This window comes from Streptomyces sp. NRRL B-1347 (assembly GCF_000720325.1).
Lineage (GTDB): Bacteria > Actinomycetota > Actinomycetes > Streptomycetales > Streptomycetaceae > Streptomyces.
In genome coordinates, this window is sequence record NZ_JOJM01000006.1 from 163839 (window position 1) to 207886 (window position 44048).

34 protein-coding genes (1 of these 34 only partly in view) are annotated in these 44048 nt (G+C 72.4%); 19 read left to right on the forward strand and 15 right to left on the reverse strand.

The genetic code is table 11. From position 1 onward, the window contains the following. Nucleotides 1–1020 carry the 5' portion of an acyl-CoA dehydrogenase family protein gene (locus IG74_RS0109320; protein WP_030672667.1) on the reverse strand. Its footprint begins 138 nt before the window's first position, so 1020 of the gene's 1158 nt are visible here — the first part of the coding sequence; it begins with the start codon at nt 1018–1020; its stop codon lies off the left edge, out of view. Nucleotides 1021–1240: 220 nt separating this feature from the next. On the opposite strand from IG74_RS0109320, the gene IG74_RS0109325 reads away from it, so the two are divergent. Then, nucleotides 1241–2566, forward strand: coding sequence for a UDP-glucose dehydrogenase family protein (locus tag IG74_RS0109325; protein WP_030672669.1), 1326 nt, complete (start codon nt 1241–1243; stop codon nt 2564–2566). 28 nt (nt 2567–2594) lie between these two features. Here IG74_RS0109325 and IG74_RS0109330 read toward each other — a convergent pair whose 3' ends face one another. Together IG74_RS0109330 and IG74_RS0109335 are read right to left on the reverse strand one after the other, a co-directional pair. Continuing rightward, a complete protein-coding gene (locus tag IG74_RS0109330; RefSeq protein WP_030672672.1) occupies nt 2595–3716 on the reverse strand; it encodes a dipeptidase in 1122 nt (373 codons plus the stop codon). Between the two features lie 161 nt (nt 3717–3877). Beyond that, entirely contained in the window at nt 3878–5197 is a 1320-nt protein-coding gene (locus IG74_RS0109335) for an LCP family protein (protein ID WP_030672675.1), read from the reverse strand. Nucleotides 5198–5326: 129 nt separating this feature from the next. Here IG74_RS0109335 and IG74_RS0109340 point away from each other — a divergent pair, with 129 nt between their 5' ends. Next, nucleotides 5327–5875 carry an acyl-CoA thioesterase gene (locus tag IG74_RS0109340; RefSeq protein WP_030672677.1) on the forward strand — a complete coding sequence of 183 codons (549 nt, stop codon included), beginning with the start codon at nt 5327–5329 and terminating at the stop codon, nt 5873–5875. A 245-nt stretch (nt 5876–6120) separates the two neighbouring features. On the opposite strand, the gene IG74_RS0109345 is transcribed toward IG74_RS0109340, so the two are convergent. Continuing rightward, a complete protein-coding gene (locus tag IG74_RS0109345; protein WP_030672680.1) occupies nt 6121–7494 on the reverse strand; it encodes an LCP family protein in 1374 nt (457 codons plus the stop codon). 312 nt (nt 7495–7806) lie between these two features. Between IG74_RS0109345 and IG74_RS0109350 the strand changes: the two genes are divergently transcribed. Next, nucleotides 7807–8862 carry a glycosyltransferase family 2 protein gene (locus IG74_RS0109350; RefSeq protein WP_030672683.1) on the forward strand — a complete coding sequence of 352 codons (1056 nt, stop codon included), beginning with the start codon at nt 7807–7809 and terminating at the stop codon, nt 8860–8862. 33 nt (nt 8863–8895) lie between these two features. Here IG74_RS0109350 and IG74_RS0109355 read toward each other — a convergent pair whose 3' ends face one another. The 4 genes from IG74_RS0109355 to IG74_RS0109370 form a co-directional block, all read right to left on the reverse strand. Further along, nucleotides 8896–10587, reverse strand: coding sequence for an LCP family protein (locus IG74_RS0109355; protein WP_030672685.1), 1692 nt, complete (start codon nt 10585–10587; stop codon nt 8896–8898). Between the two features lie 143 nt (nt 10588–10730). Then, nucleotides 10731–12524 (reverse strand): LCP family protein, encoded by a 1794-nt coding sequence (locus IG74_RS0109360; protein ID WP_051854728.1) that lies wholly within the window; start codon nt 12522–12524, stop codon nt 10731–10733. Between the two features lie 226 nt (nt 12525–12750). Further along, on the reverse strand, nt 12751–14040 hold the full coding sequence (locus tag IG74_RS0109365; RefSeq protein WP_030672691.1) for an LCP family protein: 1290 nt from the start codon (nt 14038–14040) through the stop codon (nt 12751–12753). A gap of 130 nt (nt 14041–14170) precedes the next feature. Continuing rightward, the gene (locus tag IG74_RS0109370) at nt 14171–14923 is read right to left on the reverse strand and encodes a TIGR03089 family protein (RefSeq protein ID WP_030672694.1); all 753 of its coding nucleotides are present in this window, start codon (nt 14921–14923) and stop codon (nt 14171–14173) included. 138 nt (nt 14924–15061) lie between these two features. Between IG74_RS0109370 and IG74_RS0109375 the strand changes: the two genes are divergently transcribed. The 3 genes from IG74_RS0109375 (at nt 15062) to IG74_RS0109385 (ending at nt 18750) form a co-directional block, all read left to right on the forward strand. After that, nucleotides 15062–16513 carry a peptidoglycan recognition protein gene (locus IG74_RS0109375; protein WP_030672697.1) on the forward strand — a complete coding sequence of 484 codons (1452 nt, stop codon included), beginning with the start codon at nt 15062–15064 and terminating at the stop codon, nt 16511–16513. A 94-nt stretch (nt 16514–16607) separates the two neighbouring features. Then, nucleotides 16608–17690 (forward strand): nucleotidyltransferase family protein, encoded by a 1083-nt coding sequence (locus IG74_RS0109380; protein WP_030672699.1) that lies wholly within the window; start codon nt 16608–16610, stop codon nt 17688–17690. A gap of 55 nt (nt 17691–17745) precedes the next feature. After that, a complete protein-coding gene (locus tag IG74_RS0109385) occupies nt 17746–18750 on the forward strand; it encodes a DNA-3-methyladenine glycosylase family protein (RefSeq protein WP_030672701.1) in 1005 nt (334 codons plus the stop codon). 12 nt (nt 18751–18762) lie between these two features. Here the strand turns inward: IG74_RS0109385 and IG74_RS0109390 are convergent, their stop codons facing one another. The 3 genes from IG74_RS0109390 to IG74_RS0109400 all read right to left on the reverse strand — a co-directional run bounded on the left by IG74_RS0109390 (nt 18763) and on the right by IG74_RS0109400 (nt 21678). Beyond that, nucleotides 18763–20112, reverse strand: a complete 1350-nt coding sequence (locus IG74_RS0109390; RefSeq protein ID WP_030672704.1) for a coenzyme F420-0:L-glutamate ligase — start codon at nt 20110–20112, stop codon at nt 18763–18765. Then, nucleotides 20109–21074 (reverse strand): 2-phospho-L-lactate transferase, encoded by a 966-nt coding sequence (gene cofD, locus IG74_RS0109395; RefSeq protein ID WP_030672708.1) that lies wholly within the window; start codon nt 21072–21074, stop codon nt 20109–20111. Before cofD ends, IG74_RS0109390 begins: the two co-directional genes overlap by 4 nt. A gap of 88 nt (nt 21075–21162) precedes the next feature. After that, entirely contained in the window at nt 21163–21678 is a 516-nt protein-coding gene (locus IG74_RS0109400) for a cysteine dioxygenase (protein ID WP_030672711.1), read from the reverse strand. Between the two features lie 751 nt (nt 21679–22429). On the opposite strand from IG74_RS0109400, the gene IG74_RS0109405 reads away from it, so the two are divergent. The 3 genes from IG74_RS0109405 to IG74_RS0109415 all read left to right on the forward strand — a co-directional run bounded on the left by IG74_RS0109405 (nt 22430) and on the right by IG74_RS0109415 (nt 28169). Continuing rightward, a complete protein-coding gene (locus tag IG74_RS0109405; RefSeq protein ID WP_030672713.1) occupies nt 22430–22693 on the forward strand; it encodes a WhiB family transcriptional regulator in 264 nt (87 codons plus the stop codon). A 281-nt stretch (nt 22694–22974) separates the two neighbouring features. After that, nucleotides 22975–26688, forward strand: a complete 3714-nt coding sequence (locus IG74_RS0109410; protein ID WP_030672724.1) for a glycosyltransferase family 2 protein — start codon at nt 22975–22977, stop codon at nt 26686–26688. Continuing rightward, on the forward strand, nt 26685–28169 hold the full coding sequence (locus tag IG74_RS0109415; RefSeq protein WP_030672726.1) for a DUF5719 family protein: 1485 nt from the start codon (nt 26685–26687) through the stop codon (nt 28167–28169). Before IG74_RS0109410 ends, IG74_RS0109415 begins: the two co-directional genes overlap by 4 nt. Before the next feature lie 15 nt (nt 28170–28184). Here the strand turns inward: IG74_RS0109415 and IG74_RS0109420 are convergent, their stop codons facing one another. Beyond that, a complete protein-coding gene (locus IG74_RS0109420; protein WP_030672729.1) occupies nt 28185–28640 on the reverse strand; it encodes a metallopeptidase family protein in 456 nt (151 codons plus the stop codon). Between the two features lie 262 nt (nt 28641–28902). Here IG74_RS0109420 and IG74_RS0109425 point away from each other — a divergent pair, with 262 nt between their 5' ends. The 7 genes from IG74_RS0109425 to IG74_RS0109455 all read left to right on the forward strand — a co-directional run bounded on the left by IG74_RS0109425 (nt 28903) and on the right by IG74_RS0109455 (nt 36595). After that, on the forward strand, nt 28903–29325 hold the full coding sequence (locus tag IG74_RS0109425; protein ID WP_030672732.1) for a DUF3499 domain-containing protein: 423 nt from the start codon (nt 28903–28905) through the stop codon (nt 29323–29325). A gap of 177 nt (nt 29326–29502) precedes the next feature. Then, on the forward strand, nt 29503–31119 hold the full coding sequence (locus IG74_RS0109430; RefSeq protein WP_030672735.1) for an L-lactate permease: 1617 nt from the start codon (nt 29503–29505) through the stop codon (nt 31117–31119). Nucleotides 31120–31272: 153 nt separating this feature from the next. Then, nucleotides 31273–32637, forward strand: coding sequence for a phosphomannomutase/phosphoglucomutase (locus IG74_RS0109435; RefSeq protein WP_030672738.1), 1365 nt, complete (start codon nt 31273–31275; stop codon nt 32635–32637). 139 nt (nt 32638–32776) lie between these two features. Next, nucleotides 32777–32953, forward strand: a complete 177-nt coding sequence (locus tag IG74_RS49265; protein WP_078868679.1) for a Trm112 family protein — start codon at nt 32777–32779, stop codon at nt 32951–32953. 85 nt (nt 32954–33038) lie between these two features. Then, nucleotides 33039–34193, forward strand: coding sequence for an SIS domain-containing protein (locus tag IG74_RS0109445; RefSeq protein WP_030672741.1), 1155 nt, complete (start codon nt 33039–33041; stop codon nt 34191–34193). Nucleotides 34194–34312: 119 nt separating this feature from the next. Further along, nucleotides 34313–35527: a mannose-6-phosphate isomerase, class I gene (manA, locus tag IG74_RS0109450; RefSeq protein ID WP_030672743.1), complete on the forward strand. Its 1215-nt coding sequence runs from the start codon at nt 34313–34315 to the stop codon at nt 35525–35527. A 138-nt stretch (nt 35528–35665) separates the two neighbouring features. Beyond that, entirely contained in the window at nt 35666–36595 is a 930-nt protein-coding gene (locus IG74_RS0109455) for a cation diffusion facilitator family transporter (RefSeq protein ID WP_030672746.1), read from the forward strand. A gap of 148 nt (nt 36596–36743) precedes the next feature. On the opposite strand, the gene IG74_RS0109460 is transcribed toward IG74_RS0109455, so the two are convergent. Then, nucleotides 36744–38819, reverse strand: coding sequence for a fructose-specific PTS transporter subunit EIIC (locus IG74_RS0109460; RefSeq protein WP_030672747.1), 2076 nt, complete (start codon nt 38817–38819; stop codon nt 36744–36746). Between the two features lie 381 nt (nt 38820–39200). On the opposite strand from IG74_RS0109460, the gene ahcY reads away from it, so the two are divergent. Continuing rightward, a complete protein-coding gene (gene ahcY / locus IG74_RS0109465) occupies nt 39201–40658 on the forward strand; it encodes an adenosylhomocysteinase (protein ID WP_030672749.1) in 1458 nt (485 codons plus the stop codon). Between the two features lie 216 nt (nt 40659–40874). After that, nucleotides 40875–41489 carry a hypothetical protein gene (locus IG74_RS0109470; protein ID WP_030672752.1) on the forward strand — a complete coding sequence of 205 codons (615 nt, stop codon included), beginning with the start codon at nt 40875–40877 and terminating at the stop codon, nt 41487–41489. An 8-nt stretch (nt 41490–41497) separates the two neighbouring features. On the opposite strand, the gene IG74_RS0109475 is transcribed toward IG74_RS0109470, so the two are convergent. After that, on the reverse strand, nt 41498–42475 hold the full coding sequence (locus tag IG74_RS0109475; protein ID WP_030672755.1) for an RDD family protein: 978 nt from the start codon (nt 42473–42475) through the stop codon (nt 41498–41500). 107 nt (nt 42476–42582) lie between these two features. On the opposite strand from IG74_RS0109475, the gene IG74_RS0109480 reads away from it, so the two are divergent. Then, entirely contained in the window at nt 42583–43590 is a 1008-nt protein-coding gene (locus IG74_RS0109480; RefSeq protein WP_030672758.1) for a stage II sporulation protein M, read from the forward strand. A gap of 193 nt (nt 43591–43783) precedes the next feature. Here IG74_RS0109480 and IG74_RS53320 read toward each other — a convergent pair. Beyond that, a partial coding sequence (locus IG74_RS53320) for a hypothetical protein (protein WP_234334283.1) occupies nt 43784–44048 on the reverse strand: 265 nt, incomplete at its 5' end.

The following is a 44048-nucleotide window of genomic DNA, read 5'->3' on the forward strand; positions in this document are numbered from 1 at the left end:
GTCCGTGGTGACCTCCATGGCGATGTCGGAGGCGAAGCACTTGGCCGCGGCGCCGAGGTAGGTGAGGTCGGCGTCGCCGCGCTCGGAGGCGGCCGCGGCCTGGTAGGTCAGGGCGCGGGCGGCGGAGATCTTCATCGCCATGTCGGCGAGCATGAACTGGATGCCCTGGAAGTCGGCGATCGGCTTGCCGAACTGCTTGCGCTCCTGGACGTAGCCCTTGCCGTAGTCCAGGGCGCCCTGGGCGATGCCGAGGGCCTGGGCGGCGATCGTGATGCGGGTGTGGTCGAGCGTCTTCATCGCCGTGGCGAAGCCCGTGCCCTCCTCGCCGATCATGCGGTCGGCGGGGATGCGGACGTTGTCCAGGTAGACCTCGCGGGTCGGCGAGCCCTTGATGCCGAGCTTCTTCTCCGGGGCGCCGAAGGAGACGCCCTCGTCGCCCTTCTCCACGACGAAGGCGCTGATGCCCTTGGAGCGCTTCTCGGGGTCGGTGACGGCCATGACCGTGTAGTAGTCGGAGACGCCCGCGTTGGTGATCCAGCGCTTCACGCCGTTCAGCACGTAGGAGTCGCCGTCGCGCACGGCCTTGGTCTTCATGCCCGCCGCGTCCGAGCCCGCGTCCGGCTCCGAGAGGCAGTACGAGAACATGCCGTCGCCCTTGGCCAGCGGCGTCATGTACTTCTTCTTCAGCTCCTCGGAGCCGGAGAGGATCACGGGCAGCGAGCCCAGCTTGTTCACGGCCGGGATGAGGGAGGACGACGCGCAGACGCGGGCCACCTCCTCGATCACGATGACCGTGGCGAGCGCGTCGGCGCCCGCGCCGCCGTAGCTCTCCGGTACGTGCACCGCGTGCAGGTCGGCGGCCACCAGGGCGTCCAGGGCCTCCTGCGGGAAGCGGGACTCCTCGTCGACGGCGGCGGCGAACGGCGCGATCTTCGACTCGGCGAGCGAGCGGATCGTGTCGCGGAGCATGACGTGCTCCTCGGACGGGCGGTACAGGTCGAAGTCAGCCGATCCGGCCAAGGTCTCTCACGCTCCAAGGACGCTGTGGACGCTAGTCACCCTTGCTAATTACCGTTAAGTAACACGATGGGTACCCGAAGTTTAGGGCGCCGTCCGCGCCACCGATACGTGAGCTTGACGACAGGGGGAATCGTGCCCGGTGAGAGCCCCGGGCACGCCTGACCGCGGCCCGACTATGCTCGGGCAGCGCACCCCGGCCAGTACACCCCTGGAGCACCTCATGGCCCTGAAGATCACCGTGATCGGCACCGGCTACCTCGGCGCCACGCACGCCGCGGCCATGGCGGAGCTCGGCTTCGAGGTCCTCGGGCTCGACGTCGTGCCGGAGAAGATCGAGATGCTCACACGGGGCGAGGTCCCCATGTACGAGCCGGGCCTCGAAGACCTCCTGCGCGCCCACGTCCAGGGCATCGAGGGCGCCACCGGCCGACTGCGCTTCACCATGGACTGGGCGGAGGTCGCCGAGTTCGGCGACGTCCACTTCATCTGTGTCAACACCCCCCAGAAGCACGGCGAGTACGCCTGCGACATGAGCTACGTCGACGCCGCCTTCTCCTCCCTCGCCCCACACCTGCGGCCGGGCGCGCTGGTCGTCGGCAAGTCGACGGTGCCGGTCGGCTCGGCGCAGCGCCTGTCCGCGCTGCTGCCCGAGGGCACGGAGCTGGCGTGGAACCCGGAGTTCCTGCGCGAGGGCTTCGCCGTGAACGACACGCTGCACCCGGACCGGATCGTGGTCGGCGTGGACAGCGAGCGGGCCGAGAAGCTGCTGCGCGACGTGTACGCGAAGCCGGTCGCCGAGGGCGCGCCCTTCGTCGTGACGGACTTCCCGACGGCCGAGCTCGTGAAGACCTCCGCCAACTCCTTCCTCGCCACGAAGATCTCCTTCATCAACGCCATGGCCGAGGTGTGCGAGGCCGCGGGCGGCGACGTGGTGAGGCTGGCCGAGGCGCTCGGGTACGACGACCGCATCGGCGCCAAGTTCCTGCGCGCCGGGATCGGCTTCGGCGGCGGCTGTCTGCCCAAGGACATCCGCGCGTTCATGGCGCGCGCCGGCGAGCTGGGCGCCGACCAGGCCCTCACCTTCCTGCGCGAGGTCGACTCCATCAACATGCGCCGCCGCGGGCACATGGTGGAGCTGGCCCGCGAGGCCGTCGGCGGCGGCTCCTTCCTCGGCAAGCGGGTGGCCGTGCTCGGCGCGACGTTCAAGCCGGACTCGGACGACGTGCGCGACTCGCCCGCCCTGAACGTGGCCGGGCAGATCCACCTCCAGGGCGGCCAGGTCACCGTCTACGACCCCAAGGGCATGGACAACGCCCGCCGCCTCTTCCCGACGCTCGGGTACGCCGCGTCCGCCGAGGAGGCGGTCCGCGGCGCCGACGTCGTCCTGCACCTCACGGAGTGGCGGGAGTTCCGCGACCTCGACCCCGAGGCGCTCGGCGCCGTGACGGGGCACCGGGTGCTGCTCGACGGGCGCAACGCCCTCGACCCGGAGGCCTGGCGCGCCGCGGGCTGGACCTACCGGGCCATGGGCAGGCCCGCGGCCTGACGCGGCCCCCGGCGCCCGCCCGTCCCGGCTAGCCGTCGAGGCGGCTGATCGTCGCCGTCGACGCCTCCCTGCGCTCCCGCGCGGCCCGGGCCGTGAAGTCCGCACCGCGCAGCACGCGTTGTACGTTGCCCCAGGTGAGCGCCCCGATCTCGGCGTCGCTCCAGCCCTGCCCGAGCAGCTCGGCGACGAGCCGCGGGAAGCGCGAGGCGTCGTCGAGCTCCTCGGGGTGCGCGGCCGTGGTGTCGTACGTCCCGGCGATCCCGACGCACTCCGGCCCGGCGATCCGGCGCACGTGCTCCAGATGGCTCACGACGTCCCGCACCGAGGTCCCCGTCTGCTCGGCCGCGAGCGGCACCAGACACAGGCCCTTGGCCGCGCCCACGGCGGCGAGGAGCTCGTCGCCGAGGTTCGCGGGGTGCTCGCGCAGCGCCCGCGCCCCGGACCGGGTGAAGAGGACCGGCGCCCTGGACACCGTGAGCACCCGCCGCGCGGTCCCCTCCGGCGCCCCGGACAGATCGGCGAGGACGCCGAGCCGGTTCATCTCCCGTACGACCTCCTCGCCGAAGGCGCTCAGGCCGTCCCCGCCCGCCCACGACGTGTCGGCGAGCGTGAGGACGCTCAGGCCGAGCGCGTGCAGCGAGCGCAGCGCGCCCAGGGAGTCGCCGATGGCGCGGGCGCTCGCCGGGCCGACGACGGTGGCGATCCGGCCGTGGTTGCGGGCGTCGGCGGCCTCGGACGCGTCCCGGGCGAGCCGCAGGTCGTCCCCGTGGCGGGTGACGACGTGCCGCACCAGGTCGAGCTGTTCGAGGGTCGCGCTGACCGCGCGGTCACCGGCGATCTCCTCGGGTACGTGCAGCGACCAGAACTGCGCGCCGACGCCACCCGCTCTCAGCCTTGGCACATCGGTCTCCAAACAGCTGTCTCCGGACTCCAGGTCGCAGTACGGCAGGCCCCGCAGGGCCCAGGGCAGGCCGCTGTAGCCGTCGGCGACGGGATGCTCGGCCAGCAGGGCGCGGGCCTTGGTGGCGGCCTCGTCGAGGCGCGCGTCCGGTTCGGGCTCGGCCGCCCCGGCGCCTGGTACGGCCTCCGGGAGCCGGTCGAGCTCCCCGGCCTCGGCGGTGGTGTCGAATTCGTCCTGCAGGTCCGCCATGACAGCTCCGCGGTCCGGTGGGCACTTTCTCGCTGGTCCACCACCGTCGCACGGAGAGCGCCGGGCTTCGCGGCGGGCGGGGCGTTCGGGGTATGCCGCCGCCGGAACGCCGCGGGCCCCGCCGTCGGTGACGGCGGGGCCCGCGGGCTTCGGGTGTCCGGTCAGCTGCCCGACACGGTCACCTTCTCGTCGTTGTTGAGCTGCTCGACGAGCTGCTTGACCTTCGCCTTGTCCCAGACGAGGTTGCTGCCGACCGAGCCCGAGATCGGCATGTTCATGGACTTGCCGTCGCCGCCCGTGATGCCCTTCATCGCCCAGAACATCGACGCCACGTCGAACAGGCCCATGTCCTTGTCGACGATCAGCGTGTCCAGGCCCGCGCCCATCGTGGGGTAGAGCTTGAACGGATTCATGACGGTGCCGGGCGTCGCCACCTGGTGGGCGAGGGCCGAGAGGAACTTCTGCTGGTTCTTCGTACGCTCCAGGTCGCTGCCGAAGGCGTGCCGGGTGCGGACGAAGGCGAGCGCCTCCTGGCCGCTCAGCTTCTGCTTGCCCGCCTTGAAGTCGGCGCCCGACCACTTGTCCTTGAAGTCCTTCGGGATGTTCATCTCGACGCCGCCGACCGAGTCCACGATCTTCGCGAAGCCGCCGAAGCCGATCTCCGCGTAGTGGTCGATGCGCAGGCCCGTGTTGGCCTCGACGGTACGGACGAGCAGCTCGGGGCCGTCCTCGGCGTACGCGGCGTTCAGCTTCGTCTGGCGGCCCGTGGCCGGGTAGAGCTTGCCGGACTCGGCGCCCTTGAAGGACGGGATCGTGACGTTCGAGTCGCGCGGCAGCGAGATCATCGTGTTCCCGCCGTCGTCCGCGACGTGCAGGATCATCATCGAGTCGGTGCGCTTGCCCTCGGCGGAGCCGGTGTGGAGCTTCTTCTTCTCCTCGTCGGACATGCCCGCGCGGCTGTCCGAGCCGACGATCAGGTAGTTCGTGCCCTTGCCGCCCGCGGGCCGCTCGATCACCTTCGACAGGTCGACCTCGCGCTTGAGCTTGGAGTCCGCCCAGAAGTACGTGCTCACGGAGACCACGATCAGCACGGCGAGGAACGTGACCAGGCCCCAGGTGATCCGCTTCTTCCAGTTCACCGGGGGCTTCGGGCGCGGCGGGGCCTGCGGGCCGCGCGGTCCCTGGGGGCCGCCGGGGGCCTGGCCGCGGCCGGACGGCTGGCCGTACACCTGTCCGGTGTTGTAGCCGCTGTCGTAGCCCTCGGGGCCGCCGGGGCCCTGGGCGTGCTGCTGGCCCGGCTGGGCCCGCTGGTCGCGGTACAGGTCGTCGTACACGTCGTCGTCGTACGAGGGCTGGCGCGGGACCCCGTCGGGCCGCTGGACGTGGCGCATCACGCGGGCGCCGTCGGGCTGTGCGCTGCCGCTGCCGTACCCGTGACGGTCTCCGTTGTTGCCGTTCCGCGCGTCTGGCCAATCGCTCATGTGGCTTAGTGTGCAGTGCCGCACGCCGTGCCTTACAGGGAGGGCGTGATTTCGGGTCACGCCTGTTGCAGAGCTGTGGCAATGCGCCCGTAACCGGCACAGTGCCCCCGCCGACATAGGGTGGAGGGCATGACAGATCAGGCCACTGGTCCGGAGTCGGAGATTCCGGGCAAGCCGACCTCGGTGTCCCGCACCACCCTCAGCCACATCATGACCCACGCCGACACCAACCTCCTCGGCACGGTGCACGGTGGCGTGATCATGAAGCTCGTGGACGACGCGGCCGGCGCGGTCGCCGGGCGCCACTCCGGCGGGCCCGCGGTCACCGCGTCCATGGACGAGATGGCCTTCCTCTCACCCGTGCGCGTCGGCGACCTCGTACATGTGAAAGCGCAGGTCAACTGGACCGGACGGACCTCCATGGAGGTCGGCGTACGGGTGCTCGCCGAGCGCTGGAACGAGTCGACGCCCGCGCAGCAGGTGGGCTCCGCGTACCTCGTCTTCGCCGCGGTCGACGCCGACGGCAAGCCGCGGCTCGTGCCGCCGGTGCTGCCCGAGACCGACCGCGACCGGCGCCGCTACCAGGAGGCCCAGATCCGCCGCACCCACCGCCTGGCGCGGCGCCGGGCCATCAAGGACCTCCGCGAGGCCCGGGCCCGGGAGGGCTACGACGACTGACCCGGGGGGCCGGGGCCCTGCCCTCCTTTTCCCACCCGCCCACCCGTCTCTCCCCGGCTTCGCGCGGCCGGACCCCGACGCGGAGCGCTGCGGGTGGTGCTCCCGTTGTCCGCCGCTGCCGCGGTGGTTTCCCGGCCGCCCCACCGTGTCTCCCGGGCTGCGCGAGGCCCTGTCCGATGCGGGCAGGTGAGTGGGACTGTCCCGGCGCGCGAAGCGCGGCACCGGGGAGGGGGCCCGGCGCAGGGCTATGGGCAGACGACCTGGTCGCCGGTGATGGCGCCGAATTCGCCCTGGTGGGCGTCCTGCGCCCGGACCGCCCTGACGCCCCGGAAGTCCGCCCCCGCAAGGACCTTCAGCAGCGGCCCCTGCCCGTTCACCCGCCGCATCTCGCAGCCGGGCAGCGCCGTGGCCAGGGACTTCGCGGAGCGGTCCCAGCGCGGGTCGTAGGCGACGACCGTACGGGCGAGCGGCCCGGCGCCGGGGGCGAGCGGGACGGAGCCGGGCACCCCGGTGGTGCGGAAGCCGGACCTCCGTAGCGCCGAGTCGACCCGCCGCCCGAGCCCGGACGTCCGCGTGCCGTTGTCCACCTGCACCCGGATCTGCTCCGGGGACACCGGCACGAGCGCCACCTTCCGCCGCTCCTGGTGCGGAGCCAGCGGCTTGTCGTCGCGCAGCGCCTGGAACAGCTTCGCGGACTTCTCCGGGTCCCACTTCAGCGTCGACCCGACGCCGGGGATCAGCTGCCCCTTGCGGGCCAGCGGCACGGTCGTGAACTCCGACGACGACGGCGAGAAGTTCCGCATGGCCCGGCCGAGCGCCAGCATGTCCTCCGTGCCGAAGCCCTTGTCGGCCCGCACGGAGCCGAGCAGCGTCTTCGTGACGTCACGGAACTTGACCGGATTCAACAGCACGCCGCTGCTCGTCGCCTTCGCGATGAGCGCCGCGAGGAACCGCTGCTGGCGCTGCATCCGCCCGAGGTCGGCGGCCCCGTCGATGTGCCGCGACCGTACGTACTGAAGCGCCTCGCCGCCGCCCAGCTGGTGGGTGCCGACGGGCAGGTCGAGGCCGGTGTAGGTGTCCTTCAGGGGGCGCGCGGTGCAGATCTCCACGCCGCCGACGACGTCGACCGTCTTCATGAAGCTGGTGAAGTCGACCTCCAGATAGTGGTCGATCTTCACCTTGGTCATGCGCTCGACCGTGCGGACCGTGAGGTTCGGGCCGCCCTCCGCGTACGCCGCGTTGATCTTCACGGGGTGCGACCTGTGGTGCTTGCGCGAGTTCTGGTCGACGTGCGGGGGCAGCTCCGCGTACGAGTCCCGGGGCAGGCTGACCACGCTGGCGCGCTCCCGGTCGTCCGAGATGTGCACGATCATGATCGTGTCCGTGCAGTGGCAGGGCGCGCCGCCCAGCCGGTACTTCTGCTTCTCCGCGCGGCTGATCTTGTCGCGCCCGTCCGTGCCAACGAGCAGCACGTTCGTACCGTGGCTGCCCTCGGGCCGGTTCTTCATGTCCTTGAAGGCGTCGACGCGCCGGATGCCGGTGTCCAGGCTGGAGACCACGGAGTGCCCGATCCCGGCGGCACCGAGCACCGTGACGGACAGCGCCGTCGTGATCCGCATCGCCCAGCGTGGCCGCCCCCTCCGCCTGGCCGCCGGTCGCACCGGGGGGCGCGGCGGCCGCGGCGGGTGGGGCCGGCGCGGGGGCGGGGCGGGGGAGCGGTGCGGTGCGGGCACGTGCGAGGACACCTCCGCGGTCGCGGCTTGAGCCGGGGGACGCCAGAACCGTAGGCCCATACGATCTGCGGCCCGGGGTAGCGACCCGGACGGCGCGCGCCCGTGTCCCCCGTTCGCGGTAACGTGACGCCCGATGCTGCACTTTCCGGGGGCGTCCCCCGGGATCCCGGGCCGCGAGACGAGAAGGAAACTCCGCACGTGAATTCTGACGGTCAGCCTCCCGCCGTCTCCGTGATCATGCCGGTCCTCAATGAGGAGCGGCATCTGCGCGAAGCCGTCCACGCGATCCTCAAGCAGGAGTACGCGGGTGAGATGGAGGTCGTCGTCGCACTCGGCCCCTCCACCGACCGCACGGACGAGATCGCCGCCGAGCTGGTCGCCGAGACCGCATCTGATCAACGCGTCCGCGTGCACACGGTCCCGAACCCCACGGGGCGTACGCCCGCGGCCCTGAACGCGGCGATCAAGGCCTCGCGTCACCCGATCGTGGTGCGCGTCGACGGCCATGCCGCGCTCTCGCCGGGTTACATCACGACCGCGGTGCGCCTCCTGGAGGAGACCGGCGCGATGAACGTCGGCGGCATCATGCACGCCGAGGGCGAGAACGACTGGGAGCACGCCGTCGCCGCCGCCATGACCTCGAAGATCGGCGTGGGGAACGCCGCCTTCCACACGGGCGGCGACGCCCAGCAGGCCGAGACGGTCTATCTGGGCGTCTTCCGCCGCGAGGCCCTCGAACAGCAGGGCGGCTACAACGAGGAGTTCATCCGCGCCCAGGACTGGGAGCTGAACTTCCGCATCCGCGAGGCGGGCGGCCTCATCTGGTTCTCGCCGGAGCTGAAGGTCTCCTACCGGCCGCGCCCGAGCGTGAAGGCCCTCGCCAAGCAGTACAAGGACTACGGCCGCTGGCGGCACGTCGTCGCCCGCTACCACGAGGGCTCCATCAACCTGCGCTACCTCGCGCCGCCGACGGCCGTGTGCGCCATCGCCGCGGGCCTGGTCGTGGGCGCCGCCCTGACGCCGTGGGGCCTGGTGATCCCCGGCGGCTATCTGGCGGCCATCGCCGCCGGTTCCGTGCCCGCGGGCAAGGGACTGCCCCTGAAGGCGCGCCTGCAGATCCCGGTGGCCCTCGCGACGATGCACATGTCGTGGGGCTGGGGATTCCTCACCAGCCCCCGCTCGCTCGCCAAGAAGGTCATCGCCTCGCGCCGCCCCGCGGTCATCGGCACGGACCGGAAGCCCCAGGAAGCCTGATCCGGGGCCGGAGCAGGGACCCGGACTCCCGCCTCACCAGGTGAAGTTCGGGTCCACCTTCATACAGGCCTTCTTGTCGGAGCCGTTCAGGGCGTCCGCCGACTTCGGCGTCGAGTCGTCCTGCTTCTTCGACTTCTCCGGCTTGTCGCCCGTGCGCCAGTCGGCGCCCACGACCAGCGTGACGCCGGAGACGTCGGTCGACCTCTTGGCCGCGCTCAGTGGCAGGCCGAGGGACTTCGCGACCCGCTGGGCGTCGCCCTCCAGGTCCACCGTCGGATAGCGGACCACCGTCCTGGCCTCCGTGAGGGCCGTCGCCGTGTCCGGCGCCGCCTTGGTGAAGCCCCCGGCCGCGAGCAGCTGCGCGACCGCGCTCGCCCGGCCGCTGACCGGCGGCTCGGTGGCCGTGCGGGTGCCGTTCTGGATCTGCACCGCGATGTCGGCGTCCGGCGCTGCCGGGTCGTCGGACGGCTTCTCCTTCGCCTTCTTCTCCTTCTTGTCCTTGCCGTCCAGGGAGATGTCGTCGCGTACGAGGCGGAACAGCTGCTCGGCATCGCCCGGCTTGGGCACCACGCGCGAACCGGAGTACTCGAACGGCATCGTGGTCATCGTCGTGCGCTCCGGCGAGACCTTCTTCAGCTCGTTGCCGAGGTCGTAGAGCTTCAGGACCGAGCCGAGGCCCGGGTCGACCTTCAGGGCCTTCGTGGCGTTCTCGGCGAGCTTGCGCAGCCGGTTGGGGCTGGTCAGGCTCGCGTTGTCGCGGAGCGTGCGGACCAGCGAGTTCATGTACATGTGCTGGGCCTTGGCGCGGCCGATGTCGCTGCCGTCCTCGAAGCCGTAGCGCGTGCGCAGCCACTGGAGCGCCTGCTCGCCCTGGATCTTCGAGGTGCCCTTGGGCAGCTTCAGGCCGGAGCCCTTGCCCGCGCTGGTGCGCGAGTGGATGTTCTTGTCCACGCACACGGGGACGCCGCCGATGGCGTCGGCCATCGACACCACGCCGGAGAAGTCGACCATCATGAAGTGGTCGATGCGGATGTTGGTCAGCTTCTCCCAGGTGGCGACCGTGCAGCCGGGGCCGCCGCGCCCCAGGGACTCGTTCGTCATCGTGCGCGGCCCGGTCTCCTCGTACACCTTGCCGTCGTCCGGGTCCGTGCACTTGGGGATCGTCAGGAGCGTGTCGCGGGGCATGCTGATCATCGACATGTTGCTGCGGTCCGCCGAGAGGTGGAGCAGCATCTGCACGTCCGCGAGCGGAGGGCCGCCGAAGGTGTCCTTGGCGCCGCCGAGCTTCTGGTTCTCCTTGGAGTCCCGCGCGTCCGAGCCGATCAGGAGGATGTTCAGCGGGGTCTGGCCCTCGGCGTTGGGCGTGGGCGCGGGCGCCCGGTGGTCGCCCAGGTTCAGGTCGTCGGTCTCCAGGTTGCTGTTGAGGTGCTGGTAGTACAGGTATCCGGCGCCGGCCGTGCCGAGTATCAGCACCGCGAGGACGGTCGCCGACCAGCGGAGCACGCGCCGTTTGCGCCGGGGTGCCGCGCGCCGCGTACGGCTGGTGGAGCCCTTGGCCCCTTTTCTGTGGGGCCGCTGCTTGCCCTCGGTGTCCCGCGCGCTCGGCTTCGCGTCCCCGGTGTCGCTCTCCGGACCGCCGCCTACCGCGCGGGACCGCTCACTCGTGGCGTCGTGAGTGTCCGCCCCCGAGGACACTCCCTCCCCACGCACGCTGTTCTGCCCCATCCCCTGTCCCTCCCCGCCGTGCTTCCCAAGTGTGGCTCACCCGCTGCCACTTGCGGCGAGCTGCCGCCGCCCCGGCAGTCGGCGCGGTATGTCACGCTTCAACCACCGGGGCGTTCTGTGAGACGTGAAACGAACGCCTCAGGTCACTTGGCACACACGGTTTTGTCGGCCTCGACCTTCTGGATGCCGTCCGGGGCCTTCGACGGGGCCTTGATGGGCACCCCCGCGCCCTTGAAGTCGGCACCGAGGGTCAGCACCATCGCCGGGAGCCCCTGTGCGTTCTTCTCGCTCTTGCCCGGCTTCAGGGCGGCGGCGGGCAGCCCCATGAGGTCGGCCAGTTTCCGCGCCTCGTCGGCCTGGCCGGGGCTGTACTCCACGGTCGTCTTGCCCTGTTTGCCCGCGTTGCCGAGCTGGCTGGACTTGGTCACGCCCTCAGTGTTCTGCAGCCAGCTGAGAGTTTCCTGAGCGGCGCCGTTGCGTTCGCTGCCGTTGTAGACGTCGACGCGGACGTCACCGGCCTCGGCGCGCGGGCCCTTCAGGCGCGCGGCCACGGCGGCCTTCTCCTTCTTCTCCTTCTTCTTGACCTCGGTCAGCGACACGTCCTCGCGCAGCATCGAGAACAGCTCGTCGGACTTGGCCTTGTTCAGCACGACCGTGACGGGCTTCTTCTCGGCGGGGTTGTCGACCACCGGGGTCGTCGCGAAGGTCAGGTTCTTCATGTCGAACTTGCCGAGCTCCATGCCGAGGTCACGGAGTTTCATTATGTCGTCGATCTTGGAGTCGACGGTGAGCGCCTTCGTGCCCGCCTCCGCCAGACTTATGATCTTCTTCGGGCTGGTCAGCGTGCCCTTCGACTTCAGCTTGCGCATGAGCGAGCTGAGGAACTGCTGCTGCAGCTGGATCCGGCTGAGGTCACCGCCGGTGCCCACGGTGTACCGGGTCCGGACGAACGCCAGCGCCTCCTCGCCCTCGATCGAGTGCTTGCCCGCGGGCAGCTTCAGATGCGACTTGGGGTCGTCGAAGTCCTTGGCGAGGCACACGTCCACGCCGTCGACCGCGCTGGACAGCGTCTTGACCGCGTTGAAGTCGGCCACCATGAAGTGGTCGAGCTCTATGCCGGTGATCTGCGTGACCGTGCGCATGACACAGCTGGGCGTGCGCTCGTTCTGCCCGAGGCTCTCGTTGAAGCGGACCTTCTGCGAGCCCGGGATCGTCTTGGTGGAGCCGTCGTCCTGCTTGGTGGGGCAGTCCGGGATGTCGGTGATCAGGTCCCGGGGGATGCTCAGCGCGGTCGCGTTGGACCGGTCCTTGGACACGTGCAGCAGGATCGTGGTGTCCGCGTGCCCGACGCTGCCCTCGTCGCCGTAGCCCTTGTTGCCGTCGCCGCTGCGCTCGTCCGTGCCCACGAGCAGGATGTTGATCGCGCGGTCCTTGCTGAAGCCGCCGGTGCCCGCGCCGTCGTCGGAGACGGACGTGATGTTGCCGTTGAGGTGCTGGTAGTACAGATAGCCGCCGACGCCCGCCGCGATGACCACGAAGGCGACCGAGCCGCCCGTCCACGCCAGTATCCGCTTGCCGGTGGACTTCTTCTTCTTGGTCTTGCCCTTGCGCCTGCTGCCCGCAGCCTCCGGCTGCGCGGCGCGGCGCCTGCGCTGGCCCGGCACCTGCTCCCGGCCGCCGCCGCGGCTCCCCGGGCGCTCGGGGCCGCGCGTGCCGGGGCGCGGGGCGCCCTCCTGCGGCGTGCCCTGCTGCGGTTCCGCCGGGCGCGGGGCGCCTCGTCGCGGCGCCGCCCTGCGGGGTCCCGGAACACCGGTCTGGGGTGCCGACTGCTCTGCGGAAGGGCTCAGTCGCAGCTCGTAGTCACCGGTCTGCGGATTGAGCACCCACTGGTCTGCGGGATCGATGTTCTCCGCCCGCCCACGGCCTTGCGCGTCCACGGTTGTTTGCGTCCTCCGTCAGGGCCACGCGGCGCCTTTCCCCCCTTAAGAAGGCGCTCGGTCCAGTCGTACCAGCGGTGTGCGGCCCATCGGCCGGACACCGGATCGGCTCACACTATCCGCCCAGTTCAGCGTCCAACGACGCCGGTGACAAATTCCACTCCCCTACAACTGGGCAATCCGCCCAATTTCTTGGCCGCGAGGCACTGTCCGCCCGGTGTTCGGATTACGTACAGGCGGATCCGGCAGCCGTGTTGCCCCGGAATGTGGGGGCCGGGCTCGGCGTGTGCGTGGGGTCGTCCGGCTTCTCGTCGCTCCATTCGCCGCCGTCTTCGTAGTCCTCGGATCCCTCGCCGGAGTCGTCCTCTTCTTCGTACTCGCCGCCGCCGTCGCCGTTTTCGTACGCGGATTCGGCGCTGTTCGAGGTGGTCGAGGCGGTCGCCGTGTCCGGCCGTACGCGGGCCACCTGGACCGGCTCGTCCTCGCGGAGGCGGCTGAAGAGTTCGTCGGCCGCGGGCTCCACCAGCTCGTCCCGATTCGCGTCGTACGTGTACGAGCGGCGCGGCACCGTGAGGAATTGAACCCGTTCTGTGGGGATATTGCGCAATCCGCGTACCAGTTCGTACAAACCGCGCAGGCTCGCGAGTCCCGGGTCCGTGGTGAGCGACGACGTGGCCGCGTCCAGGACGGGATAGAGCTTCACCGGATTCAGCAGGACGTCATTGCTGCGCACTTTGTTGACGAGCGCGCCGAGGAACTCCTGCTGCCGGTCCATGCGTTCGGTGTCGCTGCCGTTGCCGAGCGACTTGCGGGCGCGGACGAATCCGAGGGCCTGCTCGCCGTTGAGGGTCTGCCGCCCGGCGGGGAGCCGCAGCTTCGCGGCGGCGTCGTCCACCGGCTTCCTGAGGCACACCTGCACGCCGTCGACGGCGTCCACCATGTCCTTGAACCCGGCGAAGTCCACCACCATGTGGTGGTCGACGCGGATGTTCGTGAGCTTCTCCACCGTACGGATCGTGCAGGCCGTGCCGCCGAACTCGAACGCCCAGTTGAACTGCGCGAATTGGGCCCGGGTGCGGGAGCCGTCCGGGCGGCGGCAGCTCGGGACGTGCACCATCAGGTCGCGCGGCAGCGACACCGCGGTGGCGCTCTGCCGGTCGGCGGCCAGGTGCAGCAGGATCGTGGTGTCCGAGCGCTGGGTGCCGAAGTCGCGCCCGTACTTGCGGTTGCCGCGCCCCGAGCGGGTGTCCGAGCCGATCAGGAGGATGTTCTGCGCGTCGTGCACGAGCGGTGTCGGCCGCTCCTTCTCGTAGCGCGCGAGCTCGGCGGCGGCGTCGGTGTCCTCCGTGATGTTCCCGTCGAGCTTCCGGTACACGGCCCAGCCGGCGCCGCCCGCCGCCAGTACGACCACGGCCGTGGCGACCCCGGCGTACCGCAGCCAGCGTCGTCTGCGGCGCCGCGCGGCGAGCCCCGACGGACTCGCCCCCGCGCCCGGTCCGTACGTGCTGTCGGTCACGTCTGGATCCACCCCTCGTGGCTGCGTCGGTTCGTGGCGCTCCTACGACCATGGACCGAGCGGCGGCGGGGGGCCCGGGGATGGTGGGCCGGACGGGTGAGGGGTCCCCGGGGAGGCGCGGCCCGCCCGGCTACGCCGCCGTCACGGTGACCCGCTCCGCCTCCACCCGCTTCTCCAGACCGCCCTCGGCGAGCCGGTCGAGGTTGCGGCACAGGACCACGGACCCGCCGGAGGCGAGCGGCGCGTACAGCCCGGCGCTCAGCCCGTCCCAGCTGTCGTAGGGGCGGCCGGACAGCAGCCGCGACCCGGCCGCGAGGCCGAGCCCGGCGGCGTCGTCCAGGGCCCGCGCCACCAGGTCCGCCCCGGTCAGCTCGGTCCCGGCGACGGCGAGGGCGGGCTCGTCCGGGTCCACGGGCGCGTACGGCGCGAAGCGGTCGCCCTGGCTCGGCACCTCCACCGCGTAGTCGGCGAATCCGTCCGGGGCCTGCGGGAAGCGCCCGCCGAGCGGCCGGAGCGCGAGCGCCACCCGCTCCCCGGAGCAGGCCCGCGCCGCCTCCAGGGTGTCGGGGCCGCTGACGACGAGGTCGGCGCGGGCCGGGTCGCCGCCGACGTCCGCGACGACGCCCACCGAGGAGCAGGCGAGCAGCCACACGGCCGTCTGCCAGTGCGCGGGCAGGAGCAGGGCGAGCCGGTCACCGGGCTCGGCGGCGAGGTCGCCCTGGAGCAGATTGGCGGTCTTGGCCACCCAATTGGCGAAGGTGGCCACGGACAATTCCACGCGCTCACCGGTGGCGTCGTCGTAGTAGGTGACGAGCGGGCGCGCCGGGTCGGCGGCGAGCGCGGATCGCAGCAGGTCGGCAGGGGTGCGGTCGTTGGCGTTCACGGCCGCAAGGGTACGCGGGGGCCCGCGTGTCGCCCGTGCGGGCGGGGCAGTTGGGGCCACCGGTTCGGCCGACTCCGGGCCGACGGACCGTCAGTTCCCCAATGGACAGATATGCCCGGTATACAGACGATCGTCTGCATGCGTGGATTCCTTGCTTCCTCGATCGGTGTCACCTGCGCGGCGGCACTGGCCCTGCCCCTCGCCCTCCCGTCGGCGGCCGCCGCCACGGCCGCCGGGCCGCGCGCGGCGGCCGCGCCGCCCGGCAGCACCCAGTCGCTCCCGCTGGCCCCGCTCGGCTCCGACCGGGCGGGCGGCGCGGCCCGCGCGGAGGGCCTGCCGCGGCGTGACGTACGGCCGTTCTCCCTGCTCGGCGTCGTCTGGGACGACCCGGACGACGAACTGCGCGGCAGCGTCCAGGTCCGCACCCGCGCCACCGGCACCACGGTCTGGTCCGCCTGGCAGGACGTCGAGACGCACAACCACGAGCACGCCGCGGACCCCGGCACGGACGAGCGCGGCTCCGGCCGGGTGCGCGGGACGACGGCGCCGCTGTGGGTGGGGGACTCGGACGGGGTGGAGGTACGCGTACGGGCGCTCGCCGCGGAGCGCTCGACGGGGGCGCGCGCGGGGGAGCCGGGTGACGCGCCTGCCCCCGTGGGCGACGCGCCCGTCCCCGTGGGTGACACGCCCGCTCCCGTGGGCGACGCGGACGGCGGCCGGGGCCCGGCGGGCGGCTCCCCGGGCCTCCTGCCCGCCGGGCTGCGCCTGGAGCTCGTGGATCCCGGGGCGGAGCCCCCGCCCGGCGGCACCCCGGCCGACGCCCCGCGCGCGAACACCATGACGGCCGAGGCCGCGGCCTCCTCCGCCGTGAACGCCGACCTCGCCCCGCTCGGCGCCCTGACCATCCCCGAGCTGACCAAGGAGCGCACGCAGGCCGACCTGCTCGCCGCCCGCGGCCTCCCGGACGCCACCGGGGCCCGGCCCTACGTCGGCCCGCGCCCGCGCATCGTCACGCGCCGCGGCTGGGGCGCCGACGAGCGGCTTCGCGAACGGAACTTCGCGTACACGAAGACCGTCAAGGCCGCCTTCGTGCACCACAGCGCCACCGGCAACAACTACCGCTGCTCACAGGCGCCCTCCGTCCTGCGCAGTATCTACCGCTACCACGTCGAGAGCAGTGGCTGGCGCGACATCGGCTACAACTTCGCCGTCGACAAGTGCGGAAACATCTACGAAGGCCGCGCCGGGGGCGTGGCGAAGGCGGTCCTCGGCGCCCACACCCTCGGTTTCAACACCAACAGCATGGGCATCGCCGTCCTCGGCACCTACACGAGTGCCGCCCCGCCGAAGGCCGCGGTCACCGCCGTCGCCCGCCTCACGGCGTGGAAGCTCGGCCTGTTCGGGGCGAATCCCCGCGGAACGACATACCTGAAGTCGGGAGGTGGCAACCTCTACAGGAAGGGCACGAAGGTCCGGCTGAATGTGATCTCCGGCCATCGGGACGGCTTCGCCACCGAGTGCCCGGGCCGCCGCCTTTACAGCAAACTCGGCACGGCCCGTTCCGCTTCGGCTCGCTACCAGGGACGCTGAGGCCGATCGCACCGCACGGTCCGCATACACGTCTGCATACACTGGCCGGCCGAAACACAGTTCGGCCGGCCCCAGCAGGAAGCAGAGACGACAGGTGACAGAAGCGATCCTCCTGGTCGGCGGCAAGGGCACCCGGTTGCGGCCGCTCACGGTGAACACACCCAAGCCCATGGTCCCGGCGGCGGGCGTCCCGTTCCTCACCCACCAGCTCGCCAGGGCGCGCGCGGCGGGCGTGGACCACATCGTCCTCGCCACGTCGTACCTGGCAGAGGTGTTCGAGCCGTACTTCGGCGACGGCTCGGCACTCGGTCTCCACATCGAGTACGTCACCGAGGAGGAGCCCCTGGGCACCGGCGGCGCCATCCGCAACGTGGCGTCGCGCCTCCGCTCGGGACCGCAGGACCCCGTCCTCGTCTTCAACGGCGACATCCTCACCGGGCTCGACATCCGCGCCCTGGTCGCCGAGCACGAGCGGACGCGGGCGGACGTCTCGCTGCACCTGACCCGGGTCACGGACCCGCGCGCGTACGGCCTCGTCCCCACGGACGAGTCGGGCAAGGTCCTCGCCTTCCTGGAGAAGCCCCAGACGCCCGAGGAGATCGTCACCGACCAGATCAACGCGGGCGCGTACGTGTTCCGCCGCTCGGTCATCGACACCATCCCCGCGGGCCGCCCCGTCTCCGTCGAGCGCGAGACCTTCCCCGAGCTGCTCGCCTCCGGCGCGCACCTCCAGGGCATGGTCGACTCCACGTACTGGCTCGATCTCGGCACCCCGCAGGCCTTCGTGCGTGGCTCCGCCGACCTCGTCCTCGGCCGCGCCCCGTCGCCCGCGGTGCCCGGCCGCTGCGGCGACCGCCTGGTCCTGCCGTCCGCCCGGGTCGCGGCCGACGCCAAGCTGACCGGCGGCACGGTGATCGGCGAGCACGCGGTGGTCGGCGAGGGCGCCCGGCTCTACGGCAGCACGATCCTGTCCGGCGCGGTCATCGAGCCCGGCGCCGTCATCACCGACTCGCTCGTCGGCGCCCGTGCCTCGGTGGGGGCCCGCTCGGTCCTCACCGGCGCGGTGGTGGGCGACGGCGCCCGGATCGGCGCGGACAACGAACTGCGGGACGGCGTACGCGTCTGGTGCGAGGCCACGCTCCCGCCGGGAGCGGTCCGCTTCTCCTCGGACCAGTAGGGCCCCTTCGGCAAGGGCCGGGGCGTGCGGGCTCCGGCAGGGCTACCCTCGACGGATGTCCTCCCGTTTCGCCCCGCGCCCCACCCGCACCACCGTGCGCGGCGGCGAAACCCGCGTCCCCGCGGCGCGGCCCCGGACCTCCACCGCGCCCAAGCACCGCACCTGGACGCCCACGGCCCCGCTGGACCTGGGCCTCACCCTGGGCCCGCTGCGCCGGGGCCCCGCCGATCCCACCTTCCGCACCACCCCCGACGGCTCGGTCTGGCGGGCGAGCCGCACCCCGCAGGGCCCCGGCACCCTGCGCGTGGCGCTGCGCGCGGGCACGGCGGAGGCCGAGGCCTGGGGCCCGGGAGCGGACTGGCTCCTGGACGCGCTGCCCCGGCTGCTCGGGGCCGCGGACGCCCCGGACGACTTCACGGCCCGCCACCGCCTGGTCGCCCTCACGGAGCGCCGCCGCCAGGGCCTGCGCCTGACCCGCACGGGCCTGGTCCTCGAGTCGCTGATCCCGTCGGTCCTGGAGCAGAAGGTCACCACGGACGAGGCGTACCGCGCCTGGCGCCTGCTGGTCCGCGGGTACGGCGAACCGGCCCCGGGGCCGACGCCGCCGCAGGCCCGCATGCACGTGATGCCCGACCCGGCGACGTGGTGCCGCATCCCGTCCTGGGAGTGGCACAAGGCGGGCGTGGACGACAAGCGCGCCTCGGCGATCCTGCGGGCCGCGCGGGTGGCCGGCCGCCTGGAGGAGGCGGCGGCCATGCCCGCGGACAAGGCCAGGTCCCGCCTGGAGCTGATCCCCGGCATCGGCCCCTGGACCTCGGCGGAGACGGTCCAGCGCAGCAACGGCGCCCCCGACGCCGTCACCGTCGGGGACCTGCATCTGCCCGGCGTCATCGGCTACGCCCTGGCGGGCGAGCGCGACGCCGACGACGCCCGCATGCTGGAGCTCCTGGCCCCCTACGAGGGCCAGCGCCACCGCGCGGCCCGGCTGATCTGCCTCAGCGGCCGCACCCCACCCCGACGCAAGCCCAAGATGCCGAAGGCCGACATCGCGAGCCTGTAGCGCCCGCCCCGGCTAGCGCACCACCAGGAACTCGTCCGCGCCCCGCCCGACCCGGGCGCTGGGCGCGACCGCCGGGTGCCCCACCGCGACGGCCCCCATCGGTTCCCACTCCCCGGGCAGCCCGAGAACGTCCCGTACGACGTCCCGGCAGAACATCGTCGAGGACACCCACGCGGATCCGAGGCGCTCCCCGGCCAGCGCCACCAGGAGGTTCTGCACCCCGGCCCCCGTGGCGACGACGAACATCTCGCGCTCGGCCGCGTCCCGCCGCTCGTCCCCGTACGTGTGCGCCCCGTCCATGACGAGGCAGGGGACCACCAGGTAGGGCGCGTTGCGCAGGACGTCGCCGCGGCGGACGCGGCGGGCGATGGACTCCTCGGACTTGCCGTCCCGCCGCAGGTCCGCGACCCAGGCGTCCCGCATGGCGTCGAGCAGCCGCACCCGCGACTGAGCCGACTCCAGGAGCACGAACCGCCAGGGCGTCGTGTGGTGCGGCGCGGGCGCGGTCACGGCGGCGGCGACGGCGCGCCGCACGGCCCCGGGGTCGACGGGCTCGTCGGTGAACTCCCGCACCGTGCGCCGCAGCGCGAGGGCCTCCCGTACGGCCTCGCTCGTGCCGAGCCGGAACATGTCGTCCCGGGCGTCCCGCACCAGGGCCCGCGCCCCGGTGTCCGGGGCGTCGGTCCCGTCGGTCCCGTCGGGGGCGTCCGCGCCGCGCACCGCGTGCGGAAGGCCCCGCACGACCGCGACCGGAAGGCCCGCGGCCTTGCCCTTCACGAGGTCACCCGCGGCGGCCAGTTCGTCGGCGGTGGCGACGACGGTGGCCTGGAGCGGATTGCCGTACGAGTCCACGCCGCCGCGCAGGTCGTCGAGGACCCGCACCCCGGCGGCCCCGATGGCGACGTCGGTCAGGCCGGAGCGCCAGGGGCGCCCGAACGTGTCGGTGACGAGCACGCCGACGTCCACGCCGAGCGCGTCGCGCAGCCCCGCGCGCAGGGCGCGGGCGGACGCGTCGGGGTCCTCGGGAAGGAGCAGGACGGTCCCGGCGGGGGTGTTGGAGGCGTCGACCCCGGCGGCGGCCATCACCAGGCCCTGGCGGTTCTCGACGATGCGCAGGGTGCCGCGCCGGGCCACGACGCGCACGGTCTCCGCGTCGATCGCGGCCTCGCGGTCGGTGGCGGCGACGACGCGCCCCTCGGCCTTGCTGACGATCTTCGAGGTGACGAGGACGACGTCCCCGTCGGCGAGCCCGGGCTCGGCGTCGGCGATCAGCTTCGCCAGGTCGTCGCCGTGGCGGATCTCGGGCAGTCCGGGCACGGCCCAGACGCGGAAGGCCGGGGCGCCGGCCTCCGGGGCGGTCACGCGCGGACCTCCTCGGCGAGGGCGAGCGCCTCGCGGGCCATGGCCGCGGCGGCGGTGCCTTCTTCGGGGTCCGTCATCATCAGCGGGATGGCCCGGCAGCGGATGCCCGCGGTCTCGACGCGCTCCACGGTGGTGGCGTCGACCGTGTCGACGAGCCAGCCGTCGAGCAGTCCGCTGCCGTAGTGCTCGGCGACGGCGGCGGCCGTGGACTCGACGCCCACGGCGGCGAGCACCTTGTCGGCCATGCCGCGCACGGGCGCGTCCCCGACGATGGGGGACAGGCCCACCACGGGCACCCCGGCCTCGGCGATGGCCTCGCGGATGCCGGGCACGGCGAGGATCGTGCCGACGCTGACCACGGGGTTGGACGGCGGGAAGAGGATGACGTCGGCCTCGGCGATGGCCTCCAGGACGCCGGGCGCGGGCTTGGCCTGCTCGGCGCCGACGGGCACGATCGCGTGGGCGTCGACGGCGGCCCGCATCCGGACCCAGTACTCCTGGAAGTGCACGGCCTTGCGCTCGCCGTCGATCTCGACGGCGACGTGGGTCTCCACGCGGTCGTCCGACATGGGGATGAGCCGTACGCCGGGCTGCCAGCGCTCGCACAGCGCTTCGGTGACGGCGCTGAGCGGATAGCCGGCGGCGAGCATCTGGGTCCGCACGATGTGCGTGGCGAAGTCGCGGTCGCCGAGGCCGAACCACTCGGGTCCGACGCCGTAGGCCGCGAGCTCCTCCTTCACCTTGAAGGTCTCGTCCTCGCGGCCCCAGCCCTGTTCCTCGTTGATGCCGCCGCCGAGCGTGTACATCACCGTGTCGAGGTCGGGACAGACCTTCAGGCCGAACAGGTGGATGTCGTCACCGGTGTTGCCGATGACCGTGATCGCCGCGTCGGGCGCGGCCTTCTTGAGGCCGCGGAGGAAACGGGCGCCGCCGATGCCGCCGGCCAGAACCACAATGCGCATGTGCCCAGCATCGCAGGCGGGTGTGACATCGCGGCAGGCGGTCGGGGGATCGGCGGTGAGGCTGGCGGGATCGCGCTGGTTGTGCGCCCTACGCGGTGAGTGCGTCGCGCGCCGGGTCCTGCGGCGCGTGTGCCTCGCAACGGGCCGTGTGCATCGGCATTTCGGTGAGGCCGGGGTAGTAGACGTGCAGGCTCACGGCGGGTTCCAGGGAGTCGTTGACGACCTCGTGGACGTAGCCGGGCGCGAAGACGCGCTGTGCTCCCGCGGCGAGGGTGCGGGTGCCGCGCTGGGTGCGCTCGGTCAACTCGCCCTCCAGGAGGGTGAGTACCCCGGAGGAGCGGCCGTGGCCGTGGAGGCCGCTGCTCTGGCCCGGCACCCAGGAGAGCAGCCACACCTCGTAGCCGGGTGCGGTGCGCAGGCGGTGGTACCAGCGGCTGGTGGCGTCGTACTGGACGAGGGGGGCCCACTGGGCGCGGTCGGCGGCGATGGCGCGGGCGAGTCCGGCGAACTCCGCCACGGTGACGGGGTGCTCGCGCGGGGGCTGCAGCAGGTGCGGGACTTCGAGGATGTCGCCGGCGATCTGGAGGTCGCTGTCGCTGTTCATGGGGTGCGGTGGTTCCTCAACGTAAGAGTGCTGGGGTGTCGCGGGCAGAAAGCGGAGGCACTGCGGAGGGGTGCGGGCCCGGTACGGAGCGGGCGCCGGGGAGCGGGGTGACCGGGACCCGGCGGTGGCTCAGTGGTTCAACAGCTGGAGACGGTGTGACTCAACAGCTGGAACAGGCACACGCACGGGTACAGCGACAGCGCGCGGGGGCAGCACCGGAAGACCCGCTGTTGCGGGTCACGGAAAGCGCCAAGTTCGCGAGCATGCCCACCAGGACAGCGGCTCACACCTCAGCTGTCAACTCGATGTCCGGAATGTGGACAATGTTTCACCGCATCCGGTTGTTCTGTCAGGTGAAAGGTTTGTGCGGCGCTTCCGGGGACACAAGCCGCACCAACCGGCGCTCGGAACGGCGCGTCAACCGGCGCTCGACCGCCGTCGCGATCCCGTGGTCCTCGTGTGATCCGGTTCGCTTCGGCGAGTTCGCTGCAACGGGAGCGGGAGTCGTGGCGTCCCTGTCGGTGAGCGGCCGCGGTGCGACACCTGTCGGACGGTCGCTGACGAGTGTCATGGTTTAGGTAGATATGAACACTTTCCGCAAAGCCTTGGTTCCGCAGAGTGAATAAGGGGCTCAATAGCAGATCCCGGCTTGACTGCCCCGGATCGGCACACTTGTAATTTCACTCGTGTCGTTCAGCCGAAATCGGTAACGGCAGCACCACGGGGACGCGAAGACAGACGAGGGGCGCATATGACCGAGCTGGTTCAGGAACTGCTGGTCGAAGACGCGGACGACGAACTCGGCTGGCAGGAGCGCGCACTGTGCGCCCAGACCGACCCCGAGTCCTTCTTCCCCGAGAAGGGCGGCTCCACGCGCGAGGCCAAGAAGGTCTGCCTCGCCTGCGAGGTCCGCTCGGAATGCCTTGAGTACGCGCTTGCGAACGACGAGCGCTTCGGCATCTGGGGCGGCCTCTCGGAACGCGAGCGCCGCCGTCTGAAGAAGGCGGCCGTCTGATCTCCCCGTGCCACGGCCGCCCCTGGCCCCGCTTGACCCCGCTTACCGGACGGGCTGATTCCTGCGACGCGCAGGCATCAGCCCGTCCGGCGTTCCGGGCCCGGTGCGCGGCGCGCTCGGGCACCCCTGCGGCCCATACCAGCCAGGCACTCCCCAGTTGTCCACAGGCGGCGGGCCGTTGCGCTGCCAGCCGTTAGTGTGGGGCCCCGTCCGAGACGCCACGGCGCCCCCACAGGGCACGGGCGTCCACCGCAGTCCAGCGAACCGGGGCCCGTACCTCGATGTCCGTGCACAGCCACCCCGCAGCCCACGACGGCGCTGCCGCCGGGTTCGACCCGTCCCGCGCCGCCGGGTTCGATCCGGCAAGCCCACCCGAGTTCCCCCGGCACGTCGTGACCGCGGTGCTCGTCTCCCACGACGGCGCCCGCTGGCTGCCCGACGCGCTCGCCGGACTGCTCGGCCAGGACCGCCCCGTACAGAACGCGATCGCGGCCGACACCGGCAGTGCGGACGACTCCGCGCGCCTGGTCACCGAGGCCCTCGGCGACGACCGCGTGCTGCACCTGGCCCGCCGCTCCGGCTTCGGCACCGCCGTCGACGAGGCCGTCCGCACGTCCCCCGTCCTCACCCCGGAGGACCTGCCGTATCTGAAGCGCCCCAGCGGCTGGGACCCGGTGAGCCGCAGCTGGCGCGACGACGCGTACGACCTGCCGGACCTGCCGCACGGCGAGCCCGAGCAGTGGCTGTGGCTCCTGCACGACGACTGCGCGCCCGAGCCCGGCGCCCTCGCCGAACTGCTGCGCGCCGTCGAGGCGGAGCGCGAGGCGGGCAGCGAGGTCGCGATCGTCGGCCCCAAGCTCCGCGGCTGGTACGACCGCAGGCAGCTGCTCGAGGTCGGCGTCTCCATCGCGCACTCGGGCCGCCGCTGGACCGGCCTCGACCGGCGCGAGCAGGACCAGGGCCAGCACGACCACGTGCGGCCCGTGCTCTCCGTGTCCACCGCGGGCATGCTGATCCGCCGTGACGTCTTCGAGCGGCTCGGCGGGTTCGACCGCCGGCTGCCCCTCATGCGCGACGACGTCGACCTGTGCTGGCGCGCCCACGCGGCCGGACACCGCGTCCTGGTCGCCCCCGACGCCGTCGTGCGGCACGCCGAGGCCGCGTCGCGCGAGCGCCGCGCCGTCGACTGCGTGGGCCGTACGGCGACCTCGCCGCACCGCGTCGACAAGGCGGGCGCGGTCTACACCCTGCTCGTCAACTCCCGCACCGCCGTGCTGCCCTGGGTCCTCGTACGGCTCGTCGTCGGCACCCTGCTGCGCACGCTCGGCCTGCTCCTGGGCAAGGCGCCCGGCCAGGCCCTCGACGAGGTCGCCGGGCTCTTCGGCACGCTGCTGCGGCCCGAGCGGATCCTCGGCGCCCGCAAGAAGCGCGGCAAGCCGCAGCCGAGCGGCGGCGAGATGCGCCCCCTGTTCCCGCCGCCCGGCGCCACGGTGCGCGCCACCGTCGAGCAGGTCGCGAGCCACCTGGTCGGCGGTTCCGACCCCGAGGTCTCCGCCGCGGGACGGCACGGAGCCGTCGAGTCGGGGCCCGGCGGCGACGACGCCGACTTCCTGGAGATCGAGCAGTTCGCCCGCCTCAAGCGCGTCGCCCGCAAGCCCGGACCGCTGCTCTTCGTAGTGCTGCTCTTCGTGTCGCTCGTCGCGTGCCGGTCGCTGCTCGGCGGCGGCGCGCTCGCGGGCGGCGCGCTCCTGCCCGCGCCCGCCGACGCCTCGGCCCTGTGGTCGCGGTACGCGGACGCCTGGCACCCCGTGGGCATCGGCGGCACCGACGCGGCACCTCCCTACCTGGCCCTCCTGGCCGGCCTGTCGACGCTCCTGCTCGGCTCCACCGGGCTCGCCGTCACCGTCCTGCTGATCGGCTCGGTGCCGCTCGCGGGCTTCACCGCCTACTTCGCGTCCAGGCCCCTGGTCACCTCCCGGCTGCTGCGCGCGTGGGCGTCCGTCGCCTACGCCTTCCTGCCCGCCACCACCGGCGCGCTCGCGGGCGGCCGGATCGGCACCGCCGTCCTCGCCGTCCTGCTGCCGCTCATCGCGCGCGCGGGGGCGTCGGCGGCCGGGCTCACGGCCCAGGACGGCGCCCGCGGCAGCTGGCGCGCCACCTGGGCGTACGCGCTGCTCCTGACCGTCACCACGGCCTTCACGCCCATCGTGTGGCCCATCGCCGTCGTCGTCGGACTCCTGGTGCTCGCGCTGCGCCGCGGCGACCCCCTCGCGTACGGCCTGCGCTTCCTGGCCGCCGTCGGCACGCCGCTGCTCGTCCTCGCGCCGTGGTCCCTCACGCTGCTGCCGACCGGCTTCTTCAAGGAGGCAGGGCTCGCGTACGGCACGGGGTCCGGGTCCGCGCTCGACCTGCTCGGCGGCAGCCCCGGCGGCCCCGGCACCGTGCACGGACTGCTGCTCATCGGCATCGTCCTGGCCGCGCTCGCCGCCCTGCTGCGCGCCGAGCGGCAGCTGGCCGTCCGCACCGCCTGGACCGTCGCCCTCGTCGCCCTGGTGTTCGCCGCGCTCTCGAACGGCTCGGCGTGGGCGGGCCCGGCCACGCTCGCGTACGGCATCGCGCTGCTCGCCGCCGCCGCGCTCGGGGCCGACGGCGCACGCGCGCGTGTCGCCGAGCAGAGCTTCGGCTGGCGCCAGCCGGTGGCCGCGCTCATCGCGTTCGCCGCCGCCGCCGGGCCGCTGCTCGCCGCCGCCGGGTGGATGATCCGCGGCGCCGACGGCCCGCTGGAGCGGCGCGACCCCGTGCAGGTGCCCGCGTTCGTCGCCGAGGAGAGCCGCACCCAGGACCAGGCCCGCACGCTCGTCCTGGACAGCGAATCCCCGGCAGAGGTCGCCTACATGCTGGTCCGCGGCTCCGGCGCCCGCCTCGGAGACGCCGAACTCGCCGCGAAGGACGGCACGGACGCCCGCCTCGACCGCATCGTGGCCCGCCTCCTCGCGGGCTCCGGCGCCGACCAGGCCGACCAGCTCGGCGGCTACGCGGTGCGCTACGTCCTCGTCCGCGACGGGGCGCCCCGGCAGCTGAGCCGCACCCTGGACACCACGCCGGGCCTGACCCGGCTCAGCCAGGAGGACGGCAGCGCGCTGTGGCGCGTGGACCGGCAGGTCGCCCGCGCGGCCATCGTGTCCGGCTCCCGGGACCCCGAGCCGGTCGCCGCCGGGCCCGTGGAGGTGCACGCCAAGGTCCCGTCCGGCGACGAGGGCCGCGTGCTGCGCCTCGCCGACGCGGCGGACCCGGGCTGGACGGCGACCCTGGACGGCCGCGCGCTCACCAGGACCACCGTGGACGGCTGGGCCCAGGGCTTCGAACTGCCCGCCTCCGGTGGCCGCCTGGACATCGCGTACGAGCCGTCGGCGACCCACACGGCGCTGCTGTGGACGCAGGGCGCGCTCGCGCTCGTCCTGGTGGTCCTCGCGCTGCCCGGACGCCGCCGCGACGTGGACGACGACCTCCCGGAGGAGGAGCTGGTGCCCGCGCAGGCCGCCTCGGGCGAGGGCCGCAGGGCGCGCAGGCTGCGGGCCCAGGGCGAACAGGCCCTCCCGGAGGGCGCGTTCCCCGATGGCGCCCCCGAAGGGGCCGCTCTGGGCGCGGTCCCGGCCCAGCACACCCCGTCGCCGCCCCCGCACGCGCCCGCCCAGGGCGAGTGGCAGACCCCCGCCCACGCGGGCGCCGACCAGGGCACGTACGGCGGTGAACAGCACCACCAGTGCGGCCAGTACGCCTCCGGGGGCTACGACCCGGCGTACCAGGCGGACCCCTACCAGGGCGGTCAGTACGACCCGTACGCCTACGAAGGTACGTACGGCACGTACGAGACGACCCCGGGATACGGCCAGCCGTACGACTCCATGGACGCCGCCCACCCGCAGCACCCGCCGATGCCGCCGCGCCCCCCGCACGGCACCGACAGTGAGCGCCCCGACGGGAGCCAGCAGTGAACCGCACCACCCTGTCCCTGATCGCCGCGGCGGCGGCCCTGGCCGCCGTCACCGGCTTCGCCGCCGTCAACGCCCCCGCGGGTGACGAAGGCGTCGCGGCGGCGAAGCGGCTGCCCGTGGAGCGCACGCGGCTGCTGTGCCCGGAGCCCAGCACGTCCGACCTCGCGGAGACGACGTACACGGCGTTCACGCCGAAGTCCGAGGCCGCCGGGCGCGCGGGCGGCGCCGCGCTGTTCCCCGTCGTCAAGCAGCTGACGGATGCGCCGCAGGGCGGCAAGGGCAAGGCCGCCAAGCCGTTCCTGACCCAGAAGGAGCCCGGGAAGCCGGTCTCCGGCGAGGAGTCGGGCGCGGAGGCCCCCACGCTCATCGGCAGCGCCGACGGCCGCCTGGCGCCCGGCTGGACCGCCCAGCAGACCACTTCGGTCAGCGCGGGCGCGGGGCGCGGCCTGCACGGCACCAACTGCACCGCTCCGGACACCGACTTCTGGTTCCCCGGCGCCAGCACCGCCAAGGGCCGCAACGACTACGTCCACCTGATGAACCCGGACGACGCGGCGGCGGTCGTGGACATCGAGCTGTACGGCCCCGACGGCGCCCTGAAGGCCGAGGTCGGCGAGTCCATCCAGATCCAGCCGCGCTCCAGCGTCCCCGTGCTCCTGTCGACGCTCACGCCCAAGCCGCACGCCAACCTCACCATGCACGTCACCGCGCGCAGCGGCCGCGTCGCCGCCGCGGTGCAGTCGTCGGACGAGGAGCTGGGCGGCGACTGGCTGCCCGCCGCCGCCGATCCGGCGCCCCGCCTGGTGCTTCCGGGCATCCCCAAGGACGCGACTTCGGTCCGCCTCGTCGCTTTCGCGCCGGGCGCCGACGACGCCGATCTGAAGGTCCAACTCGCCTCGCCCACGGGATCGATCACTCCCGCCGGGCACGAGACCCTGCACGTCAAGTCCGGCATGACGACGGCGGTGGACCTGGGCGACGTGACCAAGGGGGAGGCGGGTTCCCTGGTCCTCACCCCCACGGAGGACTCCGTGCCGGTGGTGGCGGCGCTGCGCGTCACCCGCGGCAAGGGCGCCAAGCAGGAGACGGCGTTCATCCCCGCGACCGCCCCGGTGGGCGCCCGCGCCACCGTCGCGGACAACCGCGCCAAGGGCGCCACGCTCTCCCTGACGGCCCCCGACAAGACCACCCGCGTCAAGGTGACGGCGTCCCCGGGGACGGAGGCGGGCGAGCCCACCAGCAAGACGTACACGGTCAAGGCGGGCACGACGCTCGCCGTCGCCCCGCCCGCGCCCTCCGGTCTGAAGGGCTCCTACGCCCTCACCCTGGAGCCGCAGTCGGACGCCCCGGTCTACGCCTCCCGCATGCTGGAGATCCCCGAGAACGGCATCCCCATGTTCACGATCCAGTCCCTGCCGGACGACAGGGGGACGGTGGAGGTGCCGAAGGCGAAGCAGGACCTGGAGGTGCTGCAGAAGTAGCGGGGGCCCGGACGGTCAGTCCTCGCCGTACCGCGGGTCCACCGACTCCGGAGAGAGCCCGAGGAGCTCGGCGACCTGCTCGACGACCACCTCGTGGACGAGCGCGGCCCGCTCGTCCCGCCCCTTGGTGCGGATCTCCACGGGCCGCCGGTAGACGACGACCCGGGCGGGCTGCCCCTCGGACGCGGTCACGGTCCCTCCGAGCGGCACGGTCTCCCCTGTCCACTCCTCGTCCGGGGCACCGCCGACGGTGGGCGGCACCTCGAGCACCAGGAAGTCGATCTCGGTGAGCTGCGGCCAGCGCCGCTCAAGACGCTCCACGGAGTCCTGCACGAGGTCCGTGAAGGCCTCAGCGCGGCTCGCGGAGAGGGGGACCTGCGGCGGCGCCACGGGGCCGCGCATGCCCCTGCCGTGGCGGTCGCGGCGGCGGGGCCTCGGCTCGGCGGCGCGGGGCTGTACGGGGTCGTCCATCACTGACGAAGCGTAGTCCCCGAGATCGCCCTTTCCGCACGGAGCGCGGCATGTCGCTTCCTGACCATTCCAGCCAAGCTTGGGCTCGATTGCGTATCTCTCCTGTACTGCGGATCTCGCCCCGATTGGCAGTATTTGTTCCGAGTGGTGACCGGGTTCAACACCACAGGCCCCGTTGGTCCCTTGTGTCGCCGCAGGTCAGAGCGGTGCTTTCCGGACACGCCGTGCGCGGGATCACAGCACGACACGGGGGAGTGACCTGGTGGAGAGTCGTCGCGGCCCGCTCAAGAGTGCGGTACCGTCCAACGTCGTGAGCCCTGTACGTCGCTGTTCGCGCACCGCTTGCGGCCGACCCGCCGTCGCGACGCTGACGTACGTCTACGCCGACTCGACCGCGGTCCTCGGCCCCCTCGCCACCTACGCCGAACCCCACTGCTACGACCTGTGCGCCGAGCACTCCGAGCGCCTGACCGCGCCCCGCGGCTGGGAGGTCGTCCGGCTCGCCGACGGCTCGGGCCCGGCCCGGCCCAGCGGCGACGACCTCGAAGCGCTCGCCAACGCCGTGCGCGAGGCCGCCCGGCCCCAGGAGCGCGCCGCGGAGGCGGGCGGCGGCTCGCGCGGGGCGGACCCCATGGAGGTCGCGCGCCGCGGCCACCTGCGGGTGCTGCGCTCGCCCGACAACTGAGGGCGCATTCCTGACGGCCGCACGACCGGGGCGGTGTCCCCAGCGGATCCAAGCCCCCGCACATGCGCTCCGCACGCCCATGAGTGAATCTTCACCGGCACACGGATTGACGGCTGTTTGTCGAGGCCACGACTATTTCGCCACCCCGTGATCAAGGGATCATCCAGGGAGGCACCCGTGTTCGTGCAGCAACTGGAGCCCGTGGCCGACTCGCTCGGCCTGTCCGCACTCGTCGCGACCCTGCCCCTGCTCACCGTCCTCGTTCTCCTCGGCGCCGTCCGCATGAAGGCGCACCGGGCCGGGCTCATCGGCCTCGCCATGGCCGTCGCCGTCGCCTGGCTCGTGTTCGGCATGCCCCTCGGGCAGACCGCGTCCAGCGCCGCCCAGGGGGCCGTGTTCGGGCTCTTCCCCATCCTGTGGATCGTCGTCAACGCCCTGTGGGTGTACCGGATGACCGTCCGCACCCGGCACTTCGACATCCTCAGACGCTCCTTCGGGCGCCTCTCCGACGACCCGCGCATCCAGGCGCTCGTCGTCGCCTTCTGCTTCGGCGCGCTGCTGGAAGCGCTCGCAGGCTTCGGTGCGCCCGTCGCGATCAGCGCGGTCATGCTCGTGGCGCTCGGCTTCGACCCGGTGCGCGCCGCGGTCGTCGCCCTCGTCGCCAACACCGCGCCCGTCGCCTTCGGCGCCATGGGCACCCCCGTGGTGACGCTCGCGCAGGTCACCGGCATCCCCCTGGACACCGTCGCCACCGTGGTCGGCCGCCAGACGCCGCTGCTCGCCCTGGTCGTGCCGCTGCTCCTGGTCGCCCTCGTCGACGGGCGGCGCGGTCTGCGCGAGACCTGGGTGCCCGCCCTCGCCTGCGGCTTCGCCTTCGCCGCCGCCCAGTTCGCCGCCTCCAACTACGTCTCCGCGCAACTGGCCGACATCGGTGCCGCTTTGGCGGGCGCGGGCGCCCTCGTGGCCGTGCCGCACGCCCGCAGGCCCGCGGCCGAACCCGTACGCGCCGCGGTCCTGACCGGCGCGCGCAGCGAGGACCTCGACCGCGACGACCCGCGCGCGGACGTGCTGCGCGCCTACGCCCCGTACGCCCTGATCGTCGCGATCTTCTCCGTCGCGCAGATCCCGCCCGTCAAGGACTTCCTCGCCGAGGCCACCCGCACCTTCGACTGGCCCTTCCTCGACGTCGCGGGGCCCACGGGCGACCCGGTCGGGGGCAACGTCTTCTCGCTGCCCCTGGTGGCCACCGGCGGCACCCTCGTCCTGCTCGCAGGCCTGGGGACGGCCGCCGTACTCGGTGTCCACGCGCGCGTGGCGGCACGGGAGTGGGCGGCGACCGTCCACGAACTGCGGTTCGCGATCCTCACGGTGACGAGCGTCCTCGCGCTCGCGTACGTCATGAACCTCTCCGGACAGGCCGCCACCATCGGGCACTTCGTGGCCGACGCGGGCGCGGGCCTCGCCTTCCTCTCGCCGGTGCTCGGCTGGTTCGGCGTCGCGGTGACCGGCTCGGACACCTCCGCGAACGCGCTGTTCGGCGCCCTCCAGGTGACCGCGGCCGAACAGTCGGGCCTGTCGCCCGAACTCCTCGCCGCCGCCAACAGCTCGGGCGGGGTGCTCGGCAAGATGATCTCCCCGCAGAACCTGACCATCGCCTGCGCGGCCGTCGGGCTCGCGGGCAAGGAGGGCGATCTGCTGCGCAAGGTGCTGCCCTGGAGCCTCGGCCTGCTGCTCGTGATGTGCCTGATCGTGGTGGGCCAGAGCACGGCGGTGCTCGGCTGGATGCTTCCCTGACGTCCTTGGGTAACGCCGCCACAACCCGCTGTCAGTGGTTGGAGGTAGTTTGGGGGCGCCGTAGGAAGTCCGCCGATGGAAGTCCGCCGCGTGCGGCCGCCCGCCCGGGCGCCCCCGACGCGTCGCTGAACGTACGTAGAGAGAGGCTTGGCCGTGGCTGCTGATCTGTCCCAGATCGTGAAGGCGTACGACGTGCGCGGGGTGGTCCCGGACCAGTGGGACGAGACCCTGGCCGAGCAGTTCGGCGCCGCCTTCGCGCGGGTGACGGGTGCGGACGCGATCGTCGTCGGGCACGACATGCGGCCCTCGTCGCCCGGCCTCTCGGGCGCCTTCGCGCGCGGCGCGGCCGCCCTCGGCGTGGACGTCACGGAGATCGGCCTCTGCTCCACGGACCAGCTGTACTACGCCTCGGGCGCGTTGAACCTGCCGGGCGCGATGTTCACGGCCTCGCACAACCCGGCGCAGTACAACGGCATCAAGATGTGCCGCGCGGGCGCCGCCCCGGTCGGCCAGGACACCGGCCTCGCGGACATCCGCGCCCTGGTGGAGCGCTGGGCTGAGGAAGGCGCCCCCGAGCCCGCGGCCGCCCCCGGCACGCTCACCCGCCAGGACACCCTCAAGGACTACGCGGCCCACCTGCGTTCCCTGGTCGACCTGACGGCGATCCGGCCGCTGAAGGTGGTCGTCGACGCGGGCAACGGCATGGGCGGCCACACCGTGCCCACCGTCTTCGAAGGCCTGCCCCTGACGCTCGTACCGATGTACTTCGAGCTGGACGGCACCTTCCCCAACCACGAGGCGAACCCGCTGGATCCGGCGAACATCGTGGACCTCCAGGAGCGCGTGCGCGAGGAGGGCGCCGACCTCGGCATCGCCTTCGACGGCGACGCCGACCGCTGCTTCGTCGTCGACGAGAACGGCGACCCGGTGTCCCCGTCGGCGATCACCGCCCTGGTCGCCGCCCGCGAACTGGCCAAGCACGGCGGCTCGGGCACCGTCATCCACAACCTGATCACCTCCTGGACGGTCCCGGAGGTCGTGCGGGAGAACGGCGGCACGCCGGTCCGCACGCGCGTGGGCCACTCCTTCATCAAGGAGGAGATGGCCAAGAGCGGCGCCATCTTCGGCGGCGAGCACTCCGCGCACTACTACTTCCGCGACTTCTGGAACGCCGACACCGGCATGCTGGCCGCCCTGCACGTCCTCGCGGCCCTCGGTGGCCAGGACGGCCCCCTGTCCGCCCTGGTGGAGCAGTACGACCGCTATGTCGGCTCCGGCGAGATCAACTCGACGGTGGCCGACCAGCAGGCCCGCCTCGCCGCGATCAGGGCCGCGTACGAAGGCCAGGACGGCGTCACCCTCGACGAGCTGGACGGCCTGACGATCACGACGGCCGACTGGTGGTTCAACGTCCGCGCCTCCAACACCGAGCCGCTCCTGCGCCTCAACGCGGAGGCCCGCGACCGGCAGACGATGGAGAAGACCCGCGACGCGGCGTTGGCGATCATCAGGGCCTGACCGCGAGGGGCGGGGCCGCCCGCAGGGGCGCGGCCCCGCCCCCGTCCAAGCCCTCCAGGCCAGCGGCCCCCGTCCAAGCCCTCCAGGCCAGCGATAGGCTGGACGGGCCGACCCCACCACCCCCGAAGGGAACCACCCCATGCCGCTCGAAGCCGGCCTCCTGGAGATCCTCGCCTGCCCGGCCTGCCACGCCCCTCTCAAGGAGACGGACGCCGAGCTGGTCTGCACCGCGGAGGGCACCGACTGCGGCCTCGCGTACCCGATCCGTGACGGCATCCCCGTACTCCTGGTCGACGAAGCCCGCCGCCCCGAGTAAGGATCAGAACAGGGCCAGGCGTACACCCCGCGCGTACGCTCGCCCGCACCCCCTGCCGCGCACGGCGATCGGAGGCCCGACCCCCATGCTCGACGAGTCGCTCCTGGACGCCCCCGACGAGCTGGCCCGCGCCGACCTGCACGATCTGCTGCGCGGCGCCGCCGAAGCGGGCGCCCGCGTACGGACCGCGGTCCGGCACGCCACCGAGTCCGGGGTCACGGAACTGAAACCGGACGGCCGCCCCCGCGCCGTCCTGATCGCGGGACCCGGCACCGCGGGCGCAGGCGTCGCCGACCTCGTCGGCGCCCTCGTGGGCACCGGCTGCCCCGTCATCAGGCTCGCCCCCACGGGCGTCGCCCCCGCGGCCGGCGCCCTGCGCTGGACCCTGCCCGGCTGGGCAGGCCCCGTCGACCTGCTGCTCATCGCCACACCGGACGGCACGGAGCCGGGCCTCGCGCTCCTCGCCGAGCAGTCCTACCGCCGCGGCTGCACCGTCGTCGCGGTGGCACCGGCCCGCTCCCCGCTCGCCGAGAGCGTCAGCGGCTCGCACGGCCTCACCGTCCCGATGGCCGTGTCGCCCCAGCCCACCGCCGACACGGCCGACGGCACCGAGGCCCCCGCCGCCGCCCCCGGCACCCTGTGGTCCCTGCTCGTCCCGCTGCTCGCCCTGCTCGACCGCACCGGCCTGGTCACCGCCCCCGCGGAGACCCTCCAGAAGGTCGCCGACCGGCTCGACGCCGTCGCCGAGCGCTGCGGCCCCGCCATCGCGACGTACAGCAACCCCGCCAAGACCCTCGCCACCGAGCTGGCCGAAGCGCTGCCGCTGATCTGGACCGAGGGCGAGACCGCGGGCCCCGTCGGCCGCCGCTTCGCCGCCGCGCTCGCCGAGCTGGCCGGGCACCCCGCGCTCACCGCCGAGCTTCCCGAAGCGCTGCCCGCGCACGCCGCGCTGCTCGCGCGCGGCCTCCCCGGAAGCGCCGAAGGCGACGACTTCTTCCGCGACCGCGTCGACGACCCGGCGCCGCTGCGCGCCCGCGCGGTCCTGCTGCGCGACCGCCCCGCCGACGCGGGCGGCCTCACCGCCGCCCCCGCCGCCCGCGAGCTGGCCCAGAGCCACGACATCGCGCTCAGCGAGCTGGACCCCGAGGACGGCGGAGACCTGGAGCGGCTCGCCGAGCTGATCGCCATCACGGATTTCGCCGCCGTTTACCTGGCGCTCGCCTCCGGGAGCCGATCATGACCGCGGCCCCCGTACGGGCGCCCTCCCGCGTGTGCCCGTACCCGTAGGGGGCACGCGCGTACCCGCACCGAAGGACGCGCCCGCCCGCGTCCCCGCACGCCCGTAAGGGAGACCCTTCCGTGGACCGCCTCACCAACACCGTCCGCCCCTACGCCTGGGGTTCCACCACCGCCATCGCGGGCCTCCTCGGCGTCGAGCCGACCGGCGAACCGCAGGCCGAGATGTGGATGGGCGCCCACCCGGGCGCGCCCTCGCGCACCGAGCGCGGACCGCTCAACGAGGTGATCGACGAGGATCCGCGCGGCGAGCTCGGCCCCCGCGCCGTCGACAAGTTCGGCCCGCGCCTGCCCTTCCTCCTGAAGATCCTCGCCGCGGGCGCCCCCCTGTCCGTACAGGTGCACCCCGACCTGGAGCAGGCACGCGAGGGCTACGAGGACGAAGAGGCCCGCGGCATCCCGCTCGACGCCCCCCACCGCAACTACAAGGACGCCAACCACAAGCCCGAACTGATCTGCGCGCTCACGCCGTTCGACGGACTGTGCGGCTTCCGCCCGCCCGCCGAGGCCGCCGACCTGATCGAGGGCCTCGGCGTGGACTCCCTCAAGCCGTACGTCGACCTGCTGCGCGCCAAGCCCGAGGACGCGGCGCTGCGCGAGGTCCTCACGGCCGTACTCACCGCCGACCGCGAGGACATGGCGCGCGCGGTCACCGAGGCCGCGACCGCCGCCGAGCGCCTGGGCTGCGCCTACGCCCCGTACGCCGACGCGGCCCGCCACTTCCCCGGCGACCCCGGCGTCATCGCCGCCATGCTGCTCAACCACGTGCGCCTCGACCCCGGCGAGGCCCTCTACCTCGGCGCCGGCGTCCCGCACGCCTACCTCAACGGCATGGGCGTCGAGATCATGGCCAACTCCGACAACGTGCTGCGCTGCGGCCTCACCCCCAAGCACGTCGACGTGCCCGAACTCCTGCGCGTCGTCCGCTTCGAGGCGACCGACCCCGGCGTCCTGCGCCCGGTGCCCGCCGCGGCAGCGGCCGATGCCACGGCGGTCGGCGGCGAAGCGGTCTCCGTCGGCGAACAGGTCGCCGACGGCGAAGAGGTCTACGAGACGCCGATCGACGAGTTCCGCCTCTCCCGCTTCGTCCTGCCCGAGGGCGACGACGCCCGGCGCGACCTCACCGCCGAGACCCCGCAGATCCTGCTCTGCGTGGCGGGCGAGGTCAGCGTCGGCGACATCTCCCTCACCCCCGGCGGGTCCGTGTTCGTCCCCGCGGGTGAAAAGACCGACGTTTCCGGCAGCGGCACCCTTTTCCGCGCCACCGTGGTGGCCTGACCCACCCCACGCCTCCCGTGCTGCAACAATGACGCACCGCACCGGCCGGGCCCATCGGCGCCCGGCCGTCGCGGAACGGAGAACGTACGCGTGTCACGCGGCAGGCGCGGCACGCAACGGAAGGGACAACGGGCACACATGAGTGCGTCAGGCGGAACAAAGGCGATCGTGGCGGCACTCGCCGCCAACCTGGCGATCGCGGTGGCCAAGTTCGTGGCGTTCCTCTTCAGCGGCTCGTCGTCGATGCTGGCCGAGAGCGTGCACTCGCTCGCCGACTCCGGCAACCAGGGCCTGCTGCTCCTCGGCGGCAAGAAGGCCCAGCGCGAAGCCACCCCGCAACACCCCTTCGGCTACGGCCGCGAGCGCTACATCTACGCGTTCCTGGTCTCCATCGTGCTCTTCTCCGTCGGCGGCATGTTCGCCCTCTACGAGGGCTACGAGAAGATCAAGCACCCGCACGAGATCGAGCACTGGTACTGGCCGGTCGGCGTCCTGGTGTTCGCCATCATCGCCGAGTCGTTCTCCTTCCGGACGGCCATCAAGGAGTCCAACACCCTGCGCGGCAACCTCTCCTGGAAGGAGTTCGTCCGCCGCGCCAAGGCCCCCGAGCTGCCCGTCGTCCTCCTCGAAGACCTCGGCGCGCTCGTCGGCCTGGTCCTCGCGCTCGGCGGCGTCGGCCTCGCGCTCGCCACGGGCGACGGCGTCTGGGACGGCATCGGCACCCTCTGCATCGGCGTCCTGCTGATCCTCATCGCGATCGTCCTCGCCGCCGAGACCAAGTCGCTGCTCCTCGGCGAGTCCGCGGGCACCGAAGAGGTCCAGAAGATCGAGAAGGCCCTGGTCGACGGCGACACCGTCACCGGCGTCATCCACATGCGCACGCTCCACCTCGGCCCGGAGGAGCTGCTCGTCGCCGCCAAGATCGCCGTCCAGCACGACGACACCGCCCGCGAGATCGCCGACGCCATCAACGCCGCCGAGTCCCGCATCCGAGAGGCCGTCCCGATCGCCCGAGTCATCTACTTGGAGCCGGACATATACCGCGAGGACACGGCAGCGACGGGCTGACTGTCGTACTCGCTGTGCCCTCCCGTCCCGCAGGGCGGGACGGGAGGGCACAGCCGGACAGCGCCGCGCAACCGTTGGAACAAGGCATATGTGAAGGGGCCCGCACCAAGAAACAGGTGCGGGCCCCTTCACGTACGAACAGCAAGGCTCACTGAACCTCGCGCAGCACCTCCAGCACCGCCCCCTCATCCACCGCACCCACGAGCCGCTCCCGGAACCCCACATCCATCAGCTTCCGCGACAGCAACGCCAGAATCCGCAGATGCTCGTCCCCCGCCGCGGCCTCAGGCACGGAGATCATGAAGATCAGCTTGGCCTTCGTACCGTCGAGCGACCCCCACTCGATGCCCTCGGCCGACCGCGCGAACCCCACCACCGGCGAGGTCACGGCGTCGGTCTTGGCGTGCGGGATGGCGATCTCCTCGCCGAGCCCCGTGGTGCCCTGCGCCTCGCGCGCGAGCGCGACCCGCACCAGCTCGTCCACGTCGGTGACCTTGCCGGTACGCGCGAGCAGCCCGGCCAGCTCGCGGATCGCGGCCTCCTTGTCACCGGCGGCGAGCTCGACCTCGACGGTCTCCCGGGTGAGATAGCCGGAGAGGACCTCGGGCGCGGCGGCCTCGACCGCCGGGGGAGCGTCGGCGGACGCGGTCGCGACGGCGGACTCCCGCGCCCGGGCCGGCCCGGGCGAGCCCACGGCCCCCGCCCCCACGCCCGCGAGCACCGGCTCGCCCACGCCCGCCCCACCGGTCGGCACCCCGTGCCGCCGCCGCTCGCTCAGGTCCACCAGCGAGACGGTGGCGAGCGCGGTGACGACCGTTCCGGCGGCCACGGCGACGAAGAACATCGGCACTCCGCCGACCGCGCCGAGCACCGCGACGATCGGCCCGCCGTGCGGCACCGCGTCCTTCACGCTCGCGAGGCCCGCGATCGCACCGGCCACCGCGCCGCCGAGCATGTTCGCGGGAATGACCTGCGCGGGCCGCGCGGCCGCAAACGGAATAGCTCCTTCCGAAATCCCGAACAACCCCATGAACAACGCCGCGAGCCCGGTCTCCCGCTCCTGCTCCGAGTAGAGCCGCTTGCGGATCAGCGTCGCGAGCCCCTGCCCGAGCGGCATCACCGGAATCGCCGCGGCGCACATGCCCATGACGGTCTGGTTGCCGGTGGCGATGAGCCCCGCGCCGAACAGGAACGCCGTCTTGTTGACCGGACCGCCCATGTCGAAGGCGATCATCAGCCCCAGGATCGCGCCGAGCAGGATCGCGCTCGTGCCCGTCATCCCGCTGAGCCAGTCCGTCAGGTGCTCGAAGACCCACGAGATCGGCTTGCCGATGACGTAGATGAAGAAGAGCCCGAGCGCGCTCGTCGCCAGGATCGGGATCACGATGATCGGCATGATCGGCTGGACGAACTTCGGGACCTTGACCTTCTTGATCCACAACACCAGGTACCCGGCCAGGAACCCGGTCACGATCGCCCCGATGAAGCCCGCCCCCGCCTCGGAGTCGTAGAGCTCACCGGTGTTGGCGATCCACCCGCCGATCATGCCCGGCACCAGGGCGGGCCGGTCCCCGATCGCGTACGCGATGTACCCCGACAGGATCGGCACCATCAGCTTGAAGCCGATGACGCCGATCTGGTTCACATGCATCCAGAACGAGTCGTCCGGGATGACGAGCCCGCCCTTCGGGTCGGTGTGCCCGCCGAGCGACAGCGAGATCGCGATCAGCAGACCGCCGACCACGACGAACGGGATCATGTACGAGACGCCGTTCATCAGCGCCTTGTACGCGACGCTCCGCTCCCGGCCGCCGCCCCCTCCGCCGCCCCCGGCCGGACCGGTGCCGCCGCTCCCGGCGCCGCCGCCGCTCTGCACGGGCGCGGTCCGGACCCGCTCGATCAGCCGCTCGGGCTGGCTGATGCCCTCGGAAACCCCGACCGACAGCACGCGCTTGCCCGCGAACCTGTCGCGGTCCACGTCCTTGTCGGCCGCGATGATGATGCCGTCCGCCTCTCTGACATCGTTGTCAGACAGTACGTTCTCAGCCCCGATCGAGCCTTGTGTCTCCACCTTCATGTCGACGCCGAGGCGGTCGGCGGCCTGCTGGAGCTTCTCCGCCGCCATGTACGTGTGGGCGATGCCGGTCGGGCAGGCGGTCACCGCGAGCAGCTTCAGCCTCTTCTGCCCGCTGGCGCCGGTCGGGGGGTCGGCCGGACTGGTCACGTGGTTCTCCTAACGCCTTGACCGAACAAGGTCGCGCATGTGTTCCCGATCTCCAGGCATCCTGCAACAGACAGGGACAGGAGCAAAAGCGCAAAGGTCCTGGTTCGTCAGGGACTGATGGCCTTTGCTCCGACCTCCAGAAGGTCGCGATTCAGCCACAGCCCATCTCCCGGCACCCTTGTGGCTCACTGCGCCGATCGGTGTAGATTCGTGACAGTGCCAGACGTCGCTGCTGATGGCGGTCGGGCGGTCCGCTCCTGGACCGGCCGAGGGAGAGAGGGCCTCCGACGGACTGCGCTGCGCGCGCCGGTGCGTCTCCGTACCCCGACGCCGCAGATCAGCCATGCCCACCCTCGACCCCATCACGAGGAGCAGCTCACCATGACGACTGCCGTCAATGGCAAGGACTTCAAGGTCGCCGACCTCTCCCTGGCCGAGTTCGGCCGCAAGGAGATCACCCTCGCCGAGCACGAGATGCCCGGCCTGATGGCGATCCGCAAGGAATTCGCCGCCAGCCAGCCGCTCGCCGGCTCCCGCATCATGGGCTCGCTGCACATGACCGTGCAGACCGCCGTCCTCATCGAGACCCTGGTCGCCCTCGGCGCCGAGGTCCGCTGGGTCTCCTGCAACATCTTCTCGACCCAGGACCACGCCGCCGCGGCCATCGCCGTCGGTCCGAACGGCACCCCGGACAACCCCCAGGGCATCCCGGTCTTCGCCTGGAAGGGCGAGACCCTGGAGGAGTACTGGTGGTGCACCGAGCAGGCCCTGACCTGGCCGAACTCGCCCACCGGCGGCCCGAACATGATCCTGGACGACGGCGGCGACGCCACCATGCTCGTCCACCTCGGCGTCCAGTACGAGAAGGACGGCAAGGTCCCCGGCGTCGAGACCGCCGAGAACGACGAGCACCGCGTCATCCTCCAGGTCCTGAACCGCACGCTGGGTGAGAACCCGCAGAAGTGGACCCAGGTCGCCTCGGAGATCCGCGGCGTCACCGAGGAGACCACCACCGGTGTCCACCGCCTGTACGAGATGCAGCGCGACGGCAGCCTCCTCTTCCCGGCGATCAACGTGAACGACGCCGTCACCAAGTCGAAGTTCGACAACAAGTACGGCTGCCGCCACTCGCTCATCGACGGCATCAACCGCGCCACCGACGTCCTCATCGGCGGCAAGACCGCCGTGGTCTTCGGCTACGGCGACGTCGGCAAGGGCTGCGCCGAGTCCCTGCGCGGCCAGGGCGCCCGCGTCATCGTCACCGAGGTCGACCCGATCTGCGCCCTGCAGGCCGCGATGGACGGCTACCAGGTCACCACCCTGGACGAGGTCGTCGAGACCGCCGACATCTTCATCACCACGACCGGCAACAAGGACATCATCATGGCCGCCGACATGGCCAAGATGAAGCACCAGGCGATCGTGGGCAACATCGGCCACTTCGACAACGAGATCGACATGGCCGGCCTCGCGAAGATCCCGGGCATCGTCAAGGACGAGGTCAAGCCGCAGGTCCACACCTGGACCTTCGCCGACGGCAAGGTTCTCATCGTCCTCTCCGAGGGCCGCCTGCTGAACCTGGGCAACGCGACGGGCCACCCGTCCTTCGTGATGTCCAACTCCTTCGCGGACCAGACCCTGGCCCAGATCGAGCTCTTCACCAAGCAGGACGAGTACCCGATCGGCGTCTACACGCTGCCGAAGCACCTCGACGAGAAGGTCGCCCGTCTGCACCTGGACGCGCTCGGCGTGAAGCTCACGACGCTCCGCCCCGAGCAGGCCGCGTACATCGGCGTCGAGGTCGCGGGCCCGTACAAGCCGGACCACTACCGCTACTGATCCGGCCCGCGTACCGCCCCCGATCACGGACCGGCCCCATCTCGGGCCGCCCTTGATCCCCGGGGCGGGGCCCGGCCCGGTCGGCCGGCCTCGGCCGTAGCCGTACGTCTCCAGCAGGCCCTCGCCGTCCCGGCGGGGGCCTGTCGGTGTACCGGCCCCACGACGCACCGGCCCCACGACGCCCTACCGCACGTCCCCCGACAAGGACCGAGCCCCATGCCCCGCGGTCGCTATTCGCTGCACGATCCGCACGATCACACCCCCCTAGGTGAAGAACACTTCCAGTGCGCGCCCGGCCCCTCCGGCTGGCGCTATGTCGCCCAGCGCACCACCCCCTCCGGCGACCACGCGGGCTCCGTCGACCTGACCGTCGACGAACTCGGCCGCCCCATCCGTCTCGAACTGCACGCCTCCGGCTGGCAGGTGCGGGCCGCGGCCCTCGACGGCGTCACCTGGGTCCGCACCGACGCCACCGGCGCGCACGCCACCGAGAACAACGCCCCCGCTCATGCCTTCACCGGAACGTCCCCCGCCTTCCTCGTCGCCACCGCCCGGCTGCTGCGCCTCACCCCCGATTCCCCCGCGACCCGCGTCCGCCTGGTCGCCTTCACGGACCCGGTCCTGGCGCCGCGCACCCTCGACCAGTCCTGGGCCCTGCTCACGAGAGAAGCACACGCCACTGACAACGGCCCGCTGACCGTGGACGAATACCAGGTCACAGCCCTGGACACGGGCGAGCAGCACGCCGTCCACCTCAGCGGCGACGTCGTCGTCGCGGCCCCCGGCATCGAGCTCGAACACCTCGAATCGCCGCCGTCGGCCTTCGCTTGACGTCCGCGCTACGCGGGCGGCACGAAGCCCGTCGAGGGCCGCTGCGGCTCGGCACGCGGGCCGGGTTCCGGCACGGCGTGCGGCACGGGCCGAGGCGCTTCCGCTCCCGCCACACCGGACGTGGGCGGAGCCCACTGGCCCGCCGAGGGCCGCGGGGCGTGCGGGGGCTGGGGAACCGGCATGCTCGGCGCCCCCGGCGCGTAGGGGCCCGGGTACGGCGCGTGCCCCTCGACCGACGCCCCGCCGAAGGTCCGCTGCGCCTCCCGCGTCTGCCGCTCGTGCACCACGGCGGCCAGGAACGCGGCCGGCGGCACCCCCACGGGCGCCGGAGCGCCCGTCCGCGCGACCACGTCGGCCGCGAGGCGTTCCGCCATGCCCCAGCCGACCTGCGGATCCAACTGACCCATGCGCGTCAGGTACTGCCGTATCGCCAGCCACAGACCGTCCGGAACCCCGGACAGATCGAGCTGGGAGAACTGCCCCGCGAGCCACGGCGGCGGCGCGGGCACGTACCCGGTCTGCGCCGTGGGCACCCGCTCCCGTACGACGAGCGTCCCGGCGAGCACGTCCCCGAGGCGCCGCCCCCGCGCCGAGACCAAGGACGCGATGCAGGCGACCACGCCGAACATCAGCAGGATCTCGACGACGCCGACCGCGCCGCGCACCAGGGCGTGCCGGAACCGGATCGGCCCGCCGTCGTCCCGTACGACCCGCAGCCCGCACGCCACCTTCCCCAGCGACCGCCCGTGACTGAGCGTCTCGATGGCGATGGGCACGCCCACGAGCACCAGGACGAACGTCGCCACGGCGATGGCGGCGGCCGCGGCGTCATCAAGGGACGCCGTCGCCGCGAGCAGCCCCAGTGTCACGGCCAGGTACACCGACCAGGCCACGACCATGTCGATCAGGAGGGCGAGCGCCCGGCTCGGCAGCTTCGCGGGGCGCAGCTCCAGCGCCACCGCCTCGCCCGTCACAAGCTCACTCACGCCCGCCGCCCTTCCCGTCTCTGCCCCCGTCACCGCCAGTCTGCCAAGCTGATGAGTGATCGCGCCGCAGTAGGAGCAGTACGAGAAGCCGAGGAGCAGCCAATCCGATGGACCTCGACGTCTTCGTGTCGGCCCACCGAGCCGAGTGGGACCGACTCGACGCCCTGGTACGCCGCCAGCGCCGGCTCACCGGCCCCGAGGTCGACGAGCTCGTCACGCTCTACCAGCGCACGGCCACGCACCTCTCGCTTATCCAGTCCAGCGCCCCTGACCCTCAGCTCACGGGACGCCTCACACAGCTGGTGGCACGCGCGCGTAGTGCCGTGACAGGCACGCGCCGCGCCTCCTGGAGAGACGTCACACGCTTCCTGACCCACGGTTTCCCGGCCGCGGTCTACCGGTCCCGGCGCTGGTGGGTGCCCACGGCCCTGCTGTCCGTGACCCTCGCGGCCGTGATCGGCTGGTGGGTCGGCACGCACCCGGAGGTGCAGTCCTCGATCGCGGCCCCTTCGAAGCTGCGGGACATGACCCGCCCCGGAGGCGAGTACGAGACGTACTACTCCAGCCACCCGGCGACGTCCTTCGCCGCCCAGGTGTGGACGAACAACGCCCAAGCGGCCGCGATGTGCCTGGTCCTGGGGGCCTTCCTGTGCGTCCCGGTCATCTGGATCCTCTTCCAGAACATGCTCAATGTAGGAGTGGGCCTCGGCCTGATGTCCTCCGCGGATCGCCTGGACACCTTCCTGGGGCTGCTCCTCCCGCACGGCCTGCTGGAGCTGACCGCCGTCTTCGTAGCCGCCGGAACCGGACTGCGCCTCGGCTGGACGCTGATCGACCCCGGCCCGCGCACCCGCCGCGCTGCCATGGCGGAGGAAGGCCGTTCCGCCTTGGGAATGGCCATCGGCCTGGCCCTGGTCCTTCTCGTGTCCGGCGCCATCGAAGGCTTCGTCACCCCTTCCGGCCTGCCCACCTGGGCCCGCATCGCGATCGGAATCGCCGCCGAGCTGGCCTTCCTCGCGTACGTCTACGTCCTCGGCGGCCGAGCGGCCCGCGAGGGCGAGACCGGCGACATCGAGGAGTCGGAGCGGAGCGCTGCCGTCCCCACTGCGGCGTGATGTGCGTACGACCCGTCTGACCTGCTAGTCTCCTCATCGCTCCGGAAAGACCGTTGACACGGGAGGACCGGGGAGGTAGATTCGAACAGTTGCCTAGAGCCCGACGGCTCGCACGGTAACATTGAAAATCTGCCTGCTTCTCGAATCACATCAATCGAGAAGCCGCACCCGATGAATCAGAATCCGGAGCCGGTCAGACCGGCCCAAAACCTCTGATAAAGTCGGATCCGCCGGAAAGGGAAACGCGAAAGCGGAAACCTGAAAGGCGCCGATGAAAATCGGAACGGATCGGGAAGCCGAGAAGATCTGATAAAGTCGGAACCGCCGGAAGGCCGAAAGGCCGGAAAGCACCGAGGAATTCGGAACGGACCGGGAAGCCGGAAAGATCTGATAGAGTCGGAAACACGAAATACCGAAGGGAAGCGCCCGGAGGAAAGCCCGAGAGGGTGAGTACAAAG

What these genes read in the sequence shown, in the direction of transcription:
- IG74_RS0109325 (WP_030672669.1), top strand. Translation starts at nt 1,241, where the DNA reads ATGGCCCTGAAGATCACCGTGATCGGCACCGGCTACCTCGGCGCCACG.
- IG74_RS0109330 (WP_030672672.1), bottom strand. Translation starts at nt 3,716, where the DNA reads ATGGCGGACCTGCAGGACGAATTCGACACCACCGCCGAGGCCGGGGAG.
- IG74_RS0109335 (WP_030672675.1), bottom strand. Translation starts at nt 5,197, where the DNA reads ATGAGCGATTGGCCAGACGCGCGGAACGGCAACAACGGAGACCGTCAC.
- IG74_RS0109340 (WP_030672677.1), top strand. Translation starts at nt 5,327, where the DNA reads ATGACAGATCAGGCCACTGGTCCGGAGTCGGAGATTCCGGGCAAGCCG.
- IG74_RS0109345 (WP_030672680.1), bottom strand. Translation starts at nt 7,494, where the DNA reads ATGCGGATCACGACGGCGCTGTCCGTCACGGTGCTCGGTGCCGCCGGG.
- IG74_RS0109355 (WP_030672685.1), bottom strand. Translation starts at nt 10,587, where the DNA reads ATGGGGCAGAACAGCGTGCGTGGGGAGGGAGTGTCCTCGGGGGCGGAC.
- IG74_RS0109375 (WP_030672697.1), top strand. Translation starts at nt 15,062, where the DNA reads ATGCGTGGATTCCTTGCTTCCTCGATCGGTGTCACCTGCGCGGCGGCA.
- IG74_RS0109385 (WP_030672701.1), top strand. Translation starts at nt 17,746, where the DNA reads ATGTCCTCCCGTTTCGCCCCGCGCCCCACCCGCACCACCGTGCGCGGC.
- cofD (WP_030672708.1), bottom strand. Translation starts at nt 21,074, where the DNA reads ATGCGCATTGTGGTTCTGGCCGGCGGCATCGGCGGCGCCCGTTTCCTC.
- IG74_RS0109400 (WP_030672711.1), bottom strand. Translation starts at nt 21,678, where the DNA reads ATGAACAGCGACAGCGACCTCCAGATCGCCGGCGACATCCTCGAAGTC.
- IG74_RS0109405 (WP_030672713.1), top strand. Translation starts at nt 22,430, where the DNA reads ATGACCGAGCTGGTTCAGGAACTGCTGGTCGAAGACGCGGACGACGAA.
- IG74_RS0109410 (WP_030672724.1), top strand. Translation starts at nt 22,975, where the DNA reads ATGTCCGTGCACAGCCACCCCGCAGCCCACGACGGCGCTGCCGCCGGG.
- IG74_RS0109420 (WP_030672729.1), bottom strand. Translation starts at nt 28,640, where the DNA reads ATGGACGACCCCGTACAGCCCCGCGCCGCCGAGCCGAGGCCCCGCCGC.
- IG74_RS49265 (WP_078868679.1), top strand. Translation starts at nt 32,777, where the DNA reads ATGCCGCTCGAAGCCGGCCTCCTGGAGATCCTCGCCTGCCCGGCCTGC.
- IG74_RS0109445 (WP_030672741.1), top strand. Translation starts at nt 33,039, where the DNA reads ATGCTCGACGAGTCGCTCCTGGACGCCCCCGACGAGCTGGCCCGCGCC.
- IG74_RS0109455 (WP_030672746.1), top strand. Translation starts at nt 35,666, where the DNA reads ATGAGTGCGTCAGGCGGAACAAAGGCGATCGTGGCGGCACTCGCCGCC.
- ahcY (WP_030672749.1), top strand. Translation starts at nt 39,201, where the DNA reads ATGACGACTGCCGTCAATGGCAAGGACTTCAAGGTCGCCGACCTCTCC.
- IG74_RS0109470 (WP_030672752.1), top strand. Translation starts at nt 40,875, where the DNA reads ATGCCCCGCGGTCGCTATTCGCTGCACGATCCGCACGATCACACCCCC.
- IG74_RS0109480 (WP_030672758.1), top strand. Translation starts at nt 42,583, where the DNA reads ATGGACCTCGACGTCTTCGTGTCGGCCCACCGAGCCGAGTGGGACCGA.